This is a genomic window from Streptomyces sp. WM6386, from assembly GCF_000972385.1.
Classification (GTDB): domain Bacteria; phylum Actinomycetota; class Actinomycetes; order Streptomycetales; family Streptomycetaceae; genus Streptomyces.
Genome location: NZ_JXTE01000021.1, coordinates 1 through 56,728, shown reverse-complemented (window position 1 = coordinate 56,728; position 56,728 = coordinate 1). Strand labels below are relative to the sequence as shown.

Below are 56,728 nucleotides of genomic sequence, written 5' to 3'. Positions count from 1 at the left end.
CACCGGCCTGTACGTCGCCCCGCCCATCGTCCTGGCCCTCGCCAAGCACCCGCTGGTCACCCAGTACGACCTGTCGACGCTGCGCTACATCCTCAGCGCCGCCGCCCCCCTGGACGCCAAGCTCGCCGAGGCCTGCTCGCAGCGCCTGAACCTGCCGCCCGTGGGCCAGGCGTACGGCATGACGGAACTCTCGCCCGGCACCCACGTCGTCCCCCTGGCCGCCATGCGCCACGCACCCCCCGGCACGGTCGGCCGCCTCGTCGCCGGCACCGAGATGCGCATCGTCTCCCTCGACGACCCCGACAAGGACGTCGGCGTCGCCGAGGACGGCGAGATCCTCATCCGCGGCCCCCAGGTCATGAAGGGCTACCTGGGCCGTCCCGACGCCACCGCCGCCATGATCGACCCCGACGGCTGGCTGCACACCGGCGACGTCGGCCATGCCGACGCCGACGGCTGGCTGTTCGTCGTCGACCGCGTCAAGGAACTCATCAAGTACAAGGGCTTCCAGGTCGCCCCGGCCGAGCTCGAAGCCCTCCTCCTCACCCACCCCGGCATCGCCGACGCCGCCGTCATCGGCGTCTACAACGACGACGGCAACGAGGTCCCGCACGCGTACGTGGTCCGCCGACCCACCGTCACCGACCTCTCCGAAGGAGAGGTCATGATGTACGTCGCCGAACGCGTCGCCCCCTACAAACGCGTCCGCCAGGTCACCTTCATCGACGGGGTACCGCGGGCCGCCTCCGGGAAGATCCTGCGCCGCCGACTGAGGGAGCTCCAGTGACACTGATCGGCCGCGCACGCGCGCGGGGAATCGAGACCCTCACCCTCGACTCACCGCACAACCGCAACGCCCTGTCGGCCGCGCTGGTGGGCGAGCTGGCGACCGCCCTGGCCGAAGGGGGGAAGGACGGCGACGTCCGCGCGATCGTCCTCACCCACACCGGGAACGCGTTCAGCGCGGGCGCCGACCTCAAGGACCCACCGGACCCCCATGCCCTGGTGGGACTGCTCCGGCAGATCATCGAGCTGCCCAAACCGGTGCTCGCCCGGGTCACCGGCCACGTCCGCGCGGGCGGACTGGGCCTGCTGGCGGCCTGTGACATCGGGGTGGCGGCCAACGAGTCGAGCTTCGCCTTCACGGAGGTACGGATCGGGGTGGCCCCTGCGGTGATCTCCCTGCCGCTGCTGCCCCGCACCGACCCCCGCGCCCTCGCCCGCTACTACCTCACCGGCGAACGCTTCGACGCCGCCGAGGCCGCCCGCATCGGCCTCCTGACGGCGACCGGCGACGCCGTGGACGACGTACTGGAACCCATCCTGGACGGCCTGCGCAAGGCGGCCCCCGAAGGCCTGGCGGAGACGAAACAGCTGCTCACCGCTAGGGTGCTGGAAGCCTTCGACCGGGACGCGGCCGACCTCACCGCACTCTCGGCCCGCCTGTTCGCCTCCGCACAGGCCCGCGAGGGCATCACGGCCTTTCTGGAACGACGGGACCCCGCATGGGCGCTGTGAGCACGGTCGGCGACCGTGTGGAACGTACTCCCAAACAGGACCGCAGCCGGGCCACCCGGCAGCGCCTCCTGGAAGCCGCCGTGTCCTGCCTCGCCGAACACGGCTGGGCGGGCTCCACGGTGTCGGTGGTCGCCGAACGCGCGGGCGTCTCCCGGGGCGCCGCCCAGCACCACTTCCCGACCCGGGAGGACCTGTTCACGGCGGCGGTGGAGTACGTCGCCGAGGAACGCTCCACGGCGCTCAGGGCCCTGTTCCCCGAAGGCGCGGCCGGCGACCGGCGAGCGGTCGTCTCGGCGCTCGTCGACCTCTACACCGGTCCGCTGTTCCGGGCCGCCCTCCACCTGTGGGTCGCCGCCTCCAACGAGGAGCAACTCCGCCCGCGCGTGACGGAACTGGAGGCCCGCGTAGGCAGGGAAACGCACCGGATCGCGGTCGAGCTGCTGGGCGCGGACGAGTCCGCGCCGGGGGTACGGGAGACGGTCCAGGGCCTGCTGGACATGGCTCGCGGTCTGGGCCTGGCCAACCTGCTCACGGACGACGGGACACGGCGGGACAAAGTGGTCGCCCAATGGACGGCACTGGTGGAGATCGCCCTCAGGGACTGAGCCGCTCCACCCGCCAACTCCCGTCCGGCTCCGCCACATACCGCAGCCGGTCGTGCAGCCGGTTCTCCCGGCCCTGCCAGAACTCCACCGCCTGCGGAGCCACCCGGAAACCACCCCAGTTCGGCGGCACCGGCACCTGCTCGCCCTCCGGATACCGGGCCGCGAGCTCGGCGTACGACGCCTCCAGGTCCGCCCGTGTGGCGATCACCGACGACTGGGCACTGGCCCACGCCCCGAGCTGCGAACCGTGCGGGCGGGTCCGGAAGTACGCGGCGGTCTCGTCCCGCCCGGTACGGCGCGCGACACCCGTGACGACGACCTGCCGGGCCATCGGATGCCACGGAAAGAGCAGCGAGACGTACGGATTCTCGGAGAGGTCGCGCGCCTTGCGGGAGTCGTAGTTCGTGTAGAAGACGAACCCCTGCTCGTCGAACTGCTTCAGCAGCACCGTACGAGAGGTGGGCCGGCCCTCCGCGTCCGCCGTGGAGACCACCATGGCGTTCGGCTCGAACAGCTGGGCCTCCGTCGCGGCCTGCTTGAACCAGCGCGCGAACTGCCCCACGGGCGTGGCGGAGAGATCGCTCTCGGCAAGTCCCTCGGCCCGGTACTGCTTGCGCATGGCGGCGGGATCGGGGAAGGGAACGGGTTCGCGGGAGACGGCGTCTGCGTCGGTCACGCCGTCATCTTGCCGTATGGAATCCGCCGGAGAGCCGGTCGGGGCCCACCGCACCAGGGTGGCACTCAGTGCCGCAAGGACTCCCCAAGGGTGGCACTCGGGGATATGGTGCAGATGCCGCCGCGGTGGGGTGACCACCCGCCGTACGGGGCATCACAGGGCCAACCGACCATCCGGAGCCGTCCCCTCCGCAAGTTGCCCCCACACCGCCCCCGACAGGACCTGTCGCACACATCATGAGGAGCCGCCTGATGTCCGACCTCGACCCCGGCTTTGACCCCGGTTTCGTACCTGGCCTCGAAGGAGTCGTCGCGTTCGAGACGGAGATCGCCGAACCGGACAAGGAAGGCGGCGCCCTGCGGTACCGGGGCGTCGACATCGAGGACCTGGTCGGCAACGTCTCGTTCGGCAACGTCTGGGGCCTGCTCGTCGACGGCGCCTTCCGCCCCGGCCTGCCGCCCGCCGAGCCCTTCCCGATCCCCGTGCACTCCGGCGACATCCGAGTGGACGTCCAGTCCGCACTCGCGATGCTGGCGCCCGTCTGGGGCCTGAAACCCCTCCTCGACATCGACGAGGCGCAGGCCCGCGACGACCTCGCGAGGGCGGCCGTCATGGCCCTGTCGTACGTCGCCCAGTCCGCCCGCGGCCAGGGCCGCCCCATGGTCCCCCAGCACGAGATCGACAAGGCCCAGTCCGTCGTCGAACGCTTCATGATCCGCTGGCGCGGCGAACCCGACCCCAAGCACATCGCCGCGGTCGACGCGTACTGGACGTCCGCCGCCGAGCACGGCATGAACGCGTCCACGTTCACGGCCCGGGTCATCGCCTCCACCGGCGCGGACGTCGCCGCCGCCCTCTCGGGCGCCGTGGGAGCCATGTCCGGCCCGCTGCACGGCGGCGCCCCCTCCCGCGTCCTGCACATGATCGAGGAGATCGAGCGCACCGGGGACGCCGACGCGTACGTCAAGCAGGCCCTCGACAAGGGCGAGCGCCTGATGGGCTTCGGCCACCGCGTCTACCGCGCCGAGGACCCCCGCGCGCGCGTGCTGCGCCGCACGGCCCGTGAGCTGGGCGCGCCGCGCTTCGAGGTCGCCGAGGCGCTGGAGAAGGCGGCCCTGGCCGAGCTGCACGCCCGCCGTCCCGACCGGGTGCTCGCGACCAACGTCGAGTTCTGGGCGGCCATCGTCCTCGACTTCGCCGAGGTGCCGGCCCACATGTTCACGTCGATGTTCACGTGCGCGCGTACGGCGGGCTGGTCGGCGCACATCCTGGAGCAGAAGCGGACGGGGCGGCTGGTGCGGCCGTCCGCGCGGTATGTGGGGCCGGGTTCGCGCAGCCCGCAGGATGTCTTGGGGTACGAGGACATCGCCCACTGAGAGGGGTGCCTGAGGGGCGCGGGCGACTGCGGGCCGTATGTGGCCGATCGCGCAGTTCTTCGCGCCCCTTGGGGCGTTGATCTAGGCCGGAGTCAGCAAGGTGCCGTGGTGCCGCTCCGCCACCAGCGGGTGCGCCCGCAGCTTGCCCTTGAGCTCGTTGTAGCCGTACTCCGCGAACAGCGGGTTGGTGGGGTCGTCGGAGACACCGGGCGCGGCCGAGGCGTACGGGAAGGTCAGGGGCTCCACGCGCGCGTCGAGACGCGGGTTGTAGAAGAACGGGACGGAGAACCGCTCGGTCGCCCCGGGCGGGGAGACGACCCGGTGATTGGTGGCGACGAGATACCCATTGGTGGCCACCTCCAACAGCTCACCAAGATTCACGACGAACGCCCCGTCCAGCGGCGGCACATCGTGGAACCGCCCGTCCTCACGCTGCACCTGGAGCCCGCCGACCTGGTCCTGAAGCAGCAGGGTCAGGAACCCGTAGTCCTTGTGGGCACCGACCCCCTGATCAGCCCCGTCCCCGGCACTCCCCGGATAGCGCACGAGCTTCAGATGCGGATGGGCGTGCGCCCCGAAGATCGGGTCGTAGAAGTCGGCGGGCGCCCCGATCGAGGCGAGCAGCTCGTGCAGAAGCCGCTCGGCGACGGAGCTGAGCCGTTCGACCCACCCCAGCGCGGCGGTCCGCAGCTCGGGCAGTGAGTCGGGCCACTGGTTGGGCCCCTGGAGCCACCAGTAGGCAGGCTCGTCGGCCCCCAATATCCGAGCCTCCCGCTCGGCCCCGATGTCGAGCTGATCCCGCCAGTCCCTGCTGCCCCCCGTCCGCTCATCCCCGGTCCGCGTGTACCCGCGGAAGTGCGGCGAGCGGACGTTGTCGATGGCGAGTCGCTCCGCTTCGGGAAGGGCGAAGAACTTCCGCATGGCGGAGAGCAGGGAGCTGACCTCCTCCCGACCGACCCCATGGCCGACGAGCTGGAAGAACCCCACGTCATGGGCGGCACTGTGCAACTGGGCACGGAGCAGCGCACGCGCTTGGGGACCGCGATCGGCGGCGGAGAGATCGATGATCGGGAGCTGCTGGTACGACGGGTTCGTCGACACGTTCGTCATGGAGTTCGTCCACAGAAGGAGGAGAGGGAGCAAAGCAGGGAACGGCAGCGGGTGGCTGCGTCAGAAAGGGGCCGGAAGCTCAGATGGAGCGTCGACAGCCCATGCTCGTGACGCGGACGTAGTCCACGTGGCGGCGTCGAACGAGCGAAAGCATGAGGTCAGAGTACTGCGCGCCGCAAGAAACGCGGGTGTCGCAGATCACTCCCGAAAATCCTCCAGGAACGCAGACGACCCGCAAGCTCGGGTTCCACCGCCTGAGCGGGGGAGCCGGCCGGACGTACCGGCGAGCTTGCGGGTCGGGTGACTGCGTTGGTCTGGGCCGGCTGCGTGGGTCTGGGCCGGCTGCGTGTTTCGCTCACACGCTGGTCCGACACCACACTGGGTGGGATGGCGGGCCGCTAGCCCGCAGCCACCTCGCGCGTCCGGGTTTCACTCATGTACCCGATCACCTCCTCTCGGCGTGAGGCACACACTAGGAAGCGATCGGCGACCGATCAACCGATTTTCCGGGATGTTGACGGTGTCCCTTCGGCACGGACGCTGTAGCCGTATCCGTCGCCGCGTTGCAGCAGCCGCAGATTCCAGTAGGAGACGTTGATCCGTCCCTCCGGCGTTGTGAGGCTGTGCTGCCCTCTGGCCCGCACCGAGATACGGCCGGTCCAGGTGCCCGCCCACTTCCCGGTGGGCATGGTGGCTCGTACGAGATCTCCTGTGACGTACCCGAAGTGTTGCTTGACGCGAGCCCGCCGCAGGCGAGGGAAGCCGAATCGGTCCGGCGTGGTACGAGAGTATGAGCCGCGCCCAGCCGCTTTGGCGAGGAGAATCTGCGCGGGGAAGCGCACGATTGTGTCGCCACTCTCGTGGTCCAGACGCCCGACAGAGAGCGCGTCCAAGGTGTGGGTCTTGGCCAGCCCCATGGCACTGCGGTTCCACTTCGTACGGCCGCCCGACCAAGTGTGAACCGGGCGGCCGAGGCCACTCAGCGCTTCCGTGAGCTGCCAGCGGGTCGCGTTCATGGCGGCTGCGTCATGGAGCGGGGTTTTTGCTTGCTGGAGGATCTTTGTGAGGCGGTCGGGTTGGTGGGCGAGGAAGGCTTCGACGGGGGTGTTGCCCTTGACCTTGTTGCAGGGGACACAGGCCAGGACGAGGTTGGAGATGCGGTTCGAGCCCCCTCGGCTGCGTGGTCTGACGTGATCGATGTTCAGGGGTACGCCGGTTGCGCCGCAGTAGGCGCAGGCGCTGTTCCACTTGGCGTGTAGGTAGGCCCGGGTTTCGGTACCGGCCAGGGTTCCTTGCTGGTACTCCACCGCGGTGAGGGCTCGGCCCGCGCTCATGGCGTGGGTGTCGAAGGCGACGCTTTCTAGGTGGATCTCGGCGATCGGCGCGTAGCGGCACAGCCGGGCTGTCCAGGAGGCGGTGGTGTCGACGCGGTGGCGTAAGGAGGGTGGGAGCCACCCTGTGGGGCGAGTTCGGTTGTTCGAGCGTGGTGCTCGGTAACGGCAGTTGGCGGAGCGCCGTCTATGTCGGTAACCGGCGCGCTGTTGCATGCACAGGTGGATCTGGTCGCCACGGTGCTGGAGTTCGACCGAGATCAGCCCTCGCCTGACGGTGATTACGGCGCCTTGTCCGTCGACTTCCTTCTTCTCGTCGGTGAGAGCGAGGCCCGTGCCTTTGGAGCCCGGGTCGATGCGCAGTTGTACGCCGTCGACTTCCGACTCGGCGAACGTGCGGTCCTTCAGCCGGATGGTGAAAGGCACTTGCCGGGCGACAACCGCCCTTCCCTTGCCCAGGAGTTCGCGGGCGCGGGCCGGGTGGCAGGGCATGAGCGGCTGCCCGTCCTTGGAGAGGACGAAAACCCTGCTCGCGCCGACACCACCCGTGTACGACTCGTCTTGCGCAGGAGCGTCACCGCTCCCGTTCTCTGCCTTGGCGTGACGCCGACGGGCTTCGGTGCCGGGCCCGTCGGTCTCCCCTCGCCCATGTTCCCTGCCGGTGCCCCGCGCGATGGCGGGGTGTCCGTGAGCCGTTTCGTCCCTGCTCCCAGGGGTGTCTGCTCCCACGGATTCCAGAGCAGGCTGCTGACAAAGCACAGCCTGGTGGGTCTGCTCGCCTGCAGGAAACGTAGTCATCGGGGCACCTCCCTGACCTCTCGGATCGCGATGACTTGGGCTGGTCAGCCGACGACCTTGCGGTCGGGGAGCGACTGACCTCCTCTCTGAAGTACAGGACCGAAATTACTAACCAAGATCCGTCCAGGAGGTATATGCGGACGAGCTGCGCTCATTCGTGCGAAGAACCCCAAATCCTCGAACGCGCAACCGATCTTGCTGCTACAGGAAGCACGTCAGCCTCGCCCCACCGAACCGACGCTCACCTCACCGGCGTAGAGCCCCCGCCAGATCCAGCGCCGAAGCGATCCGCACCGCCACGTCCTCCGCGTACACCGCGTCGGACCGCTCGAACTGGCTGCGCCCGGCCCCCCGCAGGAACGTCACGACCCCGAGCGTCCGCCCCCGGCTCCGCAGGACCGCGCACAGCGCGTGTACGGCGTCTCCCGGCCACTGCCGGGCCAGGGCCCACTCCCGTGCCTTCTCGGGCGGTACCGCCCCCACGCTGGCCCGTACGGCGCCCGTACGGTCCACGCACTGGAGCGCCGGATGTCCCTCGGCGTAGCGCACGGGCAATCCGGCCTGTCCGGTCAGCAGGCTCGGGCCGGGCGCCCCGGAAGGCGTCGAGGCGACCCGTACCAGCCGTACCGGTGTGTCCGACTCGGCGGCCGGTTCCCCCGCCACCCGGTCGATGAGCGCGTGGTCGGCGAAGCCGGCGAGGGCGAAGTCGAGGTGGATCGTGGCGGCCTCGGCCGGGTCCTCGCACTCGGCGGCGGCGCGGGCCGCGCGGTGCAGCTGGTTGGTGCGGAAGCGGAGCAGGGACGCTTCCTGCTCGGCCTGCTTGGCCTCGGTGACGTCGTTGAAGAGCCATCCGACGCCCAGCGGCACCGGCTCCTCGGCGAGCGGCGAGGCCAGGCGTACGAAGCCGCAGCGCCAGCAGCGCCGCTGATCGCCCTCGGGTGTGCGTACGCTCACCCAGATCTCGGCGGGTGCGGGCGGCGCGCCCTCGGCCAGCACATGGGTGAGGGCGCTCTCCAGCTCCTCCACGCCCTGCGCGAGCAGCTCCCCGAGGGGTCGGCCCAGGACGGACGTACGGCCGACACCGAGGGCCCGGGCCGCGTGCGCGTTGACCACGGCCGGCCGTAGATCGGCGTCGACCAGCACGACACCCCAGCTGGCGTCGTCGAACAGGGCCTCGCTCAGCGCGATCGACCGCTCCAGGTCGATCTGCGCGTGCACCTCGCTGAAGGCGCAGTACACCCCGGCCGGCTTCCCGTCGGGTCCGCGTACGGCGGCCGACTGGGTCCGTACGAGGACCCGCCCGCCCTCCTTGGTCAGCAGGGCGAACTCGTGCACCTGCCGCCCGGGAGCCCGCATGGCGGACAGCAGCCACCCCTCGACCTCCTGGGCGTCCGCGCTGCGCACCGCCCACCCGGCGAACCCCTGACGCCCCACCGCCTCCGCCGCGGTCCAGCCCAGGATCCGTTCGGCCTCGCGGTTCCAGTGGGTGACGACGCCGTCGGCGTCGAAGGCACACAGTGCCGCGTCCATGCCGTCGAGCAGGGCGGCGAGCAGATCCGCGCCGTCGGGCTGTTCGGGCTCGTTCGGCCCCAGCTCGTCGGTGGTCCCACTACGCCGCGAAGCACTCACCTGGACCCCCTGCAGGCTGCGTCCGTCCGTACGGCACGTCGGTTCGCTCACTTGCAATCATCTAACTGGAACGTGACGCAGCACACACCGGGTTCCCGCAAGTTGGGGGAATCGTTGTACGCCGCTTCTGTCTCTACGGTGCCCGATCCAGCCGGAGGTCGACCCACAGGTCGGTCTCGGGCGGCAGCACATAGCGTTCGACCTCGGTGAATCCGTGCTTCTCGGCGAAGCGCAGACCGTCCTCGTTGACGGCCAGGACACAGGTCTCGATCGTGGTGGCGCCCAGCACGCGTGCGTGGGCGAGCCCGTTCTCGTACAGCGCCGTCCCGACCCCCTGCCGCCGGTGCTCGGGCAGCACGCGCGCGATGACCGTCGCCGCCCCGCCCTCCGGGGGCCGCACCGTGGAGCAGCCGACGAGCACGTCATCGACGTACGCGTTCTCCAGCCGGTACCGCGCGCCGCGCTCCCGCACCGTGGCGAGGTCCAGCTCGTCGGCCGGAACGATCACGTTGTGGACGTATCGCCACTGCTCCAGCATGGCGTCGCCCACGGCGGGCTCTATTCGAACATCAGACACGAGATCCACTTCCCCGCCGCGCGTACACCTCAATCTCGATCTCTGTCATGGGACGAACGCCAGGAGTCGCGCCGTTGATCCGTCCATTGCGATGTCGGGGCCGTGAGCTGCTCCCTCGCCGCCTTGCGGAAGGCTGTCACCACACGGCCGCGGTCCCCGGCCCGGGTCGCGACGACGACGTGGCTCGGCTCGACGCCGTCCAGGGGGACCGTGGTGAGATCGTGGCGCAGGGCCCTCCCGACGGAGACGACGGAGACCGCCAGGGTCTCGCCGGCGGCGACGAGTTCCAGTTTGTCCTCGATCGCCTCGATGAGCGGCCCGTCGGGTGCCGGGCGCCCGTCCGGCCGGGGCTCGAACCGCCAGAAGGCGCTGCGCACCGGATCAGCCGTCCGGGGCAGCGGCTCGTCGGCGATGTCGTCGAGGGTGACGGAGTCCTTGCCGGCCAGCCGATGGTCCAGCGGGACGACGAGGACACGCGGCTCGTCGTAGAGGACCGTCACATGCAGGCCGTCGGTGGGGAACGGCAGCCGGGTCACCACCGCGTCGACCCGGTGGTCGAGGAGGGCCTCGCATACGTCGCCCCAGTTCAGGTGTGTGGTCTGCACGTCGGCGTCCGGGTAGCGGTGGCGAACCGCCCGTACGGCCGGAGTGACGATGAGGCCCGACGTGAAGCCGACCGTCATGCGGTTCGGCCGGGCGGCGGCACGCGCGTGTGTGGCCGCCTGCGCCGCCGCGCGGAGCAGCGCTTCGGCATGGGGCAGGAAGACCTCCCCCGCCTCCGTCAGCCGCGTCCCCTGCGGGGTCCGGTCGAGGAGTCGGGCGCCCAGCTGCCGCTCCAGCCGCTGCACCTGCCGGCTCAGTGACGGCTGGGTGATGTGCAGGGCCGTGGCCGCGCGGCCGAAGTGCCGATGCTCGGCGACGACCGTGAAGTACCGGACCAGGCGGAGGTCGAGGTCGGTCATATGGGGAGCCTACTCAGGCTTGAACTGCGGTGATGCCCAAACCGTATTGCCCGATGAGAAACAGGCTTTGGACGCGGACGGCACCTGCTCCGGACGATGAGGGCACCCCAGACACCATCCCTCTGTTCGGAGGCATCACCATGCGCGTTTTCGTCACCGGAGGCAGCGGGTTCGTCGGTTCCGCCGTCGTGCGCGAACTCATCGACGCGGGACACGAGGTCGTGGGCCTCGCCCGCTCCGACTCCTCCGCCGCGGCGCTGACGGCCGCCGGGGCCGAGGTGCACCGCGGCGACCTCGACGACCTCGACAGCCTTCGCCGTGGCGCCGCGGCGGCGGACGGCGTCATCCACACGGCCTTCAAGCACGACTTCTCCGACATCGCCGCCTCGGGCGCGATCGACCTGCACGCCATCCAGGCGATGGGCGCGGCACTCGAAGGCACCGGCAAACCCCTTGTGACGACCTCGGTGTTCCTGGTCCCGCCGGGCACGTACGCCACGGAGGAGGACCCGGCCGACCCGGCATCCGTGGCACCCTTCCGCGTCCCCTCCGAGGAGGCCACCCTCGCCCTCGCCGAACGCGGCGTACGCGCCACGCTCGTCCGCCTCCCCCCGTCCGTCCACGGCCGCGGCGACGGCGCCTTCGTCCCCCAGCTGATCGACATCGCCCGCGACCGGGGCATGTCGGCCATGGTCGGCGACGGCGCGAACCACTGGCCCGCCGTCCACCGCCTCGACGCGGCCCGCCTGTTCCGGCTGGCCCTGGAGAAGGCCCCGGCGGGCGTCCGCCTGCACGCGATCGGCGACGAGGGCGTGCCTCTCCACGCCATAGCGACCGCCATAGGCCACGGACTGGACCTCCCGGTCGTCCGGATACCCCACGCCGAAGCCGCCGCCCACTTCGGCTGGATCGGCCACTTCGTCTCCCTGAGCCTGCGGGCGTCCAGCACCCTCACGCAGCAGCGGCTGGGTTGGAAGCCGGAGGAGGCGGGGCTGCTCGCGGACCTGGCGGACGGGCACTACTTCGAGGAGGGGCGGACGAGCAAGCTCTGAGGGGCTCTATTGCCGGTAGAAGATCCGGTCCCCGTACTCCTCGAACACCCGCGCGTTCCACGCCAGCCCCCCGTCCACGTTCCCCGACCGCAGCATCGGCGGCTCGATGCCCCGTGCCGCCAGGCCGGCCGCAGCCGTGGCCACGGCGGCCTGGAGGAGTGCCGAGGTGACGACCGTGGAGGCGGGGGCGAAGGGGGCGGGGACGGTGTCGAGGGTAAGTTCCGCGTCGCCGATGGCGATCTTGGAGTCGAGGACGACGTCGCAGTGGTCCTTGAGGTAGGTGCCGGAGGAGTGGCGGGGGGTCGTCTCGGTGGCGTACGCCACCGAGGTCACGCCGATGACTTTCACGCCACGCGCGCGTGCGCTCATCGCCATCTCGACGGGTAGGGCGTTACGGCCGGAGAGGGAGATGATCACGAGGGTGTCGCCCGCGCGGAGCGGGGAGGAGTCGAGGACGGCGGTCGCGAGGCCATCGACGCGCTCCAGGGCGGAGCCGAGCGTGGCGGGCATGACGTCGACGCCGACGACACCGGGGACGGTGAGCAGGTTCATCAGCGCGAGGCCGCCGGCGCGGTAGACGACGTCCTGCGCGGCGAGCGAGGAGTGCCCGGCGCCGAAGGCGAACAGCCGGCCCCCGGCGGCGACGGTGTCGGCGAGGAGCGCCCCGGCCGCGTCGATGTGCTCGGCCTCCTCCTCGCGGACCCGCTGCAGCAGGCCGATCGCAGCGTCGAAGAACCGGTCGGCGGGCGTGCCGTCGCTCATACGGGCCCCTTCGGGTCGGCTGTGTCGCGGATCACCGTGCGGTCTGGACCACTGCGGTGTCAATACGGCGGGGCCGAGCCGTCACGGCCCGTGCGCGAACCCGCCTCCGCCCGGCACCGACGCCATCGGATCGCCGACACCAAGCCCGCCGCACCGCCGTACAGCCCCCCGCGCGGTCCCCGGACAGCCCCCGCCCGGCCCCGGAGCGCGCCTCGGATCGCTGCCGAAACCAGCTCGTTTCACCGGCGCGGCACGGTTGTCAGTGCTATGCGTCAGAATTGAAGCCAGGGCCAGCGCACGCGCCGCGAAGTCGTTGCGCTTCCGGCAGATCTCATCGAGGGGCACGTATGTCCGGACTGATCGACACCACGGAGATGTATCTCCGCACCATCCTCGAGCTGGAGGAGGAAGGTGTGGTCCCCATGCGCGCCCGGATCGCCGAGCGGCTCGACCAGAGCGGGCCGACCGTCAGCCAGACGGTGGCGCGGATGGAGCGCGACGGGCTGGTGTCCGTGGCGAGCGACCGGCACCTGGAGCTGACCGACGAGGGGCGTCGGCTGGCGACGCGCGTGATGCGCAAGCACCGGCTCGCGGAATGCCTGCTCGTCGACGTCATCGGGCTGGAGTGGGAGCAGGTGCACGCCGAGGCGTGTCGCTGGGAGCATGTGATGAGCGAAGCCGTGGAGCGGAGGGTGCTCGAGCTGCTCCGCCATCCCACCGAGTCGCCGTACGGCAATCCCATCCCCGGTCTGGAGGAGCTCGGCGAGAAGGACGGCGCCGACCCGTTCCTGGACGAGGGCATGGTGTCGCTGGCCGACCTGGACCCGGGGCTGGAGGGCAAGACAGTCGTCGTCCGGCGTATCGGCGAGCCGATCCAGACCGACGCGCAGCTGATGTACACGCTGCGCCGGGCGGGTGTGCAGCCCGGTTCGGTGGTGAGCGTGACGGAGTCGGCCGGCGGGGTGCTGGTGGGCAGCGGGGGTGAGGCGGCCGAGCTGGAGTCGGACGTCGCCTCGCATGTGTTCGTCGCCAAGCGCTGACTGTCGTACACCTTCTGTCGGGTGTTCAACTGCCGGGACATCAGAGGCAGTTGTGGCATCCCGGTGATCTCGTCGATTCCAAGATTCACTGTGCCGAATCGCAGCGCTCGGACGCCCCGCGTGCGAGGCTGTCGCGTGAGGCATATGACCTGAGGGGGCGGGGAGGATGTGCCGCAGACGTGTGGAGGGCCCCGGCGCCATGTGGCGCCGGGGCCTGTCCTCCCCTGTGCTGACCCGGAGCCCCGAGCTCCCAGGGTCATTCCCCTCGGACCGGTTTCCCCGGCCGGTCCGCCTCCCGCTGAAGATCTCCCCTCGGCGCCGACGATCAATCCCTGAACAAGGTCACTCAAACGAGGGGTGTTGTCGGCGGAAACCGCATTCTCGAATGGGCTTTCGATAGCCTTCGGGTGACACGTCGGGCGGAACGTGCGCTTCAGGGAGGGGGCGGCACGACAGCAGGCACGTCAGACAGGGCAGGCAGCACACGGTTCACAGGACCGGCCGACTCGGCGTCCCTCGGGGTGCGGTGCCGGAACGGACTTCGACGAACCCGTTGAGGGGGTGCCAGGACCAATGGCGCGGCGCATCGACGTGACCGGGGCGGGCGGCGTACGTCTCGCGGCCTGGGAGTTCGGCGACCCTCCCAAGCCCGACCCGGCGAGGGACGCGACGGAGCACGGCGTCCGGGAGAGCGGTGAGACCGCCGGGCGGCACGTCGGTCAGCGGACCGCACAGGGCGCCCTCGACCCCTCGCCCGGCGTGCTCTTACTGCACGGCCTCATGGGCCGCGCCTCCCACTGGGCCTCCACCGCCCGCTGGCTCTCCGAACGCCACCGGGCCGTCGCCCTCGACCAGCGCGGCCACGGCCGCAGCGACAAGCCCCCGCAGGCCTCCTTCACCCGCGAGGCCTACGTCGAGGACGCCGAAGCGGCCCTCGAACAGCTCGGCCTCGGCCCGGCCGTCCTGATCGGCCACGCCATGGGTGCGCTGACCGCCTGGCAGCTCGCCGCGAAGCGGCCGGACCTGGTGTCCGGAGTGATCATCTGCGACATGCGGGCCTCCGCGCTCGGTACGGCCTCGCAGCGGGAGTGGGCGGACTGGTTCAAGGCCTGGCCCGTGCCCTTCGCCACCCTCGCCGACGTACGCAAGTGGTTCGGGGAGGACGATCCGTGGGTGGAGCGGCCCAATCCGGCGCGGGGGGAGTTCTACGCCGAGGTGATGGCCGAGTCGCCGGACGGGTGGCGGCCGGTGTTCGAGCATGAGCAGATGCTGAAGTCCCGGGAGCCGTGGGTGTTCGACGCGCACTGGGAGGAGTTGGCGCAGGTGCGGTGCCCCGCGTTGGTCGTGCGCGGGCTTGACGGGGAGTTGGGGCGGGCGGAGGCGCAGGAGATGGTGCGGGTGCTGCCGCGGGGGGAGTATGCGGAGGTCGCTGACGCGGGGCATCTTGTGCACTATGACCAGCCGGAGGCTTGGCGGGCTGCGATCGAGCCGTTCATTGATGGGCTCACGGGGTGATTTGGCGCCTAAGAGCTCGGGGGGTTCTGTCGTGTGGCGGGTGCGGGCCGGTTGTGGTTGCTCGCGCAGTTCCCCGCGCCCCTTGGGGGGTTGCAGGCATCCTGCGCCACATGGCTCGCCCGAGCAGTCGGCCCGAAAGACGCTTCAGCCCTTGCTCACCGCTGCCAGGATCTCCGGGAGTCTTGCCGCCGTCCTCGGTGCCGCCAGGTGCAGGCCCGCCAGTGCGACGGCCGCCCCGTACGCGGCGCCCGTCGGCAGCAGCAGCCAGGTCCAGTCGTCCCCGCCCGCGCTGACGTTCAGCCAGATCGTCAGGACGATGACCGGGGCGCACAGCAGGGCCGCGCCGACCATGCCGCCGAAGATCGAGATCCAGGCGAGTCCGGCCTGGCCGGGGGCCACGTTCTTGTAGCCCTCCTGCGGGATGGAGTACGGGAAGCGGGCGGATGCCCACGCGCCCGTCGCCAGCATCGCGCCGAGCAGGGCGAAGGACAGGCCGAGCGCCTCGGGAAGCCGCGCCCAGTCGCCGAGCAGCGCCGTGGTCAGGACGGTCACGAGGGTGGCGTACGGCAGGGTGATCAGCAGCAGGGCCAGCGCACGGCCGCGCAGTTCGACGTAGGCGTCCCGGGTCGAGGAGATGGTCAGGGCGACCATCCAGAACGCGGAGGTGTCCTGGCCGAACTGGTTGTACATCTGGATGCCGAGCATCCCCGCGGCGAAGCAGGCGAAGTAGATCGAGCCGGTGCCCTGCAGCGCGTTGAACACGGGCACGATCAGGCCGATCGCGAGCGAGGTCACCCACGCCGCCTTGGTCTTCGGGTCGCGCCAGATGTACCGCAGGCTGCGCTCCACGACCGTCACCGTGCGGCTGGGGGTACCTCCCAGGCTTTTGGCACTGGGGGAGGGCAGCAGCCGCCCGAGCCCGGTCGACGTCCGCTCGCGCGAGGCCGGCTCGCCGGCGGACTGGAGGGTGGACCCGTCGGGGGCGGTCATCAGCCGGGTCAGATGCCGGGCCCATACGGCGATCAGGCCCGCCAGCGCCCCCGCGCTCAGCGCGAGTTGGACGACCGCGGCCCCGTACGACCCCTCGCTCACCGACTCCACCGCCCCGATCGCGGAAGCCGGCGGCACCCACGTCAACACCTCGCCCGCCGGATCGAGCTCCGCGAGCCCGCTGGAACCCAGCCGCTGCGCACCGAAGTTGACGAGCTGCGCCCCGATCGCGATGACCAGCCCGCTCAGTACGGCCAGATCCCGGCCCTTACGGCTGGTCAGCAGCCGGACGTTGGCGGCGGCGACGGCCCGCGCGAGAGCCACGCACACCAACAGCGCCAGCACGACCGCGACGACGCCGACGGCGTACGCGAGTCCGCCGTGCGCCACCGAGATCGCGGACCCGACGAGCAGGCACAGGGTGAACAGCGGCCCGATCCCCACCAGCGAGGCCGCGAGGAGCGCCCGCACCAGGGGCCGGGGGCGCAGCGGCAGCATCACCAGGCGCGTGGGATCGAGCGTCTCGTCCCCGCTGGGGAAGAAGAGCGGCATCACCGCCCACCCCAGCGCCAGCACCGCCACCAGCGGCACGACGACGGACACGGCGTGCTCGTTCCCGCGCAGCGCGATCAGCCCGAGGAGCTGGAGCGCGGCGAACAGCAGGGTGACGACCGCCGACGCGATGTACGCGGCACGTCGCCCACCGGACTGCTTCAGCCCGTTCCGCAACAGTGACAGTTTCAGCCGTACGACGACGGCGGTGACGTCGGCGCTCATCGCGGCGCCCCGCCGCCCAGCCAGTCGAGATCGGACCCGGTGTTCCGCGCGCCCGCCCCGACGAGTTCCAGGAAGGCATGTTGGAGCGAGGGCGCGGCACCGCGTACGTCGGCCAGGGGGCCGTGCGCCCGGATGCGTCCCGCGGCCATCACGGCCACCCAGTCGCACAGCGACTCGACGAGCTCCATGACGTGGGAGGAGAAGACGACGGTCGCGCCCGACCCCGTGTACCGCTCCAGCACCCCCCGGATGGTCTGTGCGGAGACGGGGTCGACGCCCTCGAACGGCTCGTCCAGGAACAGCACTTCGGGGTTGTGGAGCAGGGCCGCCGCGAGTCCGATCTTCTTCCGCATGCCGGTCGAGTAGTCGACGACCAGTTTGTGCTGCGCGCCCGCCAGGTCCAGGACGTCGAGGAGCTGGGTGGCCCGCTTGTCGACCTCGGCGCCGGGCAGCCCGCGCAACCGCCCGGAGTAGGCGAGCAGTTCCCGCCCGGAGAGGCGTTCGAAGAGGCGCAGTCCTTCGGGGAGGACGCCGATCCGGGCCTTCACCTCGACGGGATCCCGCCAGACATCGTGTCCGACGACCTCGACAGAGCCCTGATCGGGCCGCAACAGCCCGGTGATCATGGAGAGGGTGGTGGTCTTCCCGGCCCCGTTGGGTCCGACGAGCCCGATGAACTTCCCGGCGGGCAACTCCAGATCGATCCCGGCGACGGCGACCTGCTGGCCGAACCGCTTCCAGAGCCCGCGCACACTCACTGCCGACGTCATGGAAGCCAACCTACGGGGCGCGGAGAACTTTCAGCGGTCCCGCCCGCACGCGTAGGCGAGCGGAGAGATCAACTCCTCCGCGTCCGGCAGCCACCGGTTCGCCGGCGTGGGCCTGCAGGCCCACTGCACGGCCCCGCTGGACCCGTACCGCGTGGGAGGCGCTGCCACGAACGCGCCCTCGCCCAGCGCGACCAGATCGAGCGACGACGGCGTCCAGCCGAGCTTGCGCACCAGGTCCGGCACCTTCACCGAAGCACCCGGCAGTACGAGGAAGTGCATCCGGCGATCCGGCGACAGGGTCACCGGCCCCAGTGTCAACTCCATCCGCTCCATTCGCGCCAGCGCCAGGAACCCGGCGGTCTCCGGAACGGAGATCGCGTCGAAGGTCCGCCCGGTCGGCAGCAGGATCGACGCGAGCGGCTGCTTCGACCACAACCGGCGCGCGACGGTCGCACTGCCCGTGGCCTGCGTCGCCCAGTCCTCGCGCGAGGGGTGCGCGCCGGGCGCGGCGCACGCCGCGTCGCCGCAGGAGCAGTGCTGCACCCCGTCGACGGCTTCCAGCCAGGTGCCGGGGAACACGTCCCAGTGGCGCTCCTCGGCGTAGCGTACGGCGGTCTCCAGCAGCGATTCCCCGCGCTGCTTCGGAATCTGTGCGGCTTCGGTGCTCGCGATCGTCTCTTCCACGCCCAACACAACTCCCGCGCCCACCTCGGGTTACGGCTGTACCGCGCGCGGGGGAAGCGCATCGATTCCGCATCTGGGGCGCATGGATGCATGTGTGGGGGCGCGCAGGAGGATCTGTGGGGGGAGGTGGGTAGCCACATGTGGGGTGGCTTCCGTCTTTTACCCCGGCAATCCTCACATGCCTCGCATTTTCGGTATGTCCGTGGGGCATTGATCTTCACGGCCGGATCTTTTCGCTTCAGGGGTTGTTCCCAGGGGGTATGCCATGGCCGCAAGGCCTCTCGTCGCGCGACAGCCGAACGAACGGTTGCAGGCGCTCATCCAGGAAGCGGGTTGCTCGAACGCCGGGCTGGCCCGCCGGGTCAACATGTGCGGCGCCGAGCACGGTCTCGACCTGCGCTACGACAAGACGTCCGTGGCACGCTGGCTGCGCGGGCAGCAGCCGAGGGGACGCGCCCCGGCGATCATCGCGGAGGCGCTGGGCCGCAAACTCGGGCGTACGGTCACGATCGACGAGATCGGCATGGCCAACGGCAAGAACCTCGCGTCGGGCGTCGGTCTCCAGTTCTCGCCGACCGTGCTGGGGGCCATCGAGCAGGTCTGTGAACTGTGGCGCAGTGACGTGGGCCGCCGGGACTTCCTGTCCGGCTCCTCGGTCGCCGCGTCCGCGCTCGTCGAGCCGAGCCGCGACTGGCTGATCTCCTCGCCGGACTCGCAGGTGGCCCGGCAGGCGGGACCGCGGGTGGGCCAGTCCGATGTGGCGGCCGTGCGGGCGATGACCCAGGCGCTCGTCGACCTTGATCACCAGTACGGCAGCGGGCATGTGCGTCCGGTCGTCGTGCACTACCTCAACAGTGTCGTCAGCGGACTGCTCGCCGGTTCGTACCGGGAGGCCGTGGGGCGTGAACTGTTCGCCACGGTCGCGCGGTTGACGGAGCTCGCCGGGTACATGGCGATCGACACCGGCCAGCCGGGGCTGGCGCAGCGGTACTACATCCAGGCGCTGCGGCTCGCGCAGGCGGCGGGGGACCGTGGCTACGGTGGATATGTGCTCGCCGCGTCCATGAGCCATCTCGCCGCGCAGCTAGGAAACCCGCGCGAGATCGCGCAGTTGGCGCGTGCGGCACAGGAAGGGGCGCGGGGGCGCGTGACGCCGCGCGCGGAGGCGATGTTCCACGCGGCCGAGGCACGCGGGCACGCGTTGATGGGCGATGCGCGGGCGGCGCAGCTGGCGTCCGGGCGGGCGGTGGGCGCGCTGGAGGCGGCGGATCCTTCCTCCGGGGACGACCCGGCGTGGATCGCGCACTTCGACGAGGCCTATCTCGCCGACGAGTTGGCGCACTGCCACCGGGACCTCGGGCAGGCCGAGGCGGCGGCACGGCGGGCGCAGGAGTCGCTGGACGGGCTTCCCGAGACGAAGGCGCGGCGCCGGGCCATCGGCTATGTGCTGCTCGCCACCGCGCAGGTGCAGCAACGGGAGATCGAACAGGCCTGCCACACCGGGCTGAAGGCCGTGGAGTTGCTGGAGACCGTCCGTTCCAACCGGGGCGCCGATTACCTGGAGGACTTCCAGCAGCGGCTGGAGCCGTTCCAGGACGAGGCCGTGGTACGGGAGTTCGGGGCGCGACTGGAGTTGCAGGCGGCGGCGTGAAACCCCGGGGTACGAGGGCGTGAACGCGCAGGAAACGAAGGCTCCGGAGGCGAAAGGAGCGTCTGTATAGCGGATGCGGGCCCGGTTTTGTTACCGCGGTCACAGGGACACCGGTCCAGTCCTGTGCTGCGTGGCACCGGGCTCGGGGGACCCGGTAGCGTGAGCCGACGATTCACAAGGTCCCCCATTCGTAGGAGTCCCGGTGACGCAGAGTGGACAGGGCGAGGAGCCCTCGCCGCGCGTGGCGCGCGAAGGCATCGTGCTGCCCTCCGACGGCGGCGAACCGCTGCTGCCGGGCCAGACGGGCGGACCCGGCGGCTACCAGTCCGCCCCGCACGTCCCGAACCCGACCCCCGCGCCCCCGCCCGGCGGCCAGGCCTGGGGCACCCCGTGGGGACCCGAGCAGCAGACGCCCGCCCCGCAGCAGGGCGAGGGCTGGGGTGCGCCGCAGGAACAGCAGTGGGGGGCGCCCGACCCGTACCAGGCACAGGCCCAGCAGTGGGGCGCCCAGGACGCCTCGCAGCCGCTGCCGCAGCCCGGCGGCTACGACAACGACCAGCCCACGTCGTACTACCTGCCGCCGGTGGACCAGAACCCCCAGCACGGCGCCGGCCCGGGTGCGCCTCTGCCGCCCGCCGGTCACGACAGCGACCAGCCCACCTCGTACTACCTGCCGCCGGTGAACCCGGACGCCGGGGGAGGGTACGGCGTTCCCGGCGCCCCGCTGCCGCCCGCCACCGACGCGTACGGCACGCCCGCCGGACACGGCGGCGCCACCGGCGTACCCCTGCCCCCGGCGGACGAGGGCGCCACGCAGTACATCCCGCCGGTCGCCGCGTCCCCGGACGAGGGCGCAACGCAGTACATCCCGCCGGTCGCGCCCGGGGCGCTGCCGCCCGAGGTGCCCGCGCAGGGGGTCTCGGAGCAGACGCAGTTCCTGGGGCGTGCCCCGCAGAGCGGCGGGCCGCTGCCGCCCGTGTCCGGGCCCGACGCCGAGGCCACGCAGTACATCGCGCCCGTGCCCGGGCAGCACGGCGGGGAGCGGCAGCCGCCCGCCGAGTTCGACAACCTCTTCCGCAGCGGGCCGGGCGGCGAGAGCCCGGCAGGGGCCACGCAGCAGTTGCCGCGCTTCGAGCGGGCGCAGCCGCCGCACACGGGGCAGCAGCAGCCGTCGTACGGACACCGTGACCACCACGACGACGGCGGTGGCCGCGGAGGCCGAAACCGCTCGCGCGTGCCGCTCATCGCCGCTGTCGGCATCGGTATCGCCGTCCTCGGCATCGGCGCGGGCGCGCTGCTGGCCGGTGGCGGCGGGGACGACGGTGACGGCAACAAGACCGTCGCCGCGACCGCGCCGGCGAGCGAGTCCGCCTCGCCGTCCGCCGACCCGGCAAAGGCGCAGGCCGTCGAGCTTGACAAGCTGCTGGCCGACAGCGGTGACAGCCGGGCCTCGGTGATCAGCGCGGTGGAGGACGTGAAGGCCTGCAAGAACCTCGGCCAGGCGGCCAAGGACCTGCGGGACGCGGCCACCCAGCGCAACGACCTGGTGACCCGCCTGTCCACCCTCTCCGTCGACCGGCTCCCGAACCACGCCCAGCTGACCACCGCCCTCACCAAGGCGTGGCAGGCGTCCGCGTCGGCCGACAACCACTACGCGACGTGGGCCGACCAGACCGCCGGCAAGAAGGGCTGCAAGAAGGGCCAGGCGCGCACCACCGGCCAGACCCAGGCCGGCAACACCGCGAGCGGCGAGGCCAGCACGCAGAAGATCACCGCGGCCAAGCTGTGGAACGCGATCGCGAAGACGTACGGCCTGACCGAACGCAACCGCACCCAGCTGTGACCGACGGGGGCCGCCCTCTCGCGGCCCCCGGTGCCCGGTCCCGGACCTAGCTCACGTCGGCGTTCGCCAGCGTCCTGCGTACGTCCGTGAAGCCCTTGCGCGCCGCCACCAGCCGGCCCTTGCGTACGGCCTGCAGCGTCACCTCGGTGTTGACCAGGCGCGGCAGGCCGATGGCCCCGAGGCCGTTCTCGTACTCCCAGTTGAGGGTCGGCGTCAGTCCGCCCGTGTTGACCTTCAGACCGGCGTCGAGCGCCTTGCGTACGGCGGTCGACGTCAGCTCGCCGTCGCCGAGCGACTCGACGGCGGCCTTGAACACGGTGTACGCGAGCCAGGTGGTCTGCACTCCGGCGTCCGCGGGATCGATGCGGTTGTCGTCGAAGGCCTGCTCCTTGATGACCTTCTTCATCGGGTCCCAGCGCTGGTCGGTCGCGACCGGGTACCAGCCGGTGATGTACGACCCCTCGTAGGGCCCAGACGCCCCGCCGGAGGCGTCTATCACCGTCTGGTCGACGCTGCCGAGGACCGTGCCGGTGCGGACGTCGGGAAAGTCCTCACGGGCGCGGCGGAAGGAGTCCATGAAGGTGCTGGTGCGGTCCCCGAGCGCGGGCAGCACACACCCCTTCTGCGCCGGGTCGCCGGTCGTGTGGGCGAGGGCGCGCTCGGACTGCGCCGAGTACTCGGTGGCGTCCTCCGCGGCCAGCTGGTCGTCCGCCACGGGGTGGCCGGCGGCCTTCAGGCCGGAGTCGAGCATGACGTGGAGTTCGTCGCCCGCGATGCTGTCGGGGCGGACCAGTGCCACGGGCCCGCAGCTGCCGCCGAGTTCCTTGCCGAGGCCGGCGAGAAGGCTGGGCTGGCCGCCGTTGACCGGGTAGGAGGTCACGCTGTCGAACTCGGCGTTGGTGATGCCGTAGCCGCCTATGTAGGGGATGTCGGCGCCCTCGAGCGTCGGGAAGAACGCGTCGCCGTACTGGCTGTAGGAGCCGACCACCGCGACGGCCTCCTCGTCGACCGCGCGCTGGGCGCACTTGGCGGCGGAGACGGCGTCGTTGTGGTCGTTGCAGACCAGGACGGAGAGCTCGCGGCCGTTGATGCCGCCGTGCGAGTTGATCCAACGGGCGTACGCCTGCGCGAAGGCGGGCATACCGGGCTTGTTGGTGGCGCCGGTTTTCATCGGGGCCCAGGTCATGACCTTGATCGGGTCATCCCCGGAGCCCCCCGTGGCACCGGGGATGACCCCGCAACCGACGGTCAGTGACGCACACGCGGCCAGTGCCGTCGCCGCGAGGGCGGTGGCTCTGACGGCCGGGTGGAGCCTGGGGAGGAAGGTGCTGCGGATGCGTCGCCTGCCGGTCATGGGCACACACGCTTCCGCCACATGGCCAACCCGGGAGTGACTTACGGTCAACAGTCGGTGACGCGAAGGTGAATTGCGGGGGCCGGTGAGGCGCGTGTGACGAGGAACGTACGATCGATGACCGTGCAAGGTTCGGAGAACTCTTCCCGTCGCGGCCGTCGCTCATCCACCATGGGCGGCATGCCACTGAACGACATGCCGTGGTGGCGCTGGCGCAGCAATGTGCGCTCCGCGCTGCACATGCTCTCCGACCCAGGGTTCCAGCGGGACGTCTGGCTGGCCGGTGTCGAGGGGTACGGGGACGTCACCGACGCCGTGTACCGCCTCGTCGAGGACACCTGGCTGGACAACTGGTCCGCCGAGAAATACGTCGGCACGATCTTCCGGGACTCCCAGGAGTCGGCCCTCGTCGACACCGCGGTCCTGCGGGTGCTGCGGATCATGCACCAGGTCGGCCCGGACGCACCCGTCTCCGCCTACCTCGACCACCCCGGTTGGCCGGAGGCGGTACGGGCCGCGCACGACGCCCATGTGCGGATGGCGACGGCCGACGGGGACGACCCGGACCAGCCGCCGCGCTCGCTGCACGCGCTGCAGATCATGACCCGGTCCGCGTGACGGACGCGTTCTCTGCGGTGCCGGTGGGTATGGGACCCTGTCCTGCATGAACGAGCAGTCCACCCGAGCCGCGGCGCCCGCCGAGCAGTACGTCCTCATCCTGTCCTGCCCCGACAAGCAGGGCATCGTGCACGCCGTGTCGAGCTATCTCTTCATGACCGGCTGCAACATCGAGGACAGCCAGCAGTTCGGCGACCACGACACGGGTCTGTTCTTCATGCGCGTCCACTTCTCGGCGGAAGCGCCGGTGACGGTGGAGAAGCTGCGGGCCAGCTTCGCGGCGATCGGTGACGCCTTCCACATGGACTGGCAGATCCACCAGCCCGAGGAGAAGATGCGGGTCGTCCTCATGGTCAGCAAGTTCGGGCACTGCCTGAACGACCTGCTGTTCCGGGCCCGTATCGGTGCGCTGCCGGTGGACATCGCCGCCGTGGTCTCCAACCACACCGACTTCGCCGAACTCGTGGGGTCCTACGACGTTCCCTTCCACCACATTCCGGTGACGCGGGAGAACAAGGCCGAGGCCGAGGCGCAGCTGCTCGAGCTGGTGCGTGAGCAGGGCGTGGAGCTCGTTGTCCTCGCCCGGTACATGCAGGTGCTCTCGGACGACCTCTGCAAGCAGCTCAGCGGGCGGATCATCAACATCCACCACTCGTTCCTGCCGAGCTTCAAGGGTGCGAAGCCGTACCACCAGGCTCACGCCCGGGGGGTCAAGCTGATCGGTGCGACCGCGCACTATGTGACGGCTGACCTCGACGAGGGGCCGATCATCGAGCAGGAGGTCGAGCGGGTCGGGCATGACGTGACCCCGGACCAGCTGGTCGCGATCGGGCGTGACGTGGAGTGCCAGGCGCTGGCGCGGGCCGTGAAGTGGCATGCGGAGCGGCGGATTCTGCTGAACGGGCGGCGGACGGTCGTGTTCGCCTAGGAGCTCGGGGGGTTCGGTCGCAGGGCGGCTGCGGATGCGTGGGGGCTGGTCGCGCAGTTCCCCGCGCCCCTGGAGGTGCGTCCAGTGAACCGGCCTGCTTTTAGGGGCGCGGGGAACTGCGCGACCAGCCACACCCGGCCCGCAGCCGCCGACGAATCCGCAACCCGCCCCTAGATCCGGCTCAACGACGCGACCGCGAACAGCACGTCCCTGATCGCCTCCCGGTCACCCACCTGTCCCGCCGCCGCCTCCGCCGGAGGCACATGGCCCGCGGCCAGCTGGCAGAACTCCACGCCGTCCAGGGCCACGTGCGCCACCTCGTACTCCGCGGAGCCCACCGCCGCCGGGGAGTCCAGCGGGATCAGCCACTCGCCGCCACCCGAACCCTCGATCTCCAGCCGCAGGCTGCGCCCCGGCTCGCCCGCCGGGACGAGGTGGCGCCCACGGAGCGGCCCGGCCAACCCGGTCCGGCGCCGCACGGCCAGCGCCGCGGGGAGCATGCGGGCGGCCAGGTCGATCATGCGGTTCAGATGGCGGGGGGACGGGGGGCCGTACGGGTAGTCGACCGCCTCGGCGATGTCCTCCGCGTGGACCCAGCACTCGAAGGCCCGGTCCAGCATGGCGTCGTGCAGGGGGAGTTCGAAGTCGCCGTACGACACCGAGAGCTTGCCGGAACCGCCGCCGGTGAAGGAGACCGTGCGCACCAGGTCGTGGCTCTGTTCGCGCCAGGGGCCCCGGACGGAGCGGGTCGGCGGGAAGTGGGAGCCGCGCCAGAACGCCTCGGTGCGGGCCGCGGGGGTCGGTGAGCCCGCGGTGATGTCGCCGAGCGGGTCGTCCAGGCCCAGCGCGAGGGCGACCAGGCCGTCGACCGTGAGCAGGTGGGCGATGACGCCGGCGACCGTCGTACGGCGGCTCGTCGCCTCGTCGGCCTCGAACCAGCGCAGCCGCACGGGCGCGTGCCACTCGGCATCGCCCATGTCCCGCAGCAGCGCGTCCAGGCGCGCGGTCTCGGCGTCGTAGGGCGCCGCCCAGTCGGGTACCGGGATGCGCGGCGGGCGGCGGCCCAGGCAGCCCTCCAGGACGCGGGTGCGCAGCCCGGGATCGAGGTCGAGGCTCTCCTGCGGGTGGAGCAGGCCGACCGCCCCGCGCAGCCGCAGCGCCTCGTCCGCGCAGGAGCCGCAGTCGCCGAGGTGCTCCTCGACGGCCGCCGTCTCCGCGGGCGAGCAGGCGGCCAGCGCCCAGGCGCCGAGGAGCGCCTTCAGTACGGGGTGCTCCAGGGCGAGGGGCGGCGGGGGCGGCGGTGTCTCCAGCGGGGGCAGGGGGTGCCCGGTGTCCTCGACGGACGCGCGCGGGAGCGGTATGCGGGGCGGCTCGGCGGCGGGGCCGGGGCCGTCGCCGTCGGTCGGGCCGCCGGCGCCGTCGTCTGCCGGGGGCGGGAGCTCGCCCTGCTGGTGCGCACCGCTGAGGGACTCGTCCTCCTGGCCTTCCCGGTCCTCCTGGCCTTCCGGGTCCTCCTGTCCCTCCCGGCCTTCGTGCTCGTCGTACGCCTCGAAGCGGTTCGCCTCGTTCACGCCGCACCTCCGTAGCCGGGAGGCGCTCCGGGGGCGGCGCCGGTGTCATGGGCCGTGGCGAGGAGCTGCAGGCCCAGACGGAGGCGGCGGCGGGCCTCGTCCTCGGTGACTCCGAGGTCGGCGGCGGTCTGGCGGTAGTCGCGGCGCTGGAAGTACGCCAGCTCAAGGGCGGCGCGCAGCGGGGACGGCATGGACTGGACGATGTAGTCGGCGCGGGCGGCGACGGAGGCGTGGCGGACCTTGCGCTCCAGTTCCTCGGTGGTGCCGCGGCCGCCCTGGGCGAGGGCCGCGGTCTCGGTGGCACGCAGGCGCTGCACGGCGAGGCGGTGGGTCAGCGTGGCGACCCAGGAGCGCAGGGGGCCCTGTTTGGGGTCGTAGGCGTCGGGGTGTTCCCAGACGTGGGCGAAGACCTCGCGGGTGATGCCGTCGGCGGCGCGCTCGTCGCCGAGCACGCGGTGGGCGAGGCCGTGCACCAGCGAGGCGAACCGGTCGTAGAGCTCGCCGAGGGCGGCCGCCTCACCGCGTGCGAGCCGCTGCTGCATCTTGCGGTCCCAGCGGGGAGGTGCGTCCTTCTTCGCCATGCCGCCCCCTCACCGTCGTTCGCGACTCGTCAAGCCTGGACCCACCGTCTCCTCGAATGTAGTCGGCACGTCTGACAGCGCACGCCCCTTTGTAGCAATGTGCGCCCCCGAGAGAGCGGTCGATGATAGTGGACCTTCGTCTTCCTTCCACTCTGCGTCCATTCACGATCGAACAGGATCGAAGGCGACTAAAACAAGCCTCTTCCGATCGGTTTCCGTTTCCTGGCTTGTGTTTCAGGGAACCGCCGCTGGGCAGCCGCGCTGCAAGGAAGCGTAGGAACGGCTTCCGTTTGCGGGCCGTTCCGGGAAGTCCCGGCGAGCGAAGGGCGTGGTGGTGGGGTTCAACGTGACCGGCGGCGAGCACGGCGACTGGGCCGTGCTCCATGTGTCGGGCGAACTGGATCTGGTGACGTCGCCGGTGCTGCGGCAGCGGGTGCACGACGTGGTGGCCGAGGGCCGCCACAGTCTTGTCCTCGACCTCTCCGAGGTCTTCTTCTGCGACTCCAGCGGCGTCGGCGTCCTCATAGCCTCCCGCCGCCTCATCCGCTCCTGCCAGGGACAGCTGCGGCTGATACTGCCGGCCCAGGGCGCGGTGGACGGCTCCCACGTCAACAGGGTGCTGGGGGCGCTCGGAGTGCGGCGGCTGTTCGACGTCCACGTGGACGTCGATTCGGCGACGGAGGACGAAGCGGGGCCCCTGTCGGCGTGAACCGGGGGCACTGCCGCTTCTGCCACACCGTTGTCCCAAAATTCCCCCGGTCTTGGCACAACCGCCGCTTTCCCGCTCCCCGCCCCGCCCCGGCGTCGTACGCTCCGAACCAGATGCACCCCACGTGACGTAAGGCGGCCCGAGAAGACATGGTCAGCAGCGAGTACGAGCGCAGGATCGCCGGCCGGTTCGCCACCTTCGACCAGGACGGCAACGGCTACATCGACCGGGCGGACTTCAGCGTGGCGGCCAAGGCGCTGCTCGCGGAGTTCGGTACGGCGGCACGGTCCGACAAGGGGCAGGCCCTGTATGTCGGCGCGGAGGCGTTCTGGCAGGGCATGGCGGGCATCGCGGACCGGGACGGCGACCAGCGCATCACCCGCGAGGAGTTCGTCAACGGCGCCGTGAAGCGGTTGCGCGACAATCCCGACCGGTTCGCCGAGATCGCCCGCCCCTTCCTGCACGCGGCCCTCGCCGTCGCCGACCCGGACGGCGACGGAGCGGCCACCGTCGAGGACATCGCGCGCGTGCTCCGGATCCTCGGTGTCGCGCAGGGGATCGCCGACACCGCCGCCACCGCGCTCGACACCGACGGCGACGGCAGGATCGGCGAGGAGGAGATCGTCTCCGCCTTCGCCCGTTACTTCACCGTCCCCGAATAGCGCTCCCGCAGCTTGTACTTGAGCACCTTGCGGAGCGTCTCGTTGCGCGGAAGGGCGTCCACCACCTCCAGCCGCTCCGGCAGCTTGTGGACCGAGAGCCCTTCCGTGCGGAGATAGGACGTCATCGCCGCCAGGGTCAACTCCTCGGTCCCGGGGGGCTGTTCCACCACCGCGCACACCCGCTCCCCGCGCTCCTCGTCCGGCAGCCCGATCACCGCCACGTCCCCGACCGCCGGGTGCGCGGCCAGCAGGTCCTCGATCTCCTTCGCCGAGATGTTCTCGCCCTTGCGGATGATCACGTCCTTGAGCCGTCCGGTGAGCACCAGATGCCCGGTGTCCCTGAGCATCCCGAGGTCACCGGTGCGCAGGAACCCGTCCTCGTCGAAGGCCCCCGCCGTCTGCCCCGCGTCCAGATACCCCTGGCACACGGCCTCCCCGCGCAGCCGCACCTCCCCGTCCACGATCCGTATCTCCATCCCGTCCGGCGGCCGCCCCTCGGTCGTCGCGAGGTTCTCCACGGTGTCGTCCGGCGACCCCATGGTGATCATCGGCACCTCGGTCATGCCGTACCCGTGCGTGAGCTGCACCCCCATCTCCCGGACGACCGCGTGGTACACCTCCGGCGGCTTGGGCGCGCCCCCACCGGCCAGCAGCCGCAGGGTGGGTATCACCTTGGTCTCCGGCCGCTTGCGCTGCTCGGCCAGGAACATCGAGTAGAACGCCGTCGATCCGCCCGCGACCGTCACCCCGTGCCGGCGATAGCCCTCCAGCGCGTCCGGCAGCGCGAACTGCTCGAACATCACCGCCGGGAAGCCGTACAGGAGCAGCATCACCGTGTAGTCGGGGCCGGCGATGTGGGCATACGGGAAGGCCATCGAGCCCACGTCGTCGGGCCTCAGCCGCAGCGCGTGGGCCAGGCACGAGCCGCCCGCGATCAGTGAACGGTCCGTGTGCAGCACGCCCTTGGGGTCGGAGGTCGTGCCCGAGGTCCAGTAGATCCAGCGGACCGAGGTGCCCGAGGAGGGCGGCGCGGGCAGCAGGCCGGGATCGCCGTCGGGCAGCCGGTCGTACGCCTCGAAGACGCCCTTCGCGCCGAGCCGCCGCGCCATCCCGGTGTAGTCGAAGCCCCGCCACTCGCCGGGTACCGCGAAGTACTCGGCCTTCGACTCCCGTAGCGCGAAGCCGACTTCACGATCCCGGTAGAACGGGATGACCGGCGACTGGACCGCACCCAGGCGGGCCAGCGCGAAGGACAGCACCGCCGTCTCGATCCGGGTGGGCAGCTGCCAGGCGACCACCGTGCCGGGGCGTACGCCCATGTCGTACAGCCCCGCCGCCACCCGCTCGGCACGCGCGTGCAGCTCGCCGAAGCTCAGGGAGCGGTCGTCCTGGAGAAGGACCGGACGGTCGGGGGTGAGGTCGGCGCGGCGGGTGACCAGTTCCCAGAGGGTGCGGGAGGAGCTCAGGGAGTGCGGGGTCTCGTTCATGGGTGCCCCCTGCTTGGCTGACGACTCGTCAGGTGACATGCTATCTGACGCCCCATCAGATCGTGCCTGTCAGGTGAACACCGTCCGGCGGAGGAGATCATGCCGACCGAACTGCCCCGCATCATCAGCGTCGACGACCATGTGATCGAGCCCGCGCACCTGTTCAAGACCTGGCTGCCCGCCAAGTACCAGGACCGCGGACCGCAGCCACTCACCGCCGGGATCGGTGAACTCGCCTACGTCGCCGGCAAGTACCAGATCACGATGGACCCGGACGGTCCGCCCACCGACTGGTGGATCTACGAGGACCTGAAGTTCCCGTACAAGCGCAACATCGCCGCCGTCGGCTTCGACCGCGACGAGATGACCCTGGAGGGCATCACCCGCGAGGAGATGCGGCGCGGCTGCTGGGACCCCGTCGCGCGGCTCAAGGACATGGATCTCAACCACGTCGAGGGCAGCCTGTGCTTCCCGACCTTCCCGCGCTTCTGCGGGCAGACCTTCGCCGAGGCGCAGGACAAAGAGGTCGCGCTGGCCTGTGTGCGGGCCTACAACGACTGGATGGTCGAGGAGTGGTGCGGCGACAGCGGCGGCCGGCTCATCCCGCTGTGCCTGATCCCCCTGTGGGACGTGGAGCTGGCGGTCGCGGAGATCCGGCGCAACGCCGCACGCGGGGTGCGGGCCGTGACCTTCTCCGAGATCCCCACCCACCTCGGCCTGCCCTCCATCCACTCCGGCCACTGGGACCCGTTCTTCGCGGTCTGCCAGGAGACCGGCACGGTCGTCAACATGCACATCGGCAGCAGCTCCCAGATGCCGGCCGCCTCCCCCGACGCCCCGCCCGCCGTCCAGGCCGCGCTCAGCTTCAACAACGCCATGGCCTCGATGATGGACTTCCTCTTCAGCGGGGTGCTGGTGAAGTTCCCGCGCCTCAAACTGGCCTACAGCGAGGGCCAGATGGGCTGGATCCCGTACGCCCTCGAACGCGCCGACGACGTGTGGGAGGAGCACCGCGCCTGGGGCGGGGTGCGCGACATCATCCCGGAGCCGCCGTCGACGTACTACTACCGGCAGATCTTCTGCTGTTTCTTCCGTGACAAGCACGGCGTCGCCTCGCTGGACGTGGTGGGCCGTGACAACGCCACCTTCGAGACCGACTACCCGCACGTCGACTCGACCTTCCCGCACACCAAGGAGGTCGCCCTCGACCATGTGAAGGGCCTCGACGACGAGACCGTCTACAAGCTGATGCGGGGCAACGCCATCCGCATGCTCGACCTAGATCTGGACCGGGACCGGTAGGCGAGCCCGTGGACCTCTCCCACTCTCCCGAAGAGGAGGAGTTCCGGGCGCGGTTGAGGCAGTGGCTCGACCGGGTGCTGCCCACGCTCCCGCCCAAGCCGCCCCCGGACGACTGGCCCGGGCGCCGCGCCTACGACATGGGCTGGCAGCGGATGCTGTACGACGCCGGGTACGCGGACGTGCACTGGGACGCCTCGCCGACCACGCGGCTGATCTTCCTGGAGGAGACCGAGGAGGCGGGGGCGCCCTATGTGGGCGCGGGGTTCGTCGGCCTGCTGCACGCCGGGCCCACGATCGCCGCGGAGGGCTCCGTCGAGCAGCGGGCGCGGTGGCTGCCGCCGATCCTGCGCGGGGAGGAGGTCTGGTGTCAGGGGTTCAGCGAGCCCGACGCCGGGTCCGACCTCGCCGCGTTGCGGACACGCGCGCGCAGGGACGGCGACGAGTACGTGGTGAGCGGGTCCAAGATCTGGACCTCGCACGCCGAAGTCGCCGACTGGTGCGAACTGTTGGTGCGCACCGACCCGGCGGCCGCGAAACACCGGGGCATCACGTGGCTCGCCCTGCCCATGGACGCTCCGGGGATCACCGTACGGCCGCTGAGGACCCTCGTCGGGTCCGCCGAGTTCGCCGAGGTGTTCCTCGACGAGGTCCGGGTGCCGGTCGGCAACCGGGTCGGGGACGAGAACGACGGCTGGCGCGTGACCATGGTGACGCTGTCCTTCGAGCGCGGCACGGCCTTCGTGGGCGAAGTGGTCGCGTGCAGGCGGGTGTTGCGCGAACTCGCCGGTGAGGCGCGCAAGAACGGCCGGTGGGACGAGCCGGAGCTCAGACGGCGGCTCGGGCGGCTCAACGCCGAGTTCCGGGCGCTGTGGCGCCTCACGCAGTGGAACGTGAGCGAGGCGGAGGCCTCCGGGGGAGTCCCCGGTGTCGGGGGTTCGGTTTTCAAACTGAGGTATTCGCAGGCGCGGCAGGAGCTCTACGACGCCGCCGCCGACGTCCTGGGTCCCGACGCCCTCGACCTCGACCGGCCGTGGGTCCTGGACCGGCTGTCCTCGCTGTCGTACACCATCGCCGCCGGCACCTCGCAGATCCAGCAGAACATCGTGGCCGAACGGATCCTGGGGCTGCCGAAGGGGCGGTGACTGTTCCCGTGCGTTTCCAACTCACCGATGATCAACGCGCGTTGCGGGACGGCGTACGAGGGCTGCTGGCCCGGCGTTTCGACCGCGAGGCGCTGTGGGCCGCCGTCGGCTCGCCCGGCCGCCTGGACCGGGCGCTGTGGCGGGAGCTGGGGGAGGCCGGGTTCTTCGCGCTCAGGGTGCCGGAGGACGGCGGAGGGGTCGGACTCGGGCTCTCCGAGGCCGTGTTGGCCTTCGAGGAGGCGGGGCGGGTGCTGCTGCCCGGGCCGCTGGTGGCCACGCATCTCGCGGCGGGCGCGGTGCCCGGGGCGGCCGACGGGTCGGTGGTCGTGGCGGGCGTGGACGGCGGGCTGGTGGAGTGGCTGGAGGCCGCCGACGTCGTACTAGGCGATGCCGCCGACGCCGTGGCGCTGCGGTCGGTCGACCCGTTGACTCCTCTGCATCGCACATCCGGGGCCGCCGTGACCGACCACGTCGCCGTGCTCCTCACCGCCGCCGAGCAGCTCGGCACCGCCACGCGCGCGTGCGAGCTGGCGGTGCAACACGCCCGGACGCGTGAGCAGTTCGGGCAGCCGATCGGGGCGTTCCAGGCCGTCAAGCATCTCTGCGCCCAGCTGCTGGTGCGGGCCGAGGTGGCCCGTGCGGCGGTCTACGCGGCCGCCGTCACCGAGGACCCGGCCGACATCGCCGCGGCCCGGCTGCTCGCCGACGAGGCCGCCGTACGCGGCGCCCGCGACTGCCTCCAGGTGCACGGCGGCATGGGCTTCACCTGGGAGTCCGAGGTGCATCTGCATCTGAAGCGGGCCTGGGTGCGGGCACAGCGTGGCGGTGGACGCACGGAGAGTGAGGAGCTGCTCGCGGCCGAGCTGACGGCCTGACAGGGAGTCGGCCGCGGGGGCGGCGGGAGCGCTCCCGCGAATGTCGCGGATTGTGGCATACCGGAATTACGGAGTGTTGATATCGGGTTGTGTCCTATGCGTGACCCGTCACGGCCTGGAGTCGGGGAGTCGCTCCGGTACCTTCTGTGGGATGCGAGTGGTTCCGAGCACGAGCCATGCCGGTGTTGCCTCTGTGGCGGCTCCGGATGCGGCGGTGCGCGCCGCTTCTCGCACGGTCGGCGGGTCCTTGGCCTCCACCTGTTCGACTCCCCGCAACGAGCGTCGCACAGTATGCCACCCGGGTACTCCTTCGCGCTGGAATATGCCCGAAGCGCTTGTTGAGGTGACTGTACGTCAACCATGCTGTCTCGTAAGGGATTCACGTTCTGTGATCCCGGCTGTGGCCATTGTTCTGGCCATGCAAAAAATGGCTACGATCGTGGCCCTCGTGAGGCGCGAGGCTATGTGTCTGCCGGTTCGGATGGTGTGAGCGGTGCAGGTGCTTCAAGTGCAGCTGGAGATCCGGCCCGACCCCGCAGAGGTGGGGCGAGCCCGGCGGTGGGCCCGCTCGCGGCTTGCCGGGTCCGGGATAGGGGCCGACGAGGCGCTCGCCGAGACCCTGATCCTGCTCGTGTCCGAACTGGTCACCAACGCCGTGGTGCACACCGGCTGTCCGGCCGTCCTGCGTCTGTCGCTGCCCTGTGCCGCGGCCGAACAGGCCACCGTCCGCCTCGAGGTGGCCGACGCCAGTGGCCGTGCCCCCGTGCCGCGCTGCGTCGACGGTGACGCCACGGGCGGACGCGGACTCGCCCTGGTCGACGGCCTCGCCGACCGGTGGGGCTGGAGCCCCGAAGGGGCCGGTAAGCGCATCTGGTGCGAACTCGACCGCTGTGCGGCGAAGGGCCGTGAGGGTGCCGCGTCCTTCGGCGGCGGCGCCTCGGCGTTCGAGGGGTACGAGGGGCTGGCGTACGAGGCGGTCTGAGGCCGCTGTCCGAGGTGGCGCGGTCGGAGCGCGGTTGCAGGGCGCCCCGGTCCTCCCTGTCGATCGACGGGTGGTGCGCCGCGATGTGCTTCCGTGCGCGCCCGTAGCAAATGGTGCGTAAGTAATAAATCCCCGAACAGGTGTTGACGCCGTGTGTCCGCTTGCTCACGCTTGTGGTCAGCGATTCGCCGCGAGGGGACGACGTGGGTTCCGGTGACGGGAGCCCTCGGCGAGTGTGGGTCGTGATTCGGTGCCGGTTCTCTCCGGGGCAAGAGGAACCGTTGGGGGAGGGTGCGCCGAGTCGGACGGCGGGGCGCGATGCCGTGCTCGGGGCGGGCGTTGGGGCGCCGCCGTCCGACCTTGCCCGTGTCCGCCGTGTCAGAGAATGGCGACCGGAGCCACCGGAGTGCCCGTCGCCCCGACGAACGGCTCGGGCATCGCCGACAGCAGGAACGTGTAGCGGCCCGCTTCTCCACAGGCTGTGGACAACTCTTCGAGATTCCAGTTCTGGCCTTGCAGCATCCCCATCTCCACGAGGTCGAGCGCGTGCACGGGCAGCCACAGATCCTCGATCTCGGGCGGAAAGATCTCGAAGGTCAGCGTGTCGTTCGCGACCGCCGCGACATCGCGTGCGTGGAACCACTCCGGCGTACGGATCGACAAGCCCGGCGACGGATAGCCGTACGCGTGCTTGTCGCCCGCCAGATACGCCTGGATCTGCCCCGTCCGTACGAGCACGATGTCGCCGGCCCGCACGCGCGTGCCCGCGAGTTCCTCGGCGGCGTCCAGATCCTCCGGTGTGACGGCGTACGCACCGTCCAGCCGTGCCGTACCGTGTGCGCGGGCCACGTCCAGCAGTACGCCGCGCGAGACGATGTGCCGTGCCTTGTCGATGCCGCTGAAGCGGGCGCCGCCGTGCGCGGTGATGGTGCCGGCGGGGCGGCCGTTGTAGAGCACGCCCGAGTGCGAGACATGGGTGAGCGCGTCCCAGTGGGTGGCCGCCTGTAGCCCCATCGTCACGGCGTCGTCGCTGCACGCGACCGTGCCCGGGCCGAAGATCTCCTGGTTGATCTGCACCATCGCGTGCAGGGGATTGACCCGGCCCGGTATCAGGCCCGTCTGTACGCCGTCCTCCTTCAGTGGGAGGGAGAGCGGGACGCGGCGGCCGGACCTGACCTCCGTCGCGGCCTGGCGTACGACCTCGTCGGTGATCAGGTTGAGGGTGCCGATCTCGTCGTCGGCGCCCCAACGGCCCCAATTGTTCACGCGCTTGGCGATGTCGTGAAACGCCGGATGCATCGCGGGCAGTGTCATCGGTGCTCCCCCGGGGCTTGTCTACGGGTGTCTGACGGGTCATAAAATCTAACGGTCCGTCAGAAACCGCGGGAAGGGGCCGGGCGTGGGGAACTTCTTGGCAGGCAAGGTGGTCGCCGTGACGGGGGCGGGGCGCGGAATCGGTCGGGCGGTGGCGCTCGGCGCGGCGGCCGAGGGGGCGTCCGTCGTCGTCAATGACTACGGGGTGTCGGTGGACGGTGGGTCGCCGACGAGCGAGGTCGCCTCGGGCGTGGTCAAGGAGATCGAGGCGGCCGGCGGGCAGGCCGTCGCGGTCGCCGACGACGTATCGACCATGGCGGGCGGGCAGCGGGTCGTCGACGTGGCCCTGTCGTCGTACGGGCGGCTGGACGGCGTCGTGTGCGTCGCCGGGATCCTGCGCGAGCGGATGCTGTTCAACATGACCGAGGAGGAGTGGGACCCGGTGGTCGCCACCCACCTCAAGGGGACGTTCACCGTGTTCCGGGCGGCCTCCGCCGTCATGCGCAAGCAGCAGGCCGGGACCCTGATCGGGTTCACCAGCGGGAACCACCAAGGGTCCGTCTCGCAGGCCAACTACAGCGCCGCGAAGGGCGGGATCATCTCGCTGGTCCGCAGTGCGGCGCTGGGGTTGAACAAGTACGGGGTGACCGCGAACGCGGTGGCGCCGGTGGCTCGTACGCGGATGTCCGCCGGAGTGCCCATGGAGTTGGCGGAGATCGGGGAGCCGGAGGATGTGGCCGCGCTCGTCGTGTATCTGCTGTCGGAGCGGGCTCGGGAGGTCACCGGGCAGGTGTACACGATCGCCGGGCCGAAGATCGCGGTGTGGGCTCAGCCGCGGGAGCTGCGCGCGGCGTATGCGGAGGGTTCCTGGACGCCGGAGCGGATCGCGAAGTTCTTGCCGGGGGCGGTGGGGGTGGATCCGATGCCTTTGCTGGAGCGGCTCGCTGCCATGGAGAGGGCCGCGCGTGAGGGGGAACGTCCTAACGCCTGATGGGGTGGGTGGATCTGTGTGTTGGCGGCTGCGGGCTCGTTGTGGCTTGTCGCGCAGTTCCCCGCGCCCCTGGGTGGGTCGGCACATCCGGCGTTTGGGAGGAGAGGTCTGTGGACTTCGGAATTGCCGCTGAGGATGAGGCCTTCCGCGCGGAAGCTCGGGCTTGGCTCAGCGAACATGCCTCGGCTGGTCTGGACCGTCGCGGTTGGGAGCGAACCCTCGGGAAAGCCGGGTGGATCGGGCTGGGATGGGGCGAGGGCGGGTACGGCAATCGGACCGCCACGCTCACCCAACAGGTCGCCTGGGCCGAGGAGTACGCGCGGTCCTGTGCGCCGCCTCGTTCCGGGCACATCGGGGAGAACCTGCTGGCGCCCACTCTGCTCGCACATGGCTCGCCCGAGCAGAAGGGGCGCTTTCTTCCGGCGATCGCCGCCGGCGACGAACTGTGGTGTCAGGGGTACAGCGAACCCGGGGCGGGGTCCGATCTCGCCGGGATCCGGACGAGGGCCGAGCGTGCCGGGGACGGTACGTATCGCGTCACCGGGCAGAAGATCTGGACGTCCCTGGCGCGGGAGGCCGACTGGTGTTTCGTGCTGGCCCGCACCGACCCGGGGTCCAGCCGCCATCGTGGCCTGTCCTTCCTGCTCGTTCCCATGGATCAGCCGGGGCGGATCGAGGTGCGGCCCATCCGGCAGATGACCGGCACCAGTGAGTTCAACGAGGTGTTCTTCGATGGTGCGCACGCGCGCGTGGAGCATGTCGTCGCAGGTGAGGGGGCCGGGTGGCGGGTCGCGATGAGTCTGCTCGGGTTCGAGCGGGGAGTGTCCACACTCGCCCAGCAGGTCGGGTTCGCCGCCGAGTTGGGGCGGGTGGTGCGGGCGGCCGTCGACAGTGGGGCGGTGGGTGATCCCGTCGTACGGGACCGGCTGGTCCGGCAGTGGGCCGAGCTGCGGGTGATGCGGTGGAACGCCCTGCGGACGCTGGGGACTTCGGGGGACGCCGGCGCCTCCAGTGTCGCCAAGCTGCTGTGGGGCGGATGGCATCAGCGGCTCGGGGAGCTGGCCATGCAGGTGCGGGGGGCGGCGGCGGGGGTCGGGCCCGCCGACTGGTCGGTCACGGCGCCGTACGAACTCGACGTGTTTCAGCATCTGTTCCTGTTCTCCCGGGCCGACACGATCTACGGCGGCTCGGACCAGGTTCAGCGCACGATCATCGCCGAGCGGATGCTCGGGCTGCCGAAGGAACCCAAGGGGGTTGTTTGACATCCTCCCCTCCCCGGCAGGAAGGGGATTCCTGGCTCAGGCTGCCTCCGGGAGCAGCGCCCCCGAAGGACTTGCACCCTCAGCACCAGCCGGGTTGAGACCAGCCCGGACGAGCATCACGCGGGCAGAGTTCTTGTCCCTCGAGGACACCGCTCCGCACGTGGTGCAGGTGTAGGTACGTTCAGAAAGAGGAAGTGCGTGCTTGGTTCTCGCTCCGCACGACGCGCAGTCCCTGGTGGTGTGCGCGGGATGCACGAGGCGAATGTCCCGCCCGTGCTTACGGCCCATTTCGATCAGGGCCTGCTTTGTGGCGCCGATCGCCGCGTCAGCGGCCTTGCGGGCCATGGTGGTCTTCGCGAGGAACTTAGGCCGGAAGTCCTCCACTGCGACGGCGTCGTGATCGCGCACGACGCGCTTGGCCCATTTGCGGCTGGTGTCCTGTCGCTGTCGGGCGATCTTGGCGTGGGTTTTTGCGCGCTCTTTCTTCGCCTCGCGGTGACCCTTCGACGACGCCTGTCCCTTCTTCGGCTTGCGGCGGGCCACCATCCGGTCGTACCGGGTCAACGTCGCCTGGGCCTTCCTGCCGTGCTGCGGGTGGGGGAGGTCGTGAGCGTCGCTGGTGGTAGTAGCGGTTTCCTTGATGCCCCAGTCCACGCCGAGCACTCTTCCCGAGGCGGGCAGCGGCTGCACCTCGGTCGCGACAACGAAGGAGGCGTACCAGTGCCCCCCCGCATCCTGGTACACCCGGACCGAGGAAGGAGCGGCGGGGAGTTTGCGGGACCACACCACCGTCAGGGCGATGCCCCCGGCGAGGTGCAGCCGGCCGTCCTTCAAGCGGAAACCCCGGGTGGTGTAGTTCAGTGTCGGGGTCGCTTCGCGCTTCTTCTTATGCCGGGGCATGCCTGCGCGCTGCTTGATGGGCAGCCGGTTGTCGATGTCTTTCAGGGCTTTGGAGCGGGACTTGGCGAAGTCCCGAATGATCTGCTGCTGTGGGCACGCTCGCGCCGTTGCGGAGCCAAGGCGTGCGGGCGCGGGCGTCGGTCAGCATCTTGTCGAGCTGGGCCGGGCCGCACGTCAACTGATCTGCTGGATGGGCGTGGTTATGGCCGTGTGTCCAGCGGGACTTGGCGACGCATTCGTTCCAGATCCACCGGCAGCGGTCCCATTCGACGAGCAGGGCGCTGCGCGCGGTCGACGACACGCGGAGCCGGTAGGTGTACCGAGCGTGCCCGGCACTCTGCTCTGCTTTCTGCCGTGTCGACATGGTGTCGCTTTACCACCATTGAAAAGTCGGGAAGACACTACTCTGGAGTCATGGATGAAGAGAAGCGCATCACCCTCCGCCTGCCCGCTGATCTGCACGAGTGGCTGGTCGAACAGGCCAAATCTGCCCGCAGGTCTCTCAACTCCGAGATCGTCTACTGCCTGGAGGTCAAGCGAGCCGCCGTCGAGGCAGGCGCCGAATCGTCCTGACCGCGACTCGGCTTTTCCTGCCTCCCTCTGCAGGGCTTCGATTCCTCCCTGGCCTGACGGCCAGGGTGTCCTCGGAGGAACCCGGTGATGCGCGGCGTGGTGTTCGACGGAAAGCGGGTCGAGGTCGTCGACGACCTGGAGGTACGGGGACCGGGGCCGGGAGAGGTGCTGGTCGCCATCGCGGCGGCGGGGCTGTGTCACAGCGATCTGTCCGTGGTGGACGGGACGATTCCCTTTCCGGTGCCCGTGGTGCTGGGACATGAGGGGGCAGGGGTCGTCGAAGCCGTGGGGGACGGGGTTTCGCATGTCTCGGCCGGGGACCATGTGTCCCTGTCCACGCTGGCCAACTGCGGCACCTGCGCGGACTGCGACCGAGGGCGGCCGACCATGTGCCGCAAGGCGATCGGGCGGCCGGGGCAGCCGTTCACGCGGGGTGGGCAGCCGGTCTTCCAGTTCGCGTCCAACTCCGCCTTCGCCGAACGGACCGTGGTGAAGGCCGTGCAGGTGGTGCGTATCCCCCAGGACATCCCGCTGCCCTCCGCCGCGCTCATCGGGTGCGGGGTGCTGACCGGGGTCGGAGCCGTGCTCAACCGGGCGAAGGTGGATCGCGGGGACAGCGTCGTCGTGATCGGTACCGGGGGCATCGGGCTCAACGTCCTCCAGGGAGCACGGATCGCGGGGGCGCTGCGGATCGTCGCCGTCGACGCCAACCCCGCCAAGGAGGCGGTGGCGCGGCAGTTCGGGGCGAGCGACTTCCTGACCTCCACGGAGGGCGTGCGGGAGCTGCTGCCGACGGGGGCGGACCATGTCTTCGAGTGCGTCGGGCGGGTGGAACTCGTCCGGCAGGCCGTCGATCTGCTGGACCGGCACGGTCAGGCCGTGCTGCTCGGGATGCCGGCGGCCGGGGCCGAGGCGTCCTTCGTCGTGGCGTCCATGTTCCTGGACAAGTCGATCCTGGGATGCCGGTACGGGTCGTCCAGGCCCCAGCGGGACATCGCGCTGTACGCCGAGCTGTATCGGGAAGGACGGCTGCTGCTGGACGAGTTGGTGACGCAGACGTATCCGGTCGAGGAGTTCGAGCGGGCGGTGGCGGACGCGGAGGCGGGGAAGGTGGCCAGAGGGGTGCTGACCTTCTGAGGGGGTGCTGGTCCGCTGAGGGGCGCTGGCGTTATGGACATGCCAGGGGTTTTCCACAGGTGCCGGAAAACCCCTGGGGCGCTGTCGGTGCCGGGCCGTAGCTTCGACTCATGACCTACCGAGACGTCGCCACCAAACAGGTCCTCATCTGGGCCTGGACCGCCACCGCCGCCCGTATGCCGGTCGCCATGGCCCCGTTGGCGCTGGTCTTCCTGGTGCGCGAGCGGCCCGGTGGCTACACGCTGGGCGCGGCGCTCGCGGCGGCGTATGTGATCGGCGAGATCATCGGGGCGCCGGTGCTCGGGATGCGGATGGACCCGGCTCGGGGCCGTCGGCATCTGGTGCTCGGGCTCGCGGGCGGGGCGGTCGGGTTCGCGGGGCTCGGGGTGCTGGCCGGGGCGCATCCCGTGGTGCTCGGGGTGTTCGCGTTCCTGGCCGGGGCGGCTCCGGCCGCGGCCGCCGGAGGGCAGCGGGCCCTGCTGACCTCGCTGGTCCCGGAGCGATCCGTGGCACAGGCGCTGTCCGCCGAGTCGATGCTGATGTCCGGGGTGTGGGCCGTCTCCCCGGTCGCGGTCGCCGGGCTCGCCCTCGGGGTCGCGCCGCGTCTCCCGCTGCTGCTCGGGGCCGCGTTGATGGCGCTGTCGATCGTGGGGCAATGGTGGTTGCCGGCCGGTTGGGACACGGGCGAGCGGGGCGGGGAGTCGGGCCGGATCGGAGTCCTGCTGCGGGCCTGGCCGGTGTATGTCACGGGTGCGGCGAGTCTCACGCTGCTCGGTCTGGCGGAACTGACGTTGCCTGCCTTGTTGGAACAGCGCGGCATCGGGGTCGGCTGGTCCGGGCCGATGCTGGCGGGCATGGCGATCGGGGCGGGGCTCGGGGCGTTCCTGTACGGGCTGCGGTCGTGGCCGGGGCGGCTCCGGGGGCGCAGTGTGGTGCTGATGTGTGGGATGTCGGTCTTCGTGAGCCTCGCCGCGCTGATACCGGGGGCGGCCGGGATCGCGGTCGCCCTCGCCCTGGCGGGCACGCTCCAGTCGGGTGCTCTGATCACCCGCAACCTGTCGCTGCGGGAGGCGGTGCCGCCTGGCGCGCTGGCCGCGGGATACTCCGTGATGTACGCGGCCGCGGGCGCGGGGTACGCGGCGACCGGGTCCCTGGCCGGCGGGCTGCTCCAGGTGGTGACGCCGTCCACGGCGATCCTGGCGGGCGTGGTGCTGACGTTGCTGTTGACAGCGCTCGGGTGGTGGGGAGAGGTACGGCGGGAGGGTGCGGGGAGAGCAGGGATACGGCGGGAGGGTGCGGGGTCGGTGGCCGATGCCGTGAGCTCGGGTGCCGTGGCGGGCCCAGCTGTCGGGATCGCCGGGTCGGCCGCTCCTGACGCTGTCGCGGGCTCCGGGGCCGTGGCGGACCTGCCCGTCGATCCCGCTGGGCCGGCTGTTGCCGGTCATGCCGTCCGCGATGGCTCAAGCCCCGCCGCGGGCTCAGGGGCCGTGGCGGACCCGCCCGTCGATCCCGCTGGACCGGCTGCTGCCGCTGACGCCGTCCTGCAGGGCTCGCGTGCCGCCGCGGGCCTGCCCCTCGAGGGCGTCCTGCTGGGCTCGCATGCCGGTGCCGGCCTGTCCGTCGATGCCGTCCGTGATGGCTCAGGACCCGTCGCGGACCTACCCGTTGATCCCGCTCCCCGTGCGGAAGGTGCGCCGGTAGCTGGTGGGGGTGACGCCGAGCGCCGCCTGTAGGTGCTGGCGCATCGACTGGGCCGTGCCGAAGCCGGCGTCGCGGGCGATCTGGTCGACGGAGAGGTCGGTGGACTCCAGCAGGTGCCGGGCGTGCTCCACCCGCTGCTGGGTGAGCCACTGTCCGGGGCTGATGCCGACCTCCTCGCGGAAGCGGCGCGTGAAGGTCCGTACCGACATCGACTCCTGCTCGGCCATGTCCCGCAGCTGGATCGGCTCGTGGAGGCGGCCCAGTGCCCAGGCGCGGGCGGTGGTCGTGGTGGCCAGCTGGGGCTCCGGTACGGGGCGCCGGATGTACTGGGCCTGGCCGCCCTCGCGGTGCGGCGGTACGACCGTGCGCCGGGCCACCGCGTTGGCGACGGCGCTGCCGTGGTCGCGGCGGAGCATGTGCAGGCACAGGTCGATGCCGGCGGCGACGCCCGCGGAGGTGAGGACGTCGCCGTCGTCGACGTACAGGACGTCCGGGTCGACCTTGATCTGCGGGAAGAGCCGCTGGAGGTGCTCGGCGTCGGCCCAGTGCGTGGTGGCGGGGCGGCCGTCGAGGAAGCCCGCGGCGGCGAGGACGTAGACGCCGGTGCAGATGGAGGCGAGCCGGGTGCCGGGGCGGATGTGGGCGAGCGCGGCGGCCAGCTCGGGGGTGAGGACACCGTCCTCGTAGACCGGGCCGAACTCGTAGGACGCCGGGACGATCACGGTGTCGGCGGTGGCGAGGGTCTCCGGGCCGTTGGCGACCATGACGTCGAAGTCGGAGTCCGTGCGGACCGGGCCCGGTGGCCGGATCGAGCAGGTGACGACCTCGTACAGAGGCCGCCGCAGGTGGTCCCTGGGGCGGTCGAAGATGCGGTGCGGGATGCCGAGCTCGAAGGGGAGCAGGCCGTCCATGGCGAGGACGACGACGCGGTGCGGGCGGAACGCTTCCTCGGAGATGGCCATGGCCCGATCCTAACGAATGCTGTCCTTCGGGCCAGTGGATCCGCGGGCGGCCAGGCCGGAAGCTCTATGTCGTGACCCAGACAACCGAAGCCGCCGAACAGGCACCCCGCACCGGAAAGAAGCCGCGCCGCATCCACCGTGCGTGGTTCGTCGCCGCCGTCACCTTCGTGACGATCATCGGCGCGGCCGCCTTCCGTTCGTTGCCCGGACTGCTCATCGACCCGTTGCACGAGGACTTCGGCTGGTCGCGCGGCACGATCGGCGCGGCCGTCTCGATCAACCTCGCGCTGTACGGGCTCACCGCCCCCTTCGCGGCCGCGCTGATGGACCGCTACGGCATCCGCCGGGTCGTCGCCGTGGCGCTGACCGTGATCGCGGTCGGCTCGGGGCTGACGGTGTGGATGACGGCGGCCTGGCAGCTGCTGCTGTGCTGGGGCCTGCTGGTCGGTCTGGGCTCCGGCTCGATGGCGCTGGCGTTCGCGGCGACGGTCACCAACCGCTGGTTCACCGAACGGCGCGGCCTGGTCACCGGCATCCTGACCGCCGCCTCCGCCTCCGGCCAGCTGATTTTCCTGCCCGTGCTGTCCTGGATGGTCGAGAAGCACGACTGGCGCCCGGCGGCCGTCACGGTGTCCCTGGCCGCCCTCGCGGTCGTCCCCTTCGTCTGGCTGCTGCTGCGCGACCACCCGGCCGACGTGGGCCTGAAGCCGTACGGGGCGACGGAGTTCGTGCCCAAGCCGGAGCCCGTGCCGGGCGCCGCCCGCCGCGCGGTCAGCGTGCTCTTCAAGGCCGCCCGCACCGGCCCGTTCTGGCTGCTCGCCGGCACTTTCGCGATCTGCGGCGCCTCCACCAACGGCCTGATCCAGACCCACTTCGTGCCCGCCGCCCACGACCACGGCATGCCCATCACGGCGGCGGCCTCGCTGCTCGCGGTCATCGGGGTGTTCGACGTGGTCGGCACGATCGCCTCGGGCTGGTTCACCGACCGCTTCGACGCGCGCCGGCTGCTCGCGGTGTACTACGCCCTGCGCGGCGTCTCGCTGCTGTTCCTCCCCATGCTGCTCGGGCCGAGCGTCCACCCCCCGATGCTCTTCTTCATCGTCTTCTACGGCCTCGACTGGGTCGCCACCGTCCCGCCCACCGTCGCCCTGTGCCGCGAGCACTACGGCGACGACAGCGCGATCGTCTTCGGCTGGGTCCTCGCCTCGCACCAGGTCGGGGCGGCGCTCGTGGCCTTCGTCGGCGGAGTGGTGCGGGACGTCTTCGGTGAGTACGACATGATCTGGTACGCGTCCGGGGCGCTGTGCGCGGCGGCGGCGCTGATGGCGCTGGTGATCCGGCGGAGGCCGACCGCGCTGGTCCCGGCCGTGGCCTAGGTCAGGTCCTAGACGAACCGCCCCTTGTGGAACAGCAGGGGTGCCCGGTCCTCGTCGCCCGTCCCCAGCGCGTCCACCCGGCCCACCACGATGAGGTGGTCGCCGCCCGTGTGCACCGCGTGGATCGTGCAGTCGATCCACGCGAGCGTGTCCGCCAGGCGCGGTGAGCCGGACGCCGGTGCCGGGTCGAAGGCGACGCCCGCGAACTTGTCCGCGCCGCTCACCGCGAAGCCACGGCACAGCTCGCCCTGGTGGTCGGCGAGGACGTTGACGCAGAAGACCCCGGCGCGGGCGATGCGGGGCCAGGTCGTCGACGTACGGCCGACCATGAAGGCGACGAGGGGCGGGTCGAGGGACAGGGCGGCGAAGGACTGGCAGGCGAAGCCGGCGGGGCCGTCCTCGCCGTCGGCGGCGGGTGAGGTGACGACGGCCACGCCGGAGGCGAAGTTCCCGAGCACCCGCCGGAACTCGGTCGGTCCGACCGGCGCACGCTCGTCCTCGCGGACACAGCGCAGCTCGGGCCGCGGCAGTGTCTCCACGGGCGCCGCGCCGGCCGACCGGAGGTAGCGGACGGCGGCCTCGGCCATACCTGCTTGTCCCATCACACCTCCCATTGAAGCTGACGGTTCGTCAGATAGGAAGGGGTCTGCGAAGGCGGCGAAGGCGACTGCGTACGCTGCGCGCATGGGGTGGGGAGACATACGGCGGGAGCTCGGGCGTGCCCGGCGGGCCGGGGACTCGGTCGCGGTCAACGCGGCCGCGGCGGTGGGGGCGGCACAGCTGCCGGCCGCCCTTCTGATCGGGTACGTCGGCATCACGACGGGCGATGACTACGGCGGCTCGGGCTCCGCGTTCGGGCTGGTCTGTCTGTTCCTCCTCGCGCCGCTGTGGCTGCCGTTCGCGGGGCTGCTGCACGCGTGTGCGCAGACCCTGCCGGCCGCCGTGCTCGCCCGGATCGGCGTCCGCCGCGCCCGCGGACCCGAGTGGGCGTGGCACCTGGCGTGGGCGACGGTGCTCGGAGCGGTCTGGGCGGGCGCTGTCGCCGTGCCGAGCGGCCTGCCGTTCGCCGCCACGGCCGCCGTCCTCGTGGCCCTCGGGATCCTCCCGGTGCTCGGTGTGGCGTACTTCAGGCGCGGCGGCCGGTCCCGCGAGCGGGCATGGGGGTGTGCGGGGACCTGGATCCTGTCGGCGGGCGTCTCCTTCGTGCTGTTCATGGTCGTCTTCGGGGGCGCCGTACTGGCCACCGAGACCGGGATCGTCAAGGAGTACGAGCCCCCGACGCTGTCCGACGGGCAGCTCACCGGCGTATGGCGTGGCAGGGACGGCGCGGTCCTGCGGCTGGACCCGGGCGGACGGGCCGGACTCACCGCGCTGCCCACCGTGTCGGAGCACGACGACTGGTTCGCCGACCCGCCCTACACCGTGTGCGAGGGAACCGGCGCCTGGGAAGTGCTGCGGGGGGACAAGGGCGAGGACGCGGACCGTGACGGCGTCGGCCTGCGCATCGACGGGGGATGCGGGACGCCGACGCTCTGGACGATCGGTGGCACCGAGCGCGAGCCCGAGCTGTTCGTCCTGTTCGGCGACCCGGACGCGGGGGCCCTGCGGATCCTCACGCGGGACTGAGTCACCGCCCCCGGAACTCCGGGCTGCGCCGCTCCACGAAGCTCGCCACCCCCTCCTGGGCGTCCGCGGTCGTCATGTTGATCTCCTGCGCGGCAGCCTCCGCGGCGAACGCGGTGGCGCGGTCACTGTCGAGGGAGGCGTTGACGAGCTGCTTGGTCAGGACGAGGGCGCGGGTCGGCCCCGCGGCGAGGCGGGCCGCCCATTCACGGGCCGTCTTGTCCAGCTCCCCGTCCGGCACGACCCGGTTGACCAGGCCGAGGCGCTCGGCGTCGGCGGCGCTCAGCGCGTCGCCGAAGAGCATCAGTTCCTTGGCGCGCTGCGGGCCGATCAGCCGGGTCAGCAGATACGCCCCGCCTCCGTCCGGCACGAGTCCCCGGCGCACGAACACCTCGATGAACCGGGCCGATTCGGCCGCGAGGACGAGGTCGCAGGCGAACGCGAGGTGCGCGCCGATGCCCGCCGCCGTCCCGTTCACCGCGGCGATCACGGGCTTCTCGCAGTCGAGGACGGCCGTGATCAGCCGCTGGGCACCGAGCCGGATCGTGCGGGCGACGTCACCGGGGACACGGTCGCCCGCCGTGGGCGCCCCTCGTAGATCCGCGCCCGCACAGAACCCCCGCCCCGTGCCGGTCAGCACGACGGCCCGCACATCCGGGTCGCCGGAGGCGTCGCCGAGCAGCCGGATGAGGCGTTCCCGCTGGTCAGGGGTGATGGCGTTGAGTGCTTCGGGGCGGTTGAGGGTGATGCGGCAGACGTGATTGTCAGTGGTGTGCCGTATCCATGACTCAGCGGAGTTTTCCGGCTCTTGGGGGGAATCGGGCATGTTCATCTCAGCGACACACCGCCAGCGCGTCCAGTGCCACGGCGCCCTGCCCACGGGGCAGCACCATCAGCGGATTGATGTCCAGCTCGGCCAGCTCGTCCCCGAGCTCCAGCGCCATGCGCTGCACCCGCAGGATGACCTCGACGAGCGCGTCGAGGTCCGCCGGGGGGCGCCCCCGGACCCCGTCCAGCAGGGCCCGCCCGCGCAGCTCACCGCACATGTCCCGGGCCTGTTCCTCCCCGAAGGGGGGCACGCGTACGGCGGTGTCGCGCAGGACCTCGACCAGCACCCCGCCGAGCCCGACCGTGACGGTCGGCCCGAAGAGGTCGTCGTGGGTGACGCCGACGACCATCTCGACACCTCGCTCGACCATCTGGCAGACCAGGACCCCGTCCAGGGAGACACCCTCGTAGCGTGCGATGTCGGTCAACTCCCGGTAGGCGTCCCGGACCTGGCTGGCGGACGTGAGCTCGATCTTCACGAGGCCGAGCTCGGTCTTGTGGGCGATCTGCGCGCCGGACGCCTTCATCACCACCGGGTAGCCCACCTGGCCCGCCGCCCGTACGGCCGCCGCGGCACTGGTCACCAGCTGCTCGCGCGGTACGCGGATGCCGTACGCCCGCAGCAGTTGCTTCGCCGCGTGCTCGCTCAGCTGTTGGCCCGGGCGCATCAGGGCCTGCGCCTTGCGGAAGGAGGGGGACGTGGTGCGCGGGGCCTCGTCGAGGGGGGAGTGGTAGCCGGTGACGAAGCGGTGGTGGTCGAGGTAGGCGCGGACCGCGGTGATGCAGTTCCCGACCGTGCGGAAGGTGGCCACCCGGGAGGAGCCGAGGAGGACCTCGCGGTAGGCCGGCTCGGTGCCGACCGGGGAGCCCCACACCACGCAGACCAGCTTGTCCGTCCGCTCGGCCGCGTCCACCAGGTCCTGGACGAGCTTGTCGCTCAGGGGTGGGAACGGGCCGGTGACCGGGCAGATCAGCACCCCGACCGCCGGGTCGTCGAGGATCGCGTCGATGATCTTCCGGCCGCGCCAGTCGCCGACGGGATGGCCGCCGTTGTCCACGGGGTTGGCCACGTTCAGGTACTCGGGTATCCACTGGTGCAGCTCGGCCTGCTTGGTGTCCGAGAGCGTGGGCAGCCTCAGCCCCGCCTCCGTCGCCAGGTCGGCGAAGTGCGCGCCCGTGCCGCCCGAGATCGAATAGACGACGACCCCTTCGGCGTGCGGCGGGCGGGCGCGGGCCAACAGGGCGGCGGTGTCCTGGAGTTCGTCGAGACCGTCGACCCGGATCACGCCGTACTGCCGCATCGCCGCGTCCACCACCGCGTCCGCGCCGGTCAGCTTGCCGGTGTGGGAGGCGGCCGTGCGGGCGCCGGTCTCGGTGCGGCCCACCTTGACCGCGACCACCGGCACCTTGCGGCGGGCGGCCCGGTCGGCGGCGAGCAGGAAGGAGCGGCCGTCCTTCAGCCCCTCGACGTAGCAGGCGATGGCGCCGACCTCGGGCCGCTCGGCGAAGTAGGAGAGGAAGTCGGCGGTCTCCAGGTCGGCCTCGTTGCCGGTCGGCGCCCAGTGCGAGAGGCGGATGCCGAGTTCCTGGAGGGCGAAGACGGGACGGCCCTGGTGCCCGGACTGGGTGATGAGGGCGATCGCCGGTCCGTCGAGGTCGGCGCGGAACCGCTCGAAGGCGTTGAGGTTGGTGTTGGGCCCGAGCAGCCGCATCCCCGACCGTCGCACGGCCGCGGAGAGCCGGGCCTGGGCGGCGGCGCCCGCCTCGCCGGTCTCCGCGAACCCGGAGGCGAAGACGACGGCGAACTTCACCTTGGCTTCGGCCAGTTCCTCGACCACGGGCAGGGGGTCGGCGACCAGCAGCACGGCGAGATCGACCTGTTCGGGCAGGTCGGCGACGCAAGGAGAACAGGGGATGCCGAAGACGGACGGACGAGTGGGGTGCACCGGGTGCAGACGGGCTCCGACCCGCTCGGCCCAGGCCACCAACTGCCGGGTGACACCGGTGTTCGGGCGCCCCTCGGCGTCGGAGGCGCCGATCACGGCGACCGACTCCGGCCGGAAGAACCGGTCCAGATCGGGGACGTCGCAGTACAGCGGCCGGCCGCTGACGTCGAGGTCGTCGACCTCGGCCGGCCTGCCGTGGACGGCGGGCCCGGGTTGCTCGCCGCAAGCGATGACCCGGGCCCGGCGGGAGTCGGTGGTGAGGGTGCCGTGGGTTGATCCAAGCATCGGTCCGCCCGCTCCTGTGTGACAGCGATTAACTGACGCAGTGTCAGATTAAAGGAACTGACACGGTGTCAGGAATGGCTGTGCACACAAAGTTGGGCAGAGCACGCCGGCGGCATCGCTCACAGCACCGCCAGCACCTCCTTCGCCACCCGCTCGCCCGACCGCACCGCACCGTCCATGAACCCCATCCAGTGGATGGAGGTCTCCGTGCCGGCCCAGTGGATGCCGCCGACGGGAGTGCGCAGGGAGGGGCCGTACTGGGTCAGGACGCCCGGGGCGGCGATGGAGACGGGGCCGCCGCGGGTGTAGGTCTCGTTGTTCCAGCGTTGCAGGACGAAGGAGGTGGGGGAGGCCGCTTTCGCGCCGAAGTAGGTCGTGTAGTCCTTCAGGACGGCCGCCTTGACCTCCGCCTCGCTCGCCCCGTCGTACTTGCGGGCCTCGTCGGCCTCGATGAAGCCCATCAGGGCGCCGTAGGAGGCGTCGGGCGGGGAGTTGTCGAAGGTGGAGCTGACGACGCCGGTGTCGCTGACGACCTGGCCGTTGAGGCCGTCGGCCCGCCAGAAGGGGGTGTCGTAGATCGCGATGGCCTTGCCGACCGAGGCCATCGGCAGCCGCTGGGTGAGCTGGTCGCGGGAGGCCGGGAGCAGCGGGTCGTAGGTGATGCGGGCGGCGATCGGCGGGGGCACGGCGACGACGACCTTCTTGGCGGTGACGGTGGTTCCGTCGGCCGTCACGACGTACTTGGCGCCGGACTTGGCGATGGTGCGCACCGGGGCGTTCAGCACCACCCGGTCGCCGAGGGTGGCGGCGAGCTTGATCGGCACCAGCTGGGAGCCGCCGACGAAGCGCAGTTCCTGGGCGCCGTTCGCGGTCTCGGTGAGGCGTTCCAGGGTGCCGACGTTGGTCTCGTTGCCGGCGGCGGCGATGTAGAAGAGCACGAACAGGAAGGAGAGTTCGCGGGGTTCGGCCGAGAAGATCGAGGTGCAGGCCACGTCGAAGAGAAACTTGGCCGACGGGACGACGGCGTTGGCGCGCAGCCAGGTCTCGAAGGTCTGCCGGTCCCACTCGTCGGCCTTGGCGGCGGTCCAGGGCGCGTCGACCGGTATCTGCTTGGCCAGGTCGTCCAGGGTGGCCTGCACGATCGCGGCGTTGGCGAGGCCGGCCGCGTCGATGGGCGGGACCGAACCGAGGAGGCCGTCGGTGGCGTACGCGGTCTTCTTGCCGTCCTTGTAGAGGAGGTTCTTGCCGGTGTTGTAGGTGGCGAAGGTTCCCACGCCGAGGGAGTCCGCGAGGGCCTTGATGCGGTCCTGGGTGGGGCCGATGAACTCGCCGCCGCCCTCGGTGACCCCGCCGTTCGCGAGCGGGAGGTTCACGACCCGGCCGCCGACGCGGTCACGGGCCTCCAGGACGACCACGGACTTGCCGGCCGCCACCAGGTCGCGGGCCGCGGTGAGGCCGGCGAGCCCGGCGCCGATGACGACCACGTCGGCCTCACGGGTGGCCGCGGCGGCGGGCGAGGCCGCGGTGCCGGCGAGGGCGGCGGCACCGGCTGTGGCGGCGGCACCGCCCAGCAGGGTGCGGCGGGAGAGCCGGGAGGGCTGGGGGAGTTGGGGGAGCTGTCTTTCGCGTGCCACGTGCATCCTCCGTCAGGTGCGAGAGGTTGGAGTGGAGCCAGAACATGAACAGTGCTCACATTCTGGCCCCATGCGGTGGCGCCGTACAGCACTCTCGCCACTTCTGACCCAGGAGTAACGAGAGGAGTACGTCAGCGAGTTGAGGGTTCCTGCGTCAGACGGGCAGTCTGGAGACCTGCCGGGCCCCGTCCTTGGCGATCGCCTTCGCGATCTTCTCCGCGTCGATCGACAGTTCCCGGAAGGTGCCGCTTATGGGAGTGACGTAGCCGCTGAAGAAGAGGCCCGGCGCGTCCTTCGGGCTGCGGGCGCCGTTGACCACCGGCAACCCCCTTGTGTCGAGGACGTCGAGGTGGCCGACGAGGTCCTCCAGGGAGCGGGCGTATCCGGTGGCCGCGATCACGGTGTCCGGGGTGATGCGGGTGCCGTCGGCGAGGAGCACCTCGTCCTTCTCGAAGCCGTCGACGGCGGCCACGACCTCGACCTTGCCCTTGCGTACGGCGTCGATGAGGCCGACGTCCTGGACGGGGATGGCGCCCTCGTGGACCCGGGTGTAGAGGCCGGTGTCGGGGCGGGGCAGGCCGTGCTCGGACAGGTCGGGCACGCTGAGCTTCGCCATGGGCCGGGCGAGCCGGTCGACGAGCCCGACCGGCAGCCGTCGTACGAGCACCCCCGTGTACTGGGCGGCCCAGCCCGCGGTCGAGCGGCGGACGATGTGCGGGGCGGTGCGCACGGACAGCCGGACACGCTTCGCCCCGCCCTCCACCAGGTCCACGGCGATCTCGGCACCGGTGTTGCCGACACCGACGACCAGGACGTCCCGGCCGGCGTAGGGCTTGGGGTTGCGGTAGTCGGCGGCGTGCACGACCTCGCCGGGGTACGAGGAGAGGCCGGCCCAGTCCGGCACCAGCGGCGTGTGGTTGTAGCCGGTCGCCACGACCACCGCGGCGCCGGTCAGTTCGCGGCCGCCGGTGGCGTGCAGGAGCCAGCCGGTGCCGTCGGGGGAGCGTTCGACGCGGGAGACCTCCACGCCGGTGACGATCTCCAGCTCGTGGTGCTCGGCGTACTTCTCCAGATAGCGGACGACGTCGTCGCGTGAGACCCAGCGCCCGAACCGGCGCGGCATCGCGAGCCCCGGGAGGGCCGAGAGGCGGCGGGTGGTGTGCAGGTGGAGCCGGTCGTAGTGGCGCCGCCAGGACGCCCCGACGCGGTCGGACTTCTCCAGCACCACGGCACGTATGCCCTGGGCCCGCAGCGCGTGGGCGACGGCGAGCCCGCCCGGACCGCCACCGATGACGTACACGGGGCGGGCGGTGGAGGACGCGGAGGGCGCTGCGGAGTCGGCCATGTGCGCGAGCGTAATCAGGGTTCCGGTTGATGGGTCTCGGTCAAGACCGGAATTGGTTTCGGATTGATCACGCCTGTAGGAGGAGTGGGTGGGGCTCGTGGCGTACGTCACCTGGTTGTGCTGAAGGAGTGTGGAAAAGCCACGGCGCCGAGTCCGCGTACGCGGAGGCTCGGCGCCGTGGTGGGCGGTGGCCGGGAACTTATGACGGGAAACCGGCACCGCGTCCTGGGGGCCTGTACGGCCGGGGGCTACCGCTTCTTGTGGCCCGTCACCTTGGCGATCCAGGTGATGAAGTCGCCCGGGTCGGTGTTCGCGCCGTGGCCCTGGTCCCAGTAGTAGAGGTGGTCGACGTCGTCCCCGAGGCCGTTCGCGGCGGCGGCGAGGTTGGCGGAGACGACGTGCGAGGTGTCGGTGTCACTGGTGCCGAGGCGGATCCACCAGTGCTTCGAGCGGCCCGGGTTCTTCCGCTCCAGGTGGTACATCGGGTTCATCTGGTTCAGCTTCTCGGGGATGTCGCTCGCGACCCGCTTGCTGCTGAGGCCCGTGGAGTCGTTCTTGGCGCCGTACGCCGTGAAGTGGCGGCTCACGGTGGTGCCCGCGCCGAACTCGTTGTTCTCGCCGGCCGACAGGTCGAAGGCGTCGAAGGCCGGAACGCTCTTCTTGCGGGCGCCGACGTGGGTGAGGAAGTCGGCCCAGGAGAAGGTCGCCTTGCCGCCGGACCAGGTGATGAAGGTGTTCTTGGCCAGGTACGTCTCACGGTCGGAGGCCGAGAGGGCGGCGAGGTAGGCCGTCGCGGCCGGCTCCATGTACTGCTTGAGCAGGTACGCGTCGTAGTTCCGGGCGGTCAGCGTGCCGAAGCGGCCCAGGCCCCCCAGCTTCAGGGACGCCTGGTACTCGGCGAACTGTGCCTGGAGCTCCTTCGAGACCGCCTGGTCGACCTGCTTGCCGGTGCTGAGCTCGTTGGTGCCCCAGTTCCACTCGTAGGCGCCGTCGGCGTGCTCGAGGTCGGTGATCGGGCACCAGGCGCCGGTCGCGAAGATCGCGTCGGAGGTGTCGGCGGCGCCGAGCGCCTTGAGGTCCTTGTCGTAGAGCTTGCTGTCGCCGGAGGCACCGAGCAGCGCGGAGACGGCGCCGCCCGCGCTGGTGCCGGCGGAGACGATCCGGTCGGTGTTGCCGGGGATGCGGCCCTTGTTGAAGCGGATGTACCGGACCGCCGCCTTCAGGTCGACGATCACGGTGGGGGCGGTGCCGTAGTACTCGCCGGAGGAGTTCTTGAGGGTACGGCCGCGGGCGCCGGGCTCGATGACGACGTAGCCGGCGGCGAGGGCGAGGAGCTGGTTGCTCGCGGTGGCACCGCCAGTGGCGTTGGTGTTCGCGTTGGGGGCGGTGCCGGTGGAGGCCGAGGCGCTGGGAGCGCCGCTGGGAGCGCCGCCGCCGGGCATGCCGCCTCCGGTCATGCCCCCGGCCCCGATCCCGGTGGCGTCCGCCACGGAGGACGGCATGTACCCGCCGACGGAGTTCGCGAACAGGATCGGCGCGTTCGAGGCGTCGACCGTCGTGCCGTCGATCTTGACGGGGACGCTGACGATCAGGCTCTGGTACTTCTCGTCCACCGGCTTGGCGACGTAGGTGATCGCCTTCCAGAAGTGGTAGGTCACCGAGTGCTCGGTGCCCTCCGTGTCGGTGACGGTCGTCGTCAGCTCCGTGTAGGCGTCCTTGTCGAAGACCAGGGTGTCCGAGGAGGACGAGCCGCTGTCGGTGTCCGACGCCTGCGCGTTCAGGGCGATGCCGCCGATTGCCGCGACACCGGCGGTCGCGCCGATGCCCACCACGACGCTCCTGCGCTTGACTGCCCTGTGCTTCACGGTGATGCCTCTCGCTCGCACGATCCCGGGATCGCTGTGATTTCTCCTTGCGTCTGCGAACGTAGGCGAGTGCTGACAAGATTGCCAACAATCTCGTCGTATTCATTGTGGACGCACAGCTTCGGGGCCGCCGCACAGGTTTCCCCCACGCGAAACACACGGTCTTCCCCGCGAGGCCTTATCTGACGTACCGTCAGATCCATGGACTCCATCTGGCTCACCGGCGCGCAATGGCTGGCCCTGCTGCGGATCGGGCTCGGGCTGTGGTGGCTGGAGAGCTGGCGGCACAAGGACAAGAAGGGCTGGTTCGAGCGGGGGACCGGCATCGCGTGGGCGGCCGACGTCGCCGCGAAGCACCGCTGGAACGCGGTCCGTTCGGGATTCGAGGTGGTGGTCGCGCCACGGCCGCGGACGATGGCGTACGTCGTCGTGTACGCGGAGTTGGCGGTGGGGCTGGGATTGGTGGCCGGCCTGCTGACACCGGTGGCTCTGGTGGGCGGGCTGCTGCTCAACGTCCTCTACTTCACGCTGATGATCCACGACTGGGCCGAGCAGGGGCAGAACGCCATGATGGGGCTGATATCGGTGGTCGCGCTGTTCGGGATGTCCTGGCAGAGCTGGTCGCTGGACGCGGCGCTGGGGCTTTTCTGAGGGAGGGGCTCCTCATGGACGCGCGCTTCGATCTGCCGGAGGCCGACGCTTTCACGCGCACGTACTGGGAGGCGGCCGAAGAAGGGCGGCTGCTCGTACGCCGCTGCGGGGCGTGCGGACGTACCCACCACTACCCCCGCGAGTTCTGCCCGCACTGCTGGAGCGAGGACGTGACGTGGGAGCCGGCGAGCGGCCGGGCCGAGCTCTACACCTGGTCCGTCGTCCACCGCAACGATCTGCCGCCCTTCGGGGAGCGCACGCCCTACGTCGCCGCGGTCGTCCAACTCGCCGAAGGGCCACGGATGATGACGGAGCTCGTGGGCGTCCCGCCGGAGACACTGCGGGCCGGCATGGCGCTGGAGGTCGATTTCCGGCAGGGAATCCCGGTGTTCCGGCCGAGACGATGAGATGTTCCGCCGGAGAGGGGTGATCGGCGGCCCTCCTTCCGTATTCAATGGCCCGATGGCCCATACACGTGAACGGTCCCCGAGCCACCCCGCTCCCGAACTGCTCGGCCACGGGCTGCGCCTGCGCCACTGGGACGCGGACTCCGACGCCGATGCCGAGACCTGGCTGCGCGGCCGCTCCGACCCCGAGTTCCGGCGCTGGAACACCCCCCTGAAGGCGATCGCCGACCTCGACGACGCCCGCGCCTCGCTCCGCGCGGGCGCGGCGGCCGCGGCGGACGGCGTCAGCGTCTCCTTCCGCGTCACGGACGCGGTCAGCGACACGACACTGGGGCACGTCGGCGTCCACGAGATCGACCACGTCGTACGCGTCGCCCGCGTCGGCTACTGGGTCCTCCCCGAGGCCCGCGGCCACCGCGTCGCCGCCCGCGCCCTCACCCTCGTCGCCCGCTGGACCTTCACCGACCTCCGCCTCCACCGCCTCGAACTCGGCCACGCACTCGGCCACGACGCGTCCTGCCGGATAGCCGAGCGCTGCGGATTCCCCTACGAGGGGACGCTCCGGGGCGCGATGTTCGAGGCGGGGCGGCAGGACGCCTTCCGGGATGTGCATCTGCATGCCCGGTTGGCCACGGATCCGGAGGTGGCGGGCCGATGAGGGGAAGGGGCGTGGCAAGGGGGAGCGGCGCGGTGGGCGGGGGTGCGCGATGAGGTGGGTGGTGATCGAGGATCCCGGTGAGTTTCTCGACGTTGCCGGAACCTTCCTGCACTCGCGGCCGGTGCTGCACACCGTCCCGCTGACGGTGACCGAGACGCTGCGGGTGCGGGGGCCGCACGTGGCCTTCTGGCCGGTGGCCTTGTTGTGCAGGTGTACGGCCCTGGACTTGGCGACGCATTCGTTCCACACCCAGCGGCATCGGTCCCACTCCGCCGCCAGGGCGGTGCGAGCAGCGGGCGACACACGCAGCCGGTGGGTGTACCGGGCATGCCCGACCTCCGCAGCCACCCTCACCTGCGTCATCTCGCCCCCACGGTCCCCGTCCGGGACACCGTGCCGTCCCGAACTCTTGGATGGACCATACGTACGACAGCAGCACAAACGCCCCCGTTCCCACAGCCACCACCCCGACCAGCGATCACAGGCACACGCGTTCGCATCACCTCGGCAAGGGCCGACTGCCGACGGGCGCTCCGCGCCCTGCACCGGATGCGGCGACGCTCCGCGTCGCGACAACCGGATACGACTCCTCCCCGGCGTGAACGCCAGGGCCTCCACGCAAGAAGCAGGTGAACGTCGGTCGGGTGGGCGGGTCGCGGCGGTGATCGGCAGACGTGGGCCCGTCCCGTCAGGGCCAGAGCAGCGTCGACGTCCACTCCTCCTCCCCCGTACGGCGATACGCCAGCCGCACATGGCGCCGCCGGGCGTCCCCCTGGAAGAACTCCACCTCCTGCGGGGTCAGGCGGTACAGGGTCCACGTCGGGACCGGGGCGTCGGGTCGTGACTGGGCCTCGGTCCAGGCTGTCCCGGAGGCCTCGGCCAACTCCTCCAGTGAGCCAAGGACTTCGCTCTGGCGGCCGGTGAGCGCGGCGGCCAGGGCGCCTGTCGAGCGGGCGTGGAGGTCGGCCTGGCCCTCCTGGGAGGGGGCCGCGGTGACCGGGCCCCGGACGCGGACCTGGCGGCCCAGGGTGGGCCAGTAGAAGCCGAGGGCCGCGTAGGGGCGGGCCGCGAGGTGGTGGCCCTTGCGGCTGGTGACGTGGGTGGCGAAGGTCCAGCCCGTGGTGTCGGCGCCGTGCAGCATCACGGTGCGTACGTCCGGGTGGCCGGCCTCGTCCGAGGTGGCCAGGGACATCGTGTGCGGTTCGGACTGGCCGGCCGCCACCGCCTCCGCGAACCACTGGGTGAAGAGGGGGAGTGGTTCGGCGGGGGCCGTGGCCGGGTCGGGTCTGCCGGGGGGCGTTTTTGAGGGCGGTCGTCGAGGTGATGGGGGCGAGCATCCGGGACTCCTTCGTCTGGGCGTCCCGGCTGGTGCTGCGCGCGCACGGCCGGGTGT

50 protein-coding genes and 2 pseudogenes (1 of these 52 cut by a window edge) are annotated in these 56,728 nt (G+C 71.1%); 27 read left to right on the top strand and 25 right to left on the bottom strand.

The window, feature by feature from the left end:
• The 3 genes in view from TN53_RS15560 to TN53_RS15550 are tightly spaced (each overlapping or abutting the next) and all read left to right on the top strand, a layout consistent with a single transcriptional unit that may run on beyond the window.
• Positions 1-787, top strand: partial view of a 4-coumarate--CoA ligase family protein gene (locus TN53_RS15560; RefSeq protein WP_046259063.1) — the 3' portion only. It extends 782 nt beyond the left edge of the window; 787 of the gene's 1,569 nt are visible here — the last part of the coding sequence; its start codon lies off the left edge, out of view; the stop codon is at positions 785-787.
• Positions 784-1,518, top strand: a complete 735-nt coding sequence (locus TN53_RS15555; RefSeq protein WP_046259062.1) for an enoyl-CoA hydratase family protein — start codon at positions 784-786, stop codon at positions 1,516-1,518. Before TN53_RS15560 ends, TN53_RS15555 begins: the two co-directional genes overlap by 4 nt.
• Positions 1,506-2,123, top strand: a complete 618-nt coding sequence (locus tag TN53_RS15550; RefSeq protein ID WP_046259061.1) for a TetR/AcrR family transcriptional regulator — start codon at positions 1,506-1,508, stop codon at positions 2,121-2,123. Before TN53_RS15555 ends, TN53_RS15550 begins: the two co-directional genes overlap by 13 nt.
• On the opposite strand, the gene pdxH is transcribed toward TN53_RS15550, so the two are convergent.
• Positions 2,113-2,742, bottom strand: a complete 630-nt coding sequence (gene pdxH / locus TN53_RS15545) for a pyridoxamine 5'-phosphate oxidase (protein WP_199924581.1) — start codon at positions 2,740-2,742, stop codon at positions 2,113-2,115. The two genes, TN53_RS15550 and pdxH, sit on opposite strands and share 11 nt — an antisense overlap.
• A 308-nt stretch (positions 2,743-3,050) precedes the next feature.
• Here pdxH and TN53_RS15540 point away from each other — a divergent pair, with 308 nt between their 5' ends.
• Positions 3,051-4,175, top strand: coding sequence for a citrate synthase 2 (locus TN53_RS15540; protein WP_046259059.1), 1,125 nt, complete (start codon positions 3,051-3,053; stop codon positions 4,173-4,175).
• An 81-nt stretch (positions 4,176-4,256) separates the two neighbouring features.
• Here TN53_RS15540 and TN53_RS15535 read toward each other — a convergent pair whose 3' ends face one another.
• From TN53_RS15535 to TN53_RS15515, 5 genes are all read right to left on the bottom strand, one after another.
• Entirely contained in the window at positions 4,257-5,285 is a 1,029-nt protein-coding gene (locus TN53_RS15535) for an isopenicillin N synthase family dioxygenase (RefSeq protein ID WP_046259058.1), read from the bottom strand.
• A gap of 494 nt (positions 5,286-5,779) precedes the next feature.
• Positions 5,780-7,414: an RNA-guided endonuclease IscB gene (iscB, locus tag TN53_RS15530; RefSeq protein WP_095046509.1), complete on the bottom strand. Its 1,635-nt coding sequence runs from the start codon at positions 7,412-7,414 to the stop codon at positions 5,780-5,782.
• Positions 7,415-7,660: 246 nt separating this feature from the next.
• Positions 7,661-9,043 (bottom strand): PAS domain-containing protein, encoded by a 1,383-nt coding sequence (locus tag TN53_RS15525; RefSeq protein WP_046259116.1) that lies wholly within the window; start codon positions 9,041-9,043, stop codon positions 7,661-7,663.
• Between the two features lie 133 nt (positions 9,044-9,176).
• Complete coding sequence (locus tag TN53_RS15520; RefSeq protein ID WP_046259115.1) at positions 9,177-9,620, bottom strand: GNAT family N-acetyltransferase; 444 nt, start codon at positions 9,618-9,620, stop codon at positions 9,177-9,179.
• A gap of 29 nt (positions 9,621-9,649) precedes the next feature.
• A complete protein-coding gene (locus TN53_RS15515; RefSeq protein WP_046259056.1) occupies positions 9,650-10,582 on the bottom strand; it encodes a LysR family transcriptional regulator in 933 nt (310 codons plus the stop codon).
• A gap of 140 nt (positions 10,583-10,722) precedes the next feature.
• On the opposite strand from TN53_RS15515, the gene TN53_RS15510 reads away from it, so the two are divergent.
• Positions 10,723-11,634, top strand: coding sequence for an SDR family oxidoreductase (locus TN53_RS15510; protein WP_046259055.1), 912 nt, complete (start codon positions 10,723-10,725; stop codon positions 11,632-11,634).
• 6 nt (positions 11,635-11,640) lie between these two features.
• Here TN53_RS15510 and TN53_RS15505 read toward each other — a convergent pair whose 3' ends face one another.
• Complete coding sequence (locus TN53_RS15505) at positions 11,641-12,396, bottom strand: SIS domain-containing protein (protein WP_046259054.1); 756 nt, start codon at positions 12,394-12,396, stop codon at positions 11,641-11,643.
• Between the two features lie 347 nt (positions 12,397-12,743).
• Here TN53_RS15505 and TN53_RS15500 point away from each other — a divergent pair, with 347 nt between their 5' ends.
• Complete coding sequence (locus TN53_RS15500; RefSeq protein ID WP_020130217.1) at positions 12,744-13,436, top strand: metal-dependent transcriptional regulator; 693 nt, start codon at positions 12,744-12,746, stop codon at positions 13,434-13,436.
• Positions 13,437-14,009: 573 nt separating this feature from the next.
• Positions 14,010-14,951 (top strand): alpha/beta fold hydrolase, encoded by a 942-nt coding sequence (locus TN53_RS15495; RefSeq protein ID WP_046259053.1) that lies wholly within the window; start codon positions 14,010-14,012, stop codon positions 14,949-14,951.
• Positions 14,952-15,095: 144 nt separating this feature from the next.
• Here TN53_RS15495 and TN53_RS15490 read toward each other — a convergent pair whose 3' ends face one another.
• The 3 genes from TN53_RS15490 to TN53_RS15480 are packed head-to-tail and all read right to left on the bottom strand — an operon-like array spanning position 15,096 to position 18,181.
• Positions 15,096-16,718 carry a hypothetical protein gene (locus TN53_RS15490; protein ID WP_046259052.1) on the bottom strand — a complete coding sequence of 541 codons (1,623 nt, stop codon included), beginning with the start codon at positions 16,716-16,718 and terminating at the stop codon, positions 15,096-15,098.
• Positions 16,715-17,488 carry an ABC transporter ATP-binding protein gene (locus TN53_RS15485; RefSeq protein ID WP_046259051.1) on the bottom strand — a complete coding sequence of 258 codons (774 nt, stop codon included), beginning with the start codon at positions 17,486-17,488 and terminating at the stop codon, positions 16,715-16,717. Before TN53_RS15485 ends, TN53_RS15490 begins: the two co-directional genes overlap by 4 nt.
• A 30-nt stretch (positions 17,489-17,518) precedes the next feature.
• Positions 17,519-18,181: a bifunctional DNA primase/polymerase gene (locus tag TN53_RS15480; protein WP_095046508.1), complete on the bottom strand. Its 663-nt coding sequence runs from the start codon at positions 18,179-18,181 to the stop codon at positions 17,519-17,521.
• 256 nt (positions 18,182-18,437) lie between these two features.
• Between TN53_RS15480 and TN53_RS15475 the strand changes: the two genes are divergently transcribed.
• Positions 18,438-19,823 carry a hypothetical protein gene (locus TN53_RS15475; RefSeq protein ID WP_046259049.1) on the top strand — a complete coding sequence of 462 codons (1,386 nt, stop codon included), beginning with the start codon at positions 18,438-18,440 and terminating at the stop codon, positions 19,821-19,823.
• Positions 19,824-20,025: 202 nt separating this feature from the next.
• Positions 20,026-21,666 carry a hypothetical protein gene (locus TN53_RS15470; RefSeq protein ID WP_095046507.1) on the top strand — a complete coding sequence of 547 codons (1,641 nt, stop codon included), beginning with the start codon at positions 20,026-20,028 and terminating at the stop codon, positions 21,664-21,666.
• 46 nt (positions 21,667-21,712) lie between these two features.
• On the opposite strand, the gene TN53_RS15465 is transcribed toward TN53_RS15470, so the two are convergent.
• The gene (locus tag TN53_RS15465; RefSeq protein ID WP_046259048.1) at positions 21,713-23,020 is read right to left on the bottom strand and encodes an ABC transporter substrate-binding protein; all 1,308 of its coding nucleotides are present in this window, start codon (positions 23,018-23,020) and stop codon (positions 21,713-21,715) included.
• A 117-nt stretch (positions 23,021-23,137) separates the two neighbouring features.
• Between TN53_RS15465 and TN53_RS15460 the strand changes: the two genes are divergently transcribed.
• Positions 23,138-23,638 (top strand): SCO4402 family protein, encoded by a 501-nt coding sequence (locus TN53_RS15460; protein ID WP_046259047.1) that lies wholly within the window; start codon positions 23,138-23,140, stop codon positions 23,636-23,638.
• A gap of 46 nt (positions 23,639-23,684) precedes the next feature.
• Entirely contained in the window at positions 23,685-24,566 is an 882-nt protein-coding gene (purU, locus tag TN53_RS15455) for a formyltetrahydrofolate deformylase (RefSeq protein WP_046259046.1), read from the top strand.
• A gap of 170 nt (positions 24,567-24,736) precedes the next feature.
• Here purU and TN53_RS15450 read toward each other — a convergent pair whose 3' ends face one another.
• The gene (locus TN53_RS15450; RefSeq protein ID WP_420719102.1) at positions 24,737-25,927 is read right to left on the bottom strand and encodes a zf-HC2 domain-containing protein; all 1,191 of its coding nucleotides are present in this window, start codon (positions 25,925-25,927) and stop codon (positions 24,737-24,739) included.
• A gap of 206 nt (positions 25,928-26,133) precedes the next feature.
• The gene (locus TN53_RS15445; RefSeq protein WP_046259044.1) at positions 26,134-26,718 is read right to left on the bottom strand and encodes a sigma-70 family RNA polymerase sigma factor; all 585 of its coding nucleotides are present in this window, start codon (positions 26,716-26,718) and stop codon (positions 26,134-26,136) included.
• Between the two features lie 328 nt (positions 26,719-27,046).
• Here TN53_RS15445 and TN53_RS15440 point away from each other — a divergent pair, with 328 nt between their 5' ends.
• Together TN53_RS15440 and TN53_RS15435 are read left to right on the top strand one after the other, a co-directional pair.
• Positions 27,047-27,427: an STAS domain-containing protein gene (locus TN53_RS15440; RefSeq protein ID WP_046259043.1), complete on the top strand. Its 381-nt coding sequence runs from the start codon at positions 27,047-27,049 to the stop codon at positions 27,425-27,427.
• A 149-nt stretch (positions 27,428-27,576) separates the two neighbouring features.
• Positions 27,577-28,089: an EF-hand domain-containing protein gene (locus tag TN53_RS15435; RefSeq protein WP_046259042.1), complete on the top strand. Its 513-nt coding sequence runs from the start codon at positions 27,577-27,579 to the stop codon at positions 28,087-28,089.
• Here the strand turns inward: TN53_RS15435 and TN53_RS15430 are convergent.
• Positions 28,068-29,576 carry a class I adenylate-forming enzyme family protein gene (locus tag TN53_RS15430; RefSeq protein ID WP_046259041.1) on the bottom strand — a complete coding sequence of 503 codons (1,509 nt, stop codon included), beginning with the start codon at positions 29,574-29,576 and terminating at the stop codon, positions 28,068-28,070. The genes TN53_RS15435 and TN53_RS15430 overlap by 22 nt on opposite strands.
• Positions 29,577-29,675: 99 nt before the next feature.
• Between TN53_RS15430 and TN53_RS15425 the strand changes: the two genes are divergently transcribed.
• From TN53_RS15425 to TN53_RS15410, 4 genes are all read left to right on the top strand, one after another.
• Positions 29,676-30,878, top strand: a complete 1,203-nt coding sequence (locus tag TN53_RS15425) for an amidohydrolase family protein (protein ID WP_046259040.1) — start codon at positions 29,676-29,678, stop codon at positions 30,876-30,878.
• Between the two features lie 8 nt (positions 30,879-30,886).
• Entirely contained in the window at positions 30,887-32,020 is a 1,134-nt protein-coding gene (locus TN53_RS15420; RefSeq protein WP_046259039.1) for an acyl-CoA dehydrogenase family protein, read from the top strand.
• A gap of 8 nt (positions 32,021-32,028) precedes the next feature.
• Positions 32,029-32,895 carry an acyl-CoA dehydrogenase family protein gene (locus tag TN53_RS15415; protein WP_046259038.1) on the top strand — a complete coding sequence of 289 codons (867 nt, stop codon included), beginning with the start codon at positions 32,029-32,031 and terminating at the stop codon, positions 32,893-32,895.
• A gap of 508 nt (positions 32,896-33,403) precedes the next feature.
• Positions 33,404-33,877, top strand: coding sequence for an ATP-binding protein (locus tag TN53_RS15410; protein ID WP_046259037.1), 474 nt, complete (start codon positions 33,404-33,406; stop codon positions 33,875-33,877).
• A 378-nt stretch (positions 33,878-34,255) separates the two neighbouring features.
• Here the strand turns inward: TN53_RS15410 and TN53_RS15405 are convergent, their stop codons facing one another.
• On the bottom strand, positions 34,256-35,191 hold the full coding sequence (locus TN53_RS15405) for a cyclase family protein (protein WP_046259036.1): 936 nt from the start codon (positions 35,189-35,191) through the stop codon (positions 34,256-34,258).
• Between the two features lie 85 nt (positions 35,192-35,276).
• On the opposite strand from TN53_RS15405, the gene TN53_RS15400 reads away from it, so the two are divergent.
• Entirely contained in the window at positions 35,277-36,182 is a 906-nt protein-coding gene (locus TN53_RS15400) for an SDR family oxidoreductase (protein WP_046259035.1), read from the top strand.
• A gap of 110 nt (positions 36,183-36,292) precedes the next feature.
• Positions 36,293-37,444, top strand: a complete 1,152-nt coding sequence (locus TN53_RS15395; protein ID WP_046259034.1) for an acyl-CoA dehydrogenase family protein — start codon at positions 36,293-36,295, stop codon at positions 37,442-37,444.
• Positions 37,445-37,480: 36 nt separating this feature from the next.
• Here TN53_RS15395 and TN53_RS15390 read toward each other — a convergent pair.
• Positions 37,481-38,708 (bottom strand): annotated as a pseudogene (locus TN53_RS15390) (RNA-guided endonuclease InsQ/TnpB family protein).
• 50 nt (positions 38,709-38,758) lie between these two features.
• Here TN53_RS15390 and TN53_RS46815 point away from each other — a divergent pair.
• The 3 genes from TN53_RS46815 to TN53_RS15380 all read left to right on the top strand — a co-directional run bounded on the left by TN53_RS46815 (position 38,759) and on the right by TN53_RS15380 (position 41,787).
• Positions 38,759-38,917, top strand: coding sequence for an Arc family DNA-binding protein (locus tag TN53_RS46815; RefSeq protein ID WP_107080555.1), 159 nt, complete (start codon positions 38,759-38,761; stop codon positions 38,915-38,917).
• An 87-nt stretch (positions 38,918-39,004) separates the two neighbouring features.
• Complete coding sequence (locus tag TN53_RS15385; RefSeq protein WP_046259033.1) at positions 39,005-40,054, top strand: Zn-dependent alcohol dehydrogenase; 1,050 nt, start codon at positions 39,005-39,007, stop codon at positions 40,052-40,054.
• A gap of 110 nt (positions 40,055-40,164) precedes the next feature.
• Positions 40,165-41,787 carry an MFS transporter gene (locus tag TN53_RS15380; protein ID WP_324609614.1) on the top strand — a complete coding sequence of 541 codons (1,623 nt, stop codon included), beginning with the start codon at positions 40,165-40,167 and terminating at the stop codon, positions 41,785-41,787.
• Here the strand turns inward: TN53_RS15380 and TN53_RS15375 are convergent.
• Entirely contained in the window at positions 41,713-42,717 is a 1,005-nt protein-coding gene (locus TN53_RS15375; protein WP_046259032.1) for a GlxA family transcriptional regulator, read from the bottom strand. The genes TN53_RS15380 and TN53_RS15375 overlap by 75 nt on opposite strands.
• A gap of 71 nt (positions 42,718-42,788) precedes the next feature.
• On the opposite strand from TN53_RS15375, the gene TN53_RS15370 reads away from it, so the two are divergent.
• The gene (locus TN53_RS15370) at positions 42,789-44,093 is read left to right on the top strand and encodes an MFS transporter (protein ID WP_046259031.1); all 1,305 of its coding nucleotides are present in this window, start codon (positions 42,789-42,791) and stop codon (positions 44,091-44,093) included.
• Positions 44,094-44,101: 8 nt separating this feature from the next.
• Here the strand turns inward: TN53_RS15370 and TN53_RS15365 are convergent, their stop codons facing one another.
• Positions 44,102-44,695 carry a flavin reductase family protein gene (locus TN53_RS15365; RefSeq protein WP_046259030.1) on the bottom strand — a complete coding sequence of 198 codons (594 nt, stop codon included), beginning with the start codon at positions 44,693-44,695 and terminating at the stop codon, positions 44,102-44,104.
• 82 nt (positions 44,696-44,777) lie between these two features.
• On the opposite strand from TN53_RS15365, the gene TN53_RS15360 reads away from it, so the two are divergent.
• Positions 44,778-45,719 (top strand): hypothetical protein, encoded by a 942-nt coding sequence (locus TN53_RS15360; RefSeq protein WP_234441602.1) that lies wholly within the window; start codon positions 44,778-44,780, stop codon positions 45,717-45,719.
• A gap of 1 nt (position 45,720) precedes the next feature.
• On the opposite strand, the gene TN53_RS15355 is transcribed toward TN53_RS15360, so the two are convergent.
• The 5 genes from TN53_RS15355 to TN53_RS15335 form a co-directional block, all read right to left on the bottom strand.
• Positions 45,721-46,542, bottom strand: coding sequence for an enoyl-CoA hydratase/isomerase family protein (locus TN53_RS15355; RefSeq protein WP_046259111.1), 822 nt, complete (start codon positions 46,540-46,542; stop codon positions 45,721-45,723).
• 7 nt (positions 46,543-46,549) lie between these two features.
• Entirely contained in the window at positions 46,550-48,775 is a 2,226-nt protein-coding gene (locus tag TN53_RS15350; RefSeq protein WP_046259029.1) for an acetate--CoA ligase family protein, read from the bottom strand.
• 119 nt (positions 48,776-48,894) lie between these two features.
• Positions 48,895-50,409: a flavin monoamine oxidase family protein gene (locus tag TN53_RS15345; protein ID WP_046259028.1), complete on the bottom strand. Its 1,515-nt coding sequence runs from the start codon at positions 50,407-50,409 to the stop codon at positions 48,895-48,897.
• Positions 50,410-50,563: 154 nt separating this feature from the next.
• A complete protein-coding gene (locus TN53_RS15340) occupies positions 50,564-51,754 on the bottom strand; it encodes a flavin-containing monooxygenase (RefSeq protein ID WP_046259027.1) in 1,191 nt (396 codons plus the stop codon).
• Between the two features lie 248 nt (positions 51,755-52,002).
• Entirely contained in the window at positions 52,003-53,619 is a 1,617-nt protein-coding gene (locus tag TN53_RS15335; protein ID WP_234441601.1) for a subtype B tannase, read from the bottom strand.
• A gap of 201 nt (positions 53,620-53,820) precedes the next feature.
• On the opposite strand from TN53_RS15335, the gene TN53_RS15330 reads away from it, so the two are divergent.
• From TN53_RS15330 to TN53_RS15320, 3 genes are read left to right on the top strand one after another with little or no spacing between them, the layout of a single operon-like run.
• A complete protein-coding gene (locus tag TN53_RS15330) occupies positions 53,821-54,270 on the top strand; it encodes a hypothetical protein (protein WP_046259025.1) in 450 nt (149 codons plus the stop codon).
• A gap of 14 nt (positions 54,271-54,284) precedes the next feature.
• The gene (locus TN53_RS15325) at positions 54,285-54,677 is read left to right on the top strand and encodes a Zn-ribbon domain-containing OB-fold protein (protein WP_046259024.1); all 393 of its coding nucleotides are present in this window, start codon (positions 54,285-54,287) and stop codon (positions 54,675-54,677) included.
• Positions 54,678-54,732: 55 nt separating this feature from the next.
• The gene (locus TN53_RS15320; RefSeq protein WP_046259023.1) at positions 54,733-55,335 is read left to right on the top strand and encodes a GNAT family N-acetyltransferase; all 603 of its coding nucleotides are present in this window, start codon (positions 54,733-54,735) and stop codon (positions 55,333-55,335) included.
• 171 nt (positions 55,336-55,506) lie between these two features.
• Here TN53_RS15320 and TN53_RS48325 read toward each other — a convergent pair.
• Positions 55,507-55,698: pseudogene (locus TN53_RS48325) on the bottom strand (RNA-guided endonuclease TnpB family protein); the annotation flags it as partial.
• A 325-nt stretch (positions 55,699-56,023) separates the two neighbouring features.
• Positions 56,024-56,728 (bottom strand): pyridoxal 5'-phosphate synthase (locus TN53_RS15315; RefSeq protein ID WP_107080556.1); only part of this gene is annotated, 705 nt, incomplete at its 5' end.

Coding starts and splice junctions, on each gene's coding strand:
- TN53_RS15550 (WP_046259061.1), top strand. CDS start 1,506: ATGGGCGCTGTGAGCACGGTCGGCGACCGTGTGGAACGTACTCCCAAA.
- pdxH (WP_199924581.1), bottom strand. CDS start 2,742: ATGCGCAAGCAGTACCGGGCCGAGGGACTTGCCGAGAGCGATCTCTCC.
- TN53_RS15540 (WP_046259059.1), top strand. CDS start 3,051: ATGTCCGACCTCGACCCCGGCTTTGACCCCGGTTTCGTACCTGGCCTC.
- TN53_RS15535 (WP_046259058.1), bottom strand. CDS start 5,285: ATGACGAACGTGTCGACGAACCCGTCGTACCAGCAGCTCCCGATCATC.
- iscB (WP_095046509.1), bottom strand. CDS start 7,414: ATGACTACGTTTCCTGCAGGCGAGCAGACCCACCAGGCTGTGCTTTGT.
- TN53_RS15515 (WP_046259056.1), bottom strand. CDS start 10,582: ATGACCGACCTCGACCTCCGCCTGGTCCGGTACTTCACGGTCGTCGCC.
- TN53_RS15510 (WP_046259055.1), top strand. CDS start 10,723: ATGCGCGTTTTCGTCACCGGAGGCAGCGGGTTCGTCGGTTCCGCCGTC.
- TN53_RS15505 (WP_046259054.1), bottom strand. CDS start 12,396: ATGAGCGACGGCACGCCCGCCGACCGGTTCTTCGACGCTGCGATCGGC.
- TN53_RS15500 (WP_020130217.1), top strand. CDS start 12,744: ATGTCCGGACTGATCGACACCACGGAGATGTATCTCCGCACCATCCTC.
- TN53_RS15495 (WP_046259053.1), top strand. CDS start 14,010: ATGGCGCGGCGCATCGACGTGACCGGGGCGGGCGGCGTACGTCTCGCG.
- TN53_RS15490 (WP_046259052.1), bottom strand. CDS start 16,718: ATGAGCGCCGACGTCACCGCCGTCGTCGTACGGCTGAAACTGTCACTG.
- TN53_RS15485 (WP_046259051.1), bottom strand. CDS start 17,488: ATGACGTCGGCAGTGAGTGTGCGCGGGCTCTGGAAGCGGTTCGGCCAG.
- TN53_RS15475 (WP_046259049.1), top strand. CDS start 18,438: ATGGCCGCAAGGCCTCTCGTCGCGCGACAGCCGAACGAACGGTTGCAG.
- TN53_RS15465 (WP_046259048.1), bottom strand. CDS start 23,020: ATGACCGGCAGGCGACGCATCCGCAGCACCTTCCTCCCCAGGCTCCAC.
- TN53_RS15460 (WP_046259047.1), top strand. CDS start 23,138: ATGACCGTGCAAGGTTCGGAGAACTCTTCCCGTCGCGGCCGTCGCTCA.
- purU (WP_046259046.1), top strand. CDS start 23,685: ATGAACGAGCAGTCCACCCGAGCCGCGGCGCCCGCCGAGCAGTACGTC.
- TN53_RS15445 (WP_046259044.1), bottom strand. CDS start 26,718: ATGGCGAAGAAGGACGCACCTCCCCGCTGGGACCGCAAGATGCAGCAG.
- TN53_RS15435 (WP_046259042.1), top strand. CDS start 27,577: ATGGTCAGCAGCGAGTACGAGCGCAGGATCGCCGGCCGGTTCGCCACC.
- TN53_RS15430 (WP_046259041.1), bottom strand. CDS start 29,576: ATGAACGAGACCCCGCACTCCCTGAGCTCCTCCCGCACCCTCTGGGAA.
- TN53_RS15425 (WP_046259040.1), top strand. CDS start 29,676: ATGCCGACCGAACTGCCCCGCATCATCAGCGTCGACGACCATGTGATC.
- TN53_RS15405 (WP_046259036.1), bottom strand. CDS start 35,191: ATGACACTGCCCGCGATGCATCCGGCGTTTCACGACATCGCCAAGCGC.
- TN53_RS46815 (WP_107080555.1), top strand. CDS start 38,759: ATGGATGAAGAGAAGCGCATCACCCTCCGCCTGCCCGCTGATCTGCAC.
- TN53_RS15385 (WP_046259033.1), top strand. CDS start 39,005: ATGCGCGGCGTGGTGTTCGACGGAAAGCGGGTCGAGGTCGTCGACGAC.
- TN53_RS15380 (WP_324609614.1), top strand. CDS start 40,165: ATGACCTACCGAGACGTCGCCACCAAACAGGTCCTCATCTGGGCCTGG.
- TN53_RS15375 (WP_046259032.1), bottom strand. CDS start 42,717: ATGGCCATCTCCGAGGAAGCGTTCCGCCCGCACCGCGTCGTCGTCCTC.
- TN53_RS15365 (WP_046259030.1), bottom strand. CDS start 44,695: ATGGGACAAGCAGGTATGGCCGAGGCCGCCGTCCGCTACCTCCGGTCG.
- TN53_RS15360 (WP_234441602.1), top strand. CDS start 44,778: ATGGGGTGGGGAGACATACGGCGGGAGCTCGGGCGTGCCCGGCGGGCC.
- TN53_RS15355 (WP_046259111.1), bottom strand. CDS start 46,542: ATGCCCGATTCCCCCCAAGAGCCGGAAAACTCCGCTGAGTCATGGATA.
- TN53_RS15350 (WP_046259029.1), bottom strand. CDS start 48,775: ATGCTTGGATCAACCCACGGCACCCTCACCACCGACTCCCGCCGGGCC.
- TN53_RS15340 (WP_046259027.1), bottom strand. CDS start 51,754: ATGGCCGACTCCGCAGCGCCCTCCGCGTCCTCCACCGCCCGCCCCGTG.
- TN53_RS15330 (WP_046259025.1), top strand. CDS start 53,821: ATGGACTCCATCTGGCTCACCGGCGCGCAATGGCTGGCCCTGCTGCGG.
- TN53_RS15325 (WP_046259024.1), top strand. CDS start 54,285: ATGGACGCGCGCTTCGATCTGCCGGAGGCCGACGCTTTCACGCGCACG.
- TN53_RS15320 (WP_046259023.1), top strand. CDS start 54,733: ATGGCCCATACACGTGAACGGTCCCCGAGCCACCCCGCTCCCGAACTG.